Source organism: Pseudomonas furukawaii, assembly GCF_002355475.1.
Classification (GTDB): domain Bacteria; phylum Pseudomonadota; class Gammaproteobacteria; order Pseudomonadales; family Pseudomonadaceae; genus Metapseudomonas; species Metapseudomonas furukawaii.
Genome location: NZ_AP014862.1, coordinates 3,508,578 through 3,565,260, shown reverse-complemented (window position 1 = coordinate 3,565,260; position 56,683 = coordinate 3,508,578). Strand labels below are relative to the sequence as shown.

Sequence of the window (56,683 nt, the reverse complement as noted above, 5' to 3'; positions counted from 1 at the left end):
CCGATCATCGCCGACGCCGACCGCAAGGTCTCCGGCCTGTACGACCTGATCCACCCCAACGCCAACGACACCCTCACCGTGCGTTCGCTGTTCGTCATCGACCCGAACAAGAAGGTGCGGCTGATCATCACCTACCCGGCCAGCACCGGCCGCAACTTCAACGAGATCCTGCGGGTGATCGACTCCCTGCAGCTGACCGACAATCACAAGGTCGCCACCCCCGCCAACTGGCAGGACGGCGACGAGGTGGTGATAGTGCCGTCGCTGAAGGACGAGGCGGAAATCGCCCAGCGTTTCCCCAAGGGCTATCGCGCAGTGAAACCCTATCTGCGCCTGACCCCGCAGCCGAATCGCTGAGGGCTGGCCATGCACGTGGTTTTGTTGTCCGGCAGCCCCTCGGCGCGTTCGCGCACTGAGCTGCTGCTGGAGTACGCCAGCCAGCGCCTGCAAGGACATGGCCTGGAAGTCAGCTTGCTGCGGGTCCGTGATTTTCCCGCCGAGGCTCTGCTGTATGCCGACTTCGCCAGCGCCGCCGTGCAGCAGCTGCAGGCGGTGGTGGCCAGCGCCGACGGTCTGGTGGTTGCGACGCCGGTGTACAAGGCGTCGTTCACCGGCGCGCTGAAGGTGTTGCTCGACCTGCTGCCTGAGCGTGCGCTCGCGCACAAGGCGGTGTTGCCTCTGGCCAGTGGCGGCAGTCCGGCCCACCTGCTGGCCGTGGACTACGCCTTGAAGCCGGTGCTGGCCGCGCTCAAGGCCCAGGAAATGCTCCCCGGCGTGTTCGCCGTGGACAAGCAGATCGCCTATCCGGAAGGGGGCGCCCCCGCCCGTATCGATGACGAGCTGCGCGAACGTCTCGACGAGTCGCTGGACCAGCTGCTTGCCGCCCTGGCGCGCCGGCCGAAGCCGATTGACCCAAGCCTGTTGAACGACCGGCTGGCCAGTGCCCGCTGGGGCATCTGAACCGACGCGGGTTCGCCCGCCCCAGGTAAATCTGTAGTACCCCGCCTTACTCGCCCGCCAACGGGCCAGCAGGTGCCAACCAAGACAACCTACCGCAAAGGAGTCGCGCCATGCGCACCATCACTTTGCGTCGGAGCCTGGTCGCCCTGTTTGCCGCGGCCATTTCCTTCGGCGCCATCTCTCAAGCTCAGGCCGAGACCTTGCGTATCGGCTATCAGAAATACGGCACCCTGGTGCTGCTCAAGGCCAAGGGTTCGCTGGAGAAGCGCCTGGCCGAGCAGGGAATCGAGGTGCAGTGGACCGAATTCCCCGGCGGCCCGCAGTTGCTCGAGGGGCTGAACGTCGGTTCCATCGACTTCGGCACCACCGGCGAAGCCCCTCCGATCTTTGCCCAGGCCGCCGGCGCCGACCTGCTGTATGTGGCCCATGAGCCGCCGGCGCCGAGAAGCGAGGCGATCCTGCTGCCCAAGGACTCGCCGATCCAGTCGGTGAAAGAGCTGAAGGGCAAGAAGATCGCCCTGAACAAGGGCTCCAACGTGCACTACCTGCTGGTGCGCGCCCTGGAGGAGGCCGGCCTGAAGTACAGCGACATCCAGCCCGTGTACCTGCCGCCAGCCGATGCCCGCGCCGCCTTCGAGCGTGGCAGCGTCGACGCCTGGGTGATCTGGGATCCCTTCCAGGCCGCCGCCGAGCACCAGCTGCAGGCGCGCACCCTGCGCGACGGCGAAGGCCTGGTGGCCAACCACCAGTTCTATCTGGCCGCTCGACCCTATGCCGAGCAACACCCGCAGGTGGTGCAGGCGCTGGTCGAGGAGATCCGCGCCATCGGCGAGTGGACTCGCGCCAACAGTGCCGAAGCGACTGCCCAGGTGGCGCCGCTGCTCGGGTTGTCGGCAGAGATCACGCGCAACGCGGTGGAGCGCCAGGCCTATGGCGCACAGCCGATCACCCCACAGGTGGTCGAGGCGCAGCAGAAGATCGCCGACACCTTCGCCGACCTCAAGCTGATTCCCAAACGCCTGGCCATTCGCGAGGTGATCTGGAATCCGCCGGCTGACGCCAAGGTTGCCCAGCAGTAAGCCAGCCTTTTAGCCCTGCCCCTTTCCCATCGGGAGAGGGGAGCAACGACAAGGAGACCACTTCATGAGCCTTGATATCTTCTGGTTCCTGCCCACCCACGGTGACGGCAAGTACCTGGGCACCGCCAAGGGCGCCCGTGCCGTGGATCACGGCTACCTCACCCAGATCGCCCAGGCCGCTGACCGCCTCGGCTTCGGCGGCGTTTTGATCCCCACCGGACGTTCCTGTGAGGATTCCTGGCTGGTGGCCGCCTCGCTGATCCCGCAGACGCAGAACCTGAAGTTCCTGGTCGCTCTGCGACCGGGGATCATCTCGCCTACCGTGGCTGCGCGCCAGGCGGCAACCCTGGACCGCCTGTCTGGAGGCCGTGCGCTGTTCAACCTGGTCACTGGTGGCGACCCGGACGAGCTGGCTGGCGATGGCCTGCACCTGTCGCACCAGGAGCGCTACGAATCCTCCGTTGAATTCACCCGCATCTGGCGACGCGTGCTGGAGGGCGAGACCGTCGATTACGACGGCAAGCACATCCAGGTGAAGGGCGCCAAGCTGCTCTACCCGCCGATCCAGCAGCCGCGCCCGCCGCTTTACTTCGGCGGCTCTTCCGAAGCCGCCCAGGAGCTGGCCGCCGAGCAGGTCGAGCTGTACCTGACCTGGGGTGAGCCGCCGGCCGCGGTGGCCGAGAAGATCGCCTCCGTGCGCGAGAAGGCTGCTGCCCAGGGCCGCGACGTGCGTTTCGGCATCCGCCTGCACGTGATTGTGCGCGAGACCAATGAAGAAGCCTGGGCCGCCGCCGACCGCCTGATCAGCCACCTGGACCAGGACACCATCGACCGCGCCCAGGCCTCCCTGGCGCGCTTCGATTCGGTGGGCCAGCAGCGCATGGCTGCCCTGCACGGCGGCAGGAAGGACAACCTGGAAGTGTCGCCGAACCTCTGGGCCGGGGTCGGCCTGGTGCGCGGCGGTGCCGGCACCGCGCTGGTCGGCGACGGCCCGACCGTTGCCGCGCGGGTGAAGGAGTACGCCGAGCTCGGCATCGACACCTTTATCTTCTCCGGCTACCCGCACCTCGAGGAGTCGTACCGGGTCGCTGAACTGCTGTTCCCCCACCTCGACGTTGCCCAGCCACAGCGGCCGGAGTCGCGAGGCTACGTCAGCCCGTTCGGCGAGATGATCTCCAGCGACATCCTGCCAAAGGCCGCCTCCGCCAGCTGACTTGCACAGGGTGGGAAACCGCCCCAAACCGCGTAACACGAAAAAAGGAGCGTTGCCATGTCGACGCATAGGCTACACAACATCGGTCGCCGCCTGGCGCCCTGGGCTCTGCCCGTGGCTCTGCTGGCGATCTGGCAGGGCGCTGTGGTGGCCGGCTGGCTGTCCACGCGCATCCTGCCGGCGCCGAGCGCGGTGATCGAAGCCGGCTGGGCGCTGCTCGAAAGTGGCGAGATCTGGACTCACCTGGCCATCAGCGGCCAGCGTGCCGCCCTTGGCTTCGCCATCGGCGGTGGCCTGGGCCTGCTGCTCGGTTTCATCACCGGCCTGTCCAACTGGGGCGAGCGTTTCCTCGACAGCTCGGTGCAGATGGTCCGCAACGTGCCGCACCTGGCGCTGATCCCGCTGGTAATCCTGTGGTTCGGCATCGATGAGGCGGCGAAGATCTTCCTGGTCGCTCTCGGCACCCTGTTCCCCATCTACCTCAATACCTATCACGGCATCCGCAACGTCGATCCGGCACTGGTGGAAATGGCGCGCAGCTACGGCCTGACGGGCTTCGCCCTGTTCCGGCAGGTAATACTGCCCGGCGCGCTGCCCTCGATCCTGGTCGGTGTGCGCTTCGCCCTCGGCTTCATGTGGTTGACCCTGATCGTCGCGGAGACCATCTCCGCCAGCAGCGGCATCGGCTACCTGGCGATGAACGCCCGCGAGTTCCTGCAGACCGACGTGGTGGTGCTGGCGATCCTGCTTTACGCGGTGCTCGGCAAGCTGGCCGATGTCGCTGCGCGCCTGCTCGAACGCGCCTGGCTCCGCTGGCACCCGGCCTATCAGGCCAAGGCGGGTGCGCGATGAGCGCCCTGCACAGCATTCGCCGCGGCATCCCCCTGAACATTGAGGGTATCCGCAAGGCGTTCGGCGAGCGCGAGGTGCTGCAGGGCATCGACCTGCACATTCCGGCCGGGCAGTTCGTCGCTGTAGTCGGTCGCAGTGGCTGCGGCAAGAGCACCCTGCTGCGTCTGCTGGCCGGGCTCGATCAGCCCAGCGTCGGACAGCTGCTGGCTGGCAACGGCCCGCTGGCCGCCGCCCGCGAAAACACCCGACTGATGTTCCAGGATTCGCGTCTGCTGCCCTGGAAGCGAGTGATCGATAACGTCGGCCTGGGCCTTTCGGGCGACTGGCAACTCAGGGCCCGCGAGGCATTGGCCGCGGTCGGCCTGGCCGACCGCGCCCATGAGTGGCCTGCCGCCCTTTCCGGCGGGCAGAAGCAGCGCGTGGCATTGGCCCGTGCGTTGATCCATCAGCCACGCCTGCTGTTGCTGGACGAGCCGCTCGGTGCCCTGGACGCGCTGACCCGCATCGAGATGCAGCAGCTGATCGAGCGCCTCTGGCAGCAGCATGGTTTCACCGTGCTGCTGGTGACTCACGATGTGGCCGAGGCTGTGGCGGTGGCCGACCGGGTGATCCTGATCGAGGACGGACGCATCGGCCTCGACCTGGCCGTGGACCTTCCACGCCCGCGCCCGCGCGGCTCGGCGCGCCTGGCCGCCCTGGAGGCCCAGGTGCTCGGCCGAGTGCTGGCGCTGCCCGAACTGCCCCCGCAACCGGAACCCGTTCTACCCCTGCCCACGCAACTGCGTTGGGCCCTCTGAAACCTGAAGGAGCAACACCATGACCATCAAAGCCATCAACGTGCGCAACCAGTTCAAGGGCACCATCAAGGAGATCGTGATCGGCGAGGTGCTGTCGGAAATCGACGTGCAGACCGCGGCCGGCATCGTCACCTCGGTGATCACCACCCGCTCGGTGAACGAGCTGGAACTGCAGGTGGGCAGTGAAGTGATCGCCTTCGTCAAATCCACCGAGGTGTCCATCGCCAAGCTCTGAACCTGGCCGGAGTCACCTGCCTGATCGATACACCTGCCCAAGCGTCTGCAATGGAGCCATCATGAAACGCAACCTTATCGCCAGTGCGTTGCTTTCCGTCCTCAGCGTCAGCCTGGCGCATGCCGGAGAGAAACTTACCGTCGCCGCCACGCCTGTACCACACGCGGAAATTCTCGAACTCATCAAGCCTGAGCTGGCCAAGCAGGGTGTCGATCTCGACGTCAAAGTCTTCACCGATTATGTGCAGCCCAACCTGCAGGTGAGCCAGAAGCTTCTGGACGCCAATTACTTTCAGACCAAGCCCTACCTCGATACCTTCAACAAGGATCGCGGTACCGACCTGGTCATCGTCCAGGGCGTGCACGTCGAGCCCTTCGGAGGCTACTCCAGCAAGTACAAGTCGCTGAAGGCGCTGCCGGATGGCGCCACCATCGCCATCCCCAACGAGGGCAGCAACAGCGGCCGCGCGCTGCTTCTGCTGCAGAAGGCCGGGCTGCTGGAGCTGAAGGACCCGAAGAATGCCCAAGCAACGCCCAAGGACATCGCCAGGAACCCGCACGGCTTCAAGTTCAAGGAGCTGGAGGCGGCCCTCCTGCCGCGCGTGCTGGACCAGGTCGACCTGGCGCTGATCAATACCAACTACGCTCTTGAAGCCAAGCTCAACCCGACCAGGGACGCCCTGGTGATCGAGGGCAGCGATTCGCCTTATGTGAACTACCTGGTAAGCCGCCCGGACAACCAGGACAGCGAGTCGATCAAGAAGCTCTCGGCGGCTCTGACCAGCCCCGAAGTGAAGGCCTTCATCGAGCAACGCTATTCCGGCGCGGTGGTGCCCGCCTTCTGATCGAGCGTTTGCCCGGGGCGGCTCTCCTTGTGTCGCAGCTGCCCATCCGACCACGGTGGTAATGGTGCTTTGCACCCTTGCTCTTCACGCCGACCGGCCATGCCGAGTCGGCGTTTTTTTTGTGCCGGTGCAGGGCGTCGATCACTCATATGCATATGCTTAAAAAGTATTTCAGATGTTTCCCTTATATCGACTATCTTCTGTCCATAACTTGTTATAACAAGTAAGGATATTTGACGAGATGGCCGAGCTTTTCCCCCTGTCCCCCGTGCCGCTGTACAGCCAGCTCAGGGAGCTGCTGCGCAGTCGCATACTTGATGGCACCTATCCGCCGCACAGTCGTATGCCTTCGGAGAACGAGCTGGGGCAGTCGTTTGGTGTCAGCCGCATAACAGTCCGCCAGGCGCTGGGGGATCTGCAGAAAGAAGGGTTGATCTTCAAGAACCACGGCAAGGGCACCTTCGTCGCCAGGCCCAAGGCGTTCCAGAACGTCAGCACCCTGCAGGGGCTGGCCGAGTCCATGTCGCAGATGGGCTACGAGGTGATCAACCGTCTGCACAGTCTCAAGCACCTGCCGGCCAGCGCTCGCGTCGCCGAGCGCCTGGGACTGGAGGAGGGCGCGCCGGTGACCGAGATCAAGCGCGTGCGCCTGGTCAATCGCGAGCCGGTGTCGCTGGAGGTCACCTATGTGCCGCGCGCCGTGGGCGAGAAGCTGGAAAAGGCCGACCTGGTGGCGCGCGACATCTTCCTGATCATCGAGAACGATTGCGGCATCGCCCTCGGCCATGCGGACCTGGCCATCGATGCCGTGCTTGCCGATGCCGACCTGACCCGTGCGCTGGATGTGGAGGAGGGCGCGTCGATCATGCGCATCGAGCGCCTGACCCACGCCGCAGACGGCACGCCGCTGGACTTTGAATACCTCTATTACCGTGGCGACGCCTTCCAGTATCGCCTGCGCATCGACCGCCAGAAGGGCTCCCACGCATGAATACGATCGAACGCGAATACGACCTTGTGGTGATCGGCGGTGGCACCGCCGGCCCGATGGCCGCGATCAAGGCCAAGGAGGCCAACCGCGAGCTGCGCGTGCTGCTGCTGGACAAGGCCAACGTCAAGCGCAGCGGCGCCATCAGCATGGGCATGGACGGCCTGAACAACGCGGTGATCCCCGGCCACGCCACGCCGGAGCAGTACACCAAGGAAATCACTATCGCCAACGACGGTATCGTCAACCAGGCGGCGGTGTACGCCTACGCCACCAAGAGCTTCGAGACCCTCTCGCAGCTCGACCGCTGGGGCGTGAAGTTCGAGAAGGACGAGACCGGCGACTACGCGGTGAAGAAGGTTCACCACATGGGCGCCTACGTGCTGCCGATGCCCGAGGGGCACGACATCAAGAAGGTGCTGTACCGCCAGCTCAAGCGCGCGCGGGTGGAGATCACCAACCGGGTCATCGCCACCCGCCTGCTCACCGACGCCGAGGGCGCGGTGAACGGGGTGATGGGCTTCGATTGCCGCACCGCGGACTTTCATGTGATCCGCGCCAAGGCGGTGGTGCTCGCCTGCGGCGCCGCCGGGCGCCTGGGCCTGCCTGCTTCGGGCTATCTGATGGGCACCTACGAGAACCCCACCAACGCCGGCGACGGCTACGCCATGGCCTATCACGCCGGTGCCGAGCTGGCGAACCTGGAGTGCTTCCAGATCAACCCCCTGATCAAGGACTACAACGGCCCGGCCTGCGCCTACGTCACCGGCCCGCTGGGCGGCTACACCGCCAACAACAAGGGCGAGCGCTTCATCGAGTGCGATTACTGGTCCGGGCAGATGATGTGGGAGTTCCACCAGGAGCTGGAGGGCGGCAACGGTCCGGTGTTCCTCAAGCTCGACCACCTGGCCGAGGAGACTATCCAGAACATCGAGGAGATCCTGCACAGCAACGAGCGCCCCAGCCGTGGCCAGTTCCACGCGGGCCGCGGCACCGACTACCGGACCGGCATGGTGGAGATGCACATTTCCGAGATCGGCTTCTGCTCCGGCCACAGCGCCTCGGGCGTATGGGTCAACGAGAAGGCCGAGACCAGCGTGAAAGGCCTGTATGCCGCCGGCGACATGGCGGCGGTGCCGCACAACTACATGCTCGGCGCCTTCACCTACGGCTGGTTCGCCGGGGTCAACGCCGCCCTGTACATCGCCGGGCGAGACTTTACCGAGCTGGACAAGCAGCAGATCGAGCGCGAGCAGGCGCGGGTCTATGCGCCGCTCAATCGCGAGCATGGCCTGCCGCCGGCCCAGGTCGAGTACAAGCTGCGGCGCATGGTCAACGACTACCTGCAGCCGCCGAAGGTGACCAGGAAGATGGAGATCGGCCTGACCCGCTTCGCCGACATCCAGCGCGATCTTGACCAGCTCAAGGCCAACAACCCGCACGAGCTGATGCGCGCCCTGGAGGTCAGCGTGATCCGCGACTGCGCCGAGATGGCCGCGCGCGCCTCGCTGTTCCGCGCCGAGAGCCGCTGGGGCCTGTACCACCACCGGGTCGACCACCCCGAGCGCAATGACGCCGAGTGGTTCGTGCACTGCCACCTGAAGAAGGGCGAGCAGGGTGAGATGACCAGCTTCAAGAAGCCGGTGGAGCCCTACCTGGTCCCGCTGGACGAAGAGGAGCAACGCGCCTATGAGCGCCTGCGGGTGCGTAGCGACGCTGCCTGACCTGACTCGTGCGAACCGCAGAAACGAACGAGCCGTAGGCTCCGAGGAACCGTGACATGGCCTACCAGCCCCAAGAAATCTTCTTCCGCAGCAATGCGCCGGTGACCATCGACGAGGACAAGTGCATCGCCCACAAGGGCTGCACCGTGTGCGTCGAGGTCTGCCCGATGGACCTGCTGGCGATCAACCCGGACACGCAGAAGGCCTACATGGCGTTCGACGAGTGCTGGTACTGCATGCCCTGCGAGAAGGACTGCCCGACCGGCGCGGTGAAGGTGGAGATTCCCTACCTGCTGCGCTGAGCCACACGAGCAAGAAATGCCACCGGCCACCGCCGGACGCCTGATGTAACACCCCCTCGTTTCCCACCAGCCGACCGACTGGCGGAGACGATTCCAAAACCATGATTCGAGGGGAAAACCCATGCGCTTGCGTACTACCCTGGCCGGCCTCGCCCTGGCCATCGCCACCGTTCATGCCAATGCCGAGACCATCCGCGTCGCCATCGGCACCCAGGACACCACCATCAACTGCGCCACCGGCGGCCTGCTCATTCGCGAGCTGGGCCTGCTCGACAAGTACCTGCCGAAGGACGGCAAGTACGAGGATGTGAAGTACGAGATCGAGTGGAAAAACTTCACCAGCGGCGCACCGCTGACCAATGAAATGGTTGCCGGCAAGCTGGACTTCGGCGCCATGGCCGATTTCCCCGGCTCGTTCAATGGCGTCGCCCACCTCGATGCCGGCAAGCGCAGCCTGTTCCTCACCGTGCTCTCCGGCAGCATTCGTGGCAGCGGCAATGGCATCGTGGTACCGGCATCTTCGAGCGTGCAGTCGCTGGCCGAGCTGAAGGGCAAGACCATCTCCGTGCCGTTTGCCTCCACCGCCCACGGCATGCTGTTGCGCGCGATCGCGGCCCAAGGCTGGGACCCGCAGAAGGACGTGCGCATCATCGCCCAGCCGCCGGAGATTGCCGGCTCGGCGCTACGCAGCAACCGCATCGAGGCCCACGCCGACTTCGTGCCCTTCGCCGAGCTGTTCCCCAACCGTGGCTTCGCCCGCAAGATCTACGATGGCTCCCAGGCCAATGCGCCGACCTTCCATGGCGCGCTGGTGGATGCCGAGTACGCCAGGAAGTACCCGGAGGTGGTCACCGCCTACCTGCGCGCGAGCCTCGAGGCCGACCGCCTGTTCGCCGAGTCGCCGGAGCACTACAGCGAGCTGATCGAGAAGGTCACCGGTATCGAGGCCGAAGTGAACTACCTGTTCCATGGCCCGCTCGGCCTGCAGACCCGCGACCTGACCTGGAAGCCGGAATACCGCAAGGCGCTGGCCACCTCCATCGACACCCTCAAGCTGCTGAAGAAGACCGATCGCGGCCTGGACGTCGACAAGTTCGTCGACGACCAGTACATCCGCGCCGCCTTCAAGCAGGCTGGCCGCGACTATGACAAGGCACTGGCCGACTACCAGCCGCTGCCGCTGAAGGCCGTTGATGCGCTGACCGGCCAGCCGATCACCGACTTCAAGCGCCTGGCGCAGATCTGGGTGCGCGGCGAGAACAAGGTGCGCCACTACGCCTCGCCGGAAGCCGCGCTCAAGGCCCTGGCCGCACTGGAGCAGGAGGGCAAGGACATCCGCGCCATCTACGCCCAGGCTGCCGACAGCGGCATCAAGCTGCTGGCCAACCAGGCCTGGTTCGTGCGCAACGGCAAGGGCGAGCTCGCCGCCTTCCTGCTCAAGGACCAGGCCGAGGCCTACGCCCAGCAGCACGGCGGCACTGCGCTGGACTTCGTCAGCGCCAACCAGAACCAGGCCCTGGCCCAGCGCTGACGCCATCGTAGGGTGCGCTGCGCGCATCGGGACCCACTGCGGTCCGCCCGGTGCGCACGGCGCCCCCTACGGTCCACCGAGGACCTATGTCATGACCCATTTCTACCGCTGGCCCCTGCGCTTCGCGTCGCTGGCCGCCTGCCTGCTGTTCTGGCAGCTGGCCGCCACCACGCGGCTGGACCTGGGCCTGCTCACCTTCACCTACGTGCCCACGCCCAGCGCCGTGCTCGGCGCTGCCTGGCAGTTGCTGCACTCCAGCCAGCTGCTGGCGCACCTCACCAGTAGCCTGGGCCGCGTGTTCGCCGGCTACCTCAGTGCCGCCGCGATCGGCGTGGTGCTGGGCCTGGCCATCGGCCGCTCGAAATGGGCCGAGGCCAGCCTGTTGCCGCCGCTGGAAGTACTGCGACCGATTCCCGCGGTGGCCTGGATTCCCCTGGCCATCCTGATGTTCCCCTCGTCGGAGCTGTCGATGGTGTTCATCACCTTCACCGGCGCGCTGTTCCCCATCCTGCTCAACACCATCCACGGCGTGGAGGGCGTCGATCCGCGTCTGATCGCCTCGGCGCGCAGCCTGGGGGCAGGGCGCCTGGCGATCCTGCGCGAGGTCATCCTGCCGGGCGCGGCGCCGAGCATCGTCACCGGCCTGGCCATCGGCATGGGCACCTCCTGGTTCTGCCTGGTCACCGCCGAGATGATCTCCGGCCAGTTCGGCATCGGTTACTACACCTGGGAGTCCTACACCATCCAGAACTACCCGGACATCCTCGTCGGCATGCTGCTGATCGGCCTGCTCGGCATGGCCAGCAGCGGCCTGGTCAAGCGCCTCGGTAGCCTGGCTACCCCCTGGTACCGCAGTGGAGCACCGCGATGAGCGTCTATGAGAAAGCCCCCGAGACCGGCCGCATCGACGGCCGCCGACTGTCCATTCGTCTCGGCCAGGGCACGGATGCCTTCGAGGCGGTGCAGGCGCTGGATTTTGCCGTCGAGCCCGGCGAGTTCGTCTGCATCCTGGGGCCGTCCGGCTGCGGCAAGTCGACCCTGCTCGGCGCCCTGGCCGGTCATCTGCGGCCCACTGGCGGCAACCTGCTGGTGGATGGGGCGCCGGTCGCCGGCCCGTCGCCGGAGCGCGGCATGGTGTTCCAGCACCACACCCTGCTGCCCTGGCGCAGCGTGCTGGACAACGTCGCCTTCGGCCTGAAGATGCAGGGCATCGGCAAGGCCGAGCGCCGCCGCCAGGCCGCCGAGATGCTGCGCCTGGTCGGCCTGCAGGACTTCGCTACGCGCTGGCCCAGCCAGCTCTCCGGCGGCATGCAGCAGCGCGCCGAGATCGCCCGCGTGCTGATCAACCGGCCGCGCCTGCTGCTGATGGACGAGCCCTTCGGCGCCCTCGATGCGCAGACCCGCACGCGCATGCAGGAGCTGCTGCTGGATATCTGGACGGGCTTCCGTACCACCGTGGTGTTCGTCACCCACGATATCGACGAGGCGCTGTTCCTCGCCGACCGAATCCTGGTGATGAGCCCGCGTCCGGGCCGCTTCATCGAAGACCTGCGCCTGGACTTCCCGCGTCCGCGCAATGCCAGCCTGCTGACCAGCCCAGGCTTCGTCCACCTCAAGCGCCATTGTCTTGAGCTGCTGCGCCACGAGGACGGCCGCGAACTGCCGCGTCTCACGCCACTGGGCCTGCCCACCACCGAACACCCGCCACTGCGAATCGCCCTATGACACTGATAACCGACAACCCGGACATCCTCGACCTGCAGCCTCGCCTGGCCGATATCGACGCCGGTGTGCGTCGCATCGCCCTGATCGAACTGGCCGACCTGGAAGATCCCGACGCCTTGCCCTGGCTGACACAGGCACTGGGCGACGACCCGGCCGCCGAGGTGCGCGCCGAGGCCGCGCGTCTGCTGGAGGCCTGGGAGGAGCCAGAGGTGGTGGCCGCCCTGTGCGCGGCCCTGGCCGATACCGATGAAGGCGTGCGCGCCGCCGCCGCGCAGAGCCTATCCGAGCTGAAAAGCGCCGAGGCGGGCAGGGTGATCCTGCCCTGGGCCGCCCATGGCGAAGCCTTCGTCCGTGCCAGCGCTTTGCGCGCGCTGCGCGAGCTGCGTCTGGCCGAGGCAGCGCCGCTGGCTCTGGGCGCGCTACACGACAGCGATGCCTTCGTCCGTCGCGAGGCGGTCGGCATCCTCGGCTGGCTCAAGCAGACCGACGCGCTGCCGGCTCTGGCCACCCTGGCCAGCCGCGACCCGGACACCGAGGTGCGCCGGGCCGCCACCGGCGCCCTGGGCCTGGCCAGCGACGCCAGCGTGCTGCCGGCCCTGCGCGCGGCATTGCGTGACCGCGAATGGCAGGTGCGCGAGGAGGCCGCCACTACCCTCGGCAAGGTCGGTCAGGCCGAGGCGGGCCCGGCGCTGATCGAGGCGTTGGCGGATGGCTACTGGCAGGTACGCCTGCGCGCGGCACGGGCTCTCGGCAAGCTGCGCTTCGTTGGCGCGCTGCACCCATTGGTCGAACTGCTCGGCCACAACATCAGCAACCTGCGCAAGGAGGCGGCCCTGGCCTTGGGCGAGCTGGCCGACCCGGCTGCATTGCCGGCGCTGCAAGCGGCGGAAAATGATGGAGACCCCGAGGTTCGCAAGGCCGTGCGCATTGCCCTTGGTCAGTTACAGGGTGCGGTGCAATGAACGTACCCAGCGCCCTGCGCAGCGCCGCCGATCAGCTCCGCCTGGAGTGGCCGGACGGTCAGGTAACTGAGCTGAGTCACATCCGCCTACGCGCCGCTTGCCCCTGCTCGCAGTGTCGCGCTGCACGCCTGCAGGGGCGCATCGACACGGCGCCGAGCGAGGTGCGCCTGCGGGCTATCAATCCGCAGGGTTATGGAGTGCAACTGGTGTTTAGCGATGGCCATGACAGGGGCATCTACCCTTGGAGCTATTTGCGGGGGCTGGCTTGAGTCGTTCTGGTTGCAGTCGACCGTTTGGGAAGGGGGCCAAAGCATGGGACGACCTGTGATTGAACGGCTCGGTGCGGCCCTTTGGCTTTCGAGCCGGCTGTACAGGCGCTCGCCGTTTAATGACTTTCTTTGGCCTCCAGGCTGCGCGCAGCTTACAGCCCAGCGCGCACACGCGCCCGGTTGAGCACTCGGCCGACTTGTCGGCCGGGGGCGATTTATCCGTGGTCTTGGCGCCCCGCAGGGGGCGTAGGCGCGGAGCGCCGGAGAGGGCGGCCGAAGGTCGGGCCGCTTAGACGGGCTGCCGCACAAAAGTCCCCGGCGCGCTCAAGGTAGAAAGTTTCCCGAAGGGGCATATTTCGTGGTGTGCAGCACCACCGCTCTCCTGATTCTTTTAAAACCAGCTGGTTAATGCCCGACACCTACTGGCGGTCTCCCCGACACTTAACGACTCACTAGAAACTCCTGCACGCAGGATCCGCGTGCGGGAGTGCTGGTCGAGGAAGGGCGAGGTTGAAAAGGAGAGTGCCGAGAGGCGGAATCAGCGCGGAAATGGCCAATTTGCCAAGTTGCGGACGTGACGAGGCCTGCCTGGTTTCAGGCATGCATCCTGGCGCGCAGGATCCGGTCGGCTTCGGTGTGATAGTCGTTCGCTGGCAGGCCTGGCTTGGCCTGCATCAGCGCCACCAGCAGCTCGGTTCGAGCCTGCTGATAGGTAAAGGCGTCGACGCCTGGCAGCGATCGATCCTGAGATCGCTGCGTCCGCAGGCGGATCTTGGGCTCCCCCGTCCGTCCTATCAGCAGCGCGTTGCGCGCCCAGCCGGTCAAGGTTCCGCCCAGCTTCGCCGCCTTCTTGGCCAGGCGCTTCGCGGCGCGATCGCGCTCATGGCGCAGGCGCTGGCCGAGGCCAAAGGCGGTGAATAGCAGTTTGTTTACCGCCTGGACGGCCGCCAGGCCGCGCCAGGTGCCATCCTCCTGAAGCTGGCGGGCCTGGCTCACGGTCAGCAGGTTCGCGTGCTTCAGGTCCGCCATCGCGCGTTCAGCGCGGCGCGGATGCAGGTCGGTGAAGCGCACCAGGTAGTCCAGTGTCAGCGACACGAAACCTGAGGACGTCGGCACACCGCAACGCAGCGAGGCCAGGTCCGTGAATTCCAGAATCGCCGCCAGCAACTGCAGGCACGCTTCGCGGCGCTCGCTGCGCTGCTGACGACCGGTTGCGCTACGGTTTGCCGCACGGAGCGACAGAATCATCATGGGTCGTGTGTAGTAGCTCTTCACGCGCGCTTGCAGCTCGCGAAGGATTCCTGGGCGACGTTTCACCGTCGTTGGGGTGATCAGATCCAGCTTCGGGGCATCGACGACATGGCCACAAAAATTACCGCCGTGGTTGATCCGCGGAACGTATTCCCTGCGTACAAGCAAACTCCGAGCAGCGGCCGCCCACGGACCTGTCGCGCGGGCCACCGACGGGCCAGCGCAACAGCGAAGCAGCCAGGAGGAAGGGCAGATAAGAAAGCCCCGTGGCGATTGGCCTTGGGGCTGGGGAGGGGAGGAGGAAAGGCGCTGGAGGCCGACGCGTTGTCAGGCCTTCAGTGGTCAAGCGGGAATCAGAAGGGGATGTCTCGACTACGGTCCACCGTCGGCGCCGCCGGCTCGATCAGGCGACCGGTGTCGGCGACTGTCTGGTAGTCGACGCCCTGCTTGTACAGCTCACGCTCCAGGCTTTGGTACAGGTTGTGGGCCACCTCCTTGGCTGCCTGCGTAGCGTCCGGATTGGGCGACTTCGCGAGTTGCCGCAGGTTGGCCAGCGCATCCGGCCAGCGGTGTTCGTTGAACACGGCCTCGGCGAAGAGATCCGCTACCTCATCAAAACCCACTTCGCGCAACGAGACCGCTGCCTTCGAGAGGCGGTCGCCGTCGAGGCGAGTATCGCGTAGCGGTTCAGCAGCGACTGACGTCAGCCCGGAACGCTCATGATCGATGGCCATCCCTTCTCGCTTCACCGTCCAGGTGCGACGCTGCGCGACCTTGGTTTCGCTCGTGCCATCGGCGAGCTGATGAACCACGTCGACTGCCTGGGTACCGTGATCCTGAAGGAGGATCCGCTCACCTGGCTGGAGCTGACCCTGCTCCATCAGGTGCTGAAAGTCCTTGCCCCACATCGTCCGCTCGCCTTGGTCGGTCTGCAGCTTCACGAAGTAGCTGACGTCCTTGCTCGGGTCGTGCTGGTACGGCGCTGGCCCATGCTCCAGCAGCTCGCCACGGATGCACCCGCTTCGAAGCTCCCCTGGAGCGCTTCGTCTACCGCCGCTACTACAAGACCGCCAGAGGCTTCTCGGGAAAGAACATAGAGCTGATGCTGGGCAACGCCATCACGCTCTTTGCCCGTAACCGCATGGACTTCCCGTCCTGCTGGGCAGCCTTGAAGACGTTGCCGATCTTCCACCTGGTGGAGGAGTACTACCGGGAGAAGGGCAGGTCCAGGACCTGGCTCAAGAAGCACCTGGCCAAGAAGCTGGAGGAGCGATACATCCGGTATGGGATGGCGGCTTGATACCGGTCAGGTGAGGCCGTCAGTCGCCTGTTATTTGTGGGCTGTACCGTTGTGCGGTACAGTGGGATAAATCCTAAGAATTTGACTCATGATCAAAAGCTTCAGGGACACATGGCTGGAAGCGTTCTTCGTTCATGACGAGCACGCCAAGCAGATACCGGCCGATATCAGCAACAGGCTCTTTCGAAAGCTGCAGTTGCTGGACGATGCCACTACCGACAGTGACTTGCGGATTCCACCTAGCAATCACTTCGAAAAACTGGTTGGCAAGTTGAAAGGGCTGCACTCCATACGGGTCAATCAGCAATGGCGATTGGTATTCGAGTGGGATGGAGACAAAGGCGAAGCGTCGGGGGTGTACCTCGACAATCACTCTTACCGATGAGGTGAAGCATGATCATTACCGAACGTAAGCCGGTGAGCGTCGGCGAGATGCTCACCGAAGAGTTCCTGGAACCCATGGGCATTACTCAGGGACAGTTGGCCGAAGCCATGGGCGTACAGCGCAAGCTGGTCAATGAGCTCTGCAACAACCGTCGCGCCATCACGGCGGACACTGCGTTGATGCTTTCCCGGGTCTTTGGTAACTCGGCCGATTTCTGGCTGAACCTGCAGCGCCGAAACGATCTCTGGGAAGCGCTCAATTCGCCTGATCGCAGAGCCAGGATCGAGCGCGCTAAGCCACTTCCTCATCAGGCTGCTTGATGTGCGCAGTGACGACCTGCTCCCTCACGAACTGGTGAGTCGCCTGGTCGATTCCGCTGAACTCGACAGGATCAAGCGAGATCCCGAGTTTGCAAGGGCGCTGTTCGCGGAAGCGGGTTCGCTGCTTTTGCAAGGAGAGCCTGAAGTCGCCCGCGTGATGCTGCACAACCTGGTTAACGCTACATTCGGCTTTGAAGGGCTCGCACAGGCGACCGGTAGGCCAAGCAAGAGTCTGCACCGAATGCTTTCAGTGAGCGGAAACCCAAGCATGGACAACATAGCAGCGATCTTTGATGCGCTTCGGCACCACCTGGGTGCGAGCATTGAAGTGCAGGCCAACACTGTGGCCTGAACCACTTTCTAAATTCATGGATGACCAGTATGCCTACCAGCGCGTGGACCAAGCAGTGTGCGGAATGCGGAACGAGCAACCAGTTTGTCTCGCACATGAAGTCCAGAAGGTGCACGTCCTGCAGCAGTCCGATGGACTGGCGGCTTGAGGTGATCTGTGTCGATTGTGGCCTGCGGAATTTCGTTACCCGGGAAGAGTTTCGAACAGGCTACTGCACGGGATGCACAACGCTTCTCGGTTCCAGTTCAACTGAAGAGGATTACGTCCCCAACCAGGTAACACTGCTAGACAGGGCTGCGAGTCTGATTGGCGCAGTAGTCCTTTTCGGGCTCTCCGCCTACGTCATCTACGTGCAGCACTTTCAACTCGCGTACGGAGGCCGACGCGGGCGGCGTGCACTTGTGCTTGAGTTCAGCGGAGCCGAGATAACCCTGCCGGTCCTGAGTCTGCTCCTGGGCGCAGTGAGTGTGATTTCCGTATTCCTGGACCATTACGACAAGCGCCAGAATGAGCACATCTACCGCAAGATTGGCCGGTATTCGCTTGGCCTTGGTTTTTGCTGCTACACGCTTGCGATTTTCTTCGGTCACCAGGTGCGATGAAGCTTACGCCATGAATCTTGAGCGTCGCGACTGAGGTTCAAGAGGTCGAGAAGGCCCAAGCAGTTACTCTCTCAGATTGATACTCCGCACCAGGAAACCTGCAAGCCATTCCTTTGTGTGCAGTGTGTAGCTTCCTCTCACGGGAAACTGCTCGAATTGAATGGCCGGGGTCGTTGCCGAGTCAAATTAGCGGAGCACGGCAGTATGGTCTTTTACAGATGTTTGTCGGCATCGATCACAAAAACCTTTCTTGTGCCTGATGCGTGGAAGCGCCTTCTTGGAGTTGGCCTAGCCCCATAAACATGTCGAAAAAGTGTGGAGGTTGGTTTAGGGCGCTGCCGGTCGATGTAAACGGATGGCCATCGCATCCCCATCGTTCGGAGGCGGGTGGTGGGCGGCGGAGCCATCGCCGGTTGAGTGGCTGGCGGGTCTCGTCCAGCGGCTTCTGGAACGATGTGCCTTCCCGGGCGAGGAGGCGATCGGACAGGATTCGTTCTCTTCCAAAGGGCCTGCGAACGCGGATGTCTACACGAAGGCCTTGTTCCAGGATTGGAAGTCACGTCCGGAAATCGGCTTGCTGATGCAGTAGCCCTGGGCTTCCTCGCAGCCCCAGTTCGACAGCATCTCCATGGTCGAAACCGACTCGACCCCTTCGGCGACCACGGCGATGCCGAGGCTGTGGGCGAGCTTGATGATGGCTTCCACGATGGCCGCTGACTCCCTGTCGCTGTCGAGGTCCTTCACGAATGACTGGTCGATCTTTATGTAGTCGACCGGAAGATGCCGCAGGTAGGCGAGGGAGGAGTATCCGGTTCCGAAGTCGTCGATGAACAGCTTGAAGCCCGCTTCACGCAGCTGTGTGAGGACCTGCCGGGCGATCGACAGGTCTTCCATGATGCAGCTTTCGGTCAGCTCGAACTGAATCCAGTCCGGTGCGCCGCCCCAGGTTTCCAGGGCCCGCGAGATCTGCTCGAACAGTTGCCGGTCGCGAATGTCATGGGACGACAGGTTGATCGCGATGGGCACGGCATGGCCAGCGCCATGCCAGGCATGACTTTCCCGAACGGCAGCCGCCAGCACCCAATACGTGAGCCGCGTGATGAGACCTGCGTTCTCGGCGAAACCGATGAACTGGTCCGGGCCCAGCAGGCCTCGCTCAGGGTGCTTCCAGCGCACCAGCGCTTCCACGCCGCTCACCTGCCTTGCGTGCATCCGCAGCTTGGGCTGGAACATCAGGAGCAACTCGTCGCTATCGATGGCGCGGCGCAGGTCGTTCATCAGCGTCAGCCGCTGCGCGTTGTCGCTGTCGAGGGCGCCTGCGAACACCGCGAGTTTCTCCGCCCTGTGCCTGGCGCCATAACGGGCGATGTTCGCGCGACGCAGCAGTGAATCCGGGTCGGTGCCGTGCCCCGGATACAGCGTGATTCCGATGCTGCACTCAGCGGGTACATACAGGTCATCCAGCCCGAAGGGCGTGCTCATGGCTTCCAGTACCTTGCGCGCCGCCTGCACGGCCTGACTGGCATCCATTCCGGGAAGCAACACCGAGAACGAGGACTCGGCGATACGGGCGACCGTCTCGCGGGCATCCACCGCCTCCCGCAACCGTGTCGCGATCTCCTGCAGCAGACGGTCGCCTTCGCGGTAGCCCAGCGTCTCGTTGATCTCGCGGAAGTTATCGACCTCGACGTGCAGCAGGGCGACAGGGGCGTGGGAGTCGCCCGAGGTGGCGATGGCGACGCCCAGGGCATCCCGCATGGACAGGCGATTGGGCAGGCCGGTCAGCTCATCGAAGTAGGCCATTCTCCGGATGCATTCCTCCGCGTGCTTCTGCTCCGTGATGTCGGTGATGAACCCTTCCAGTGCGAGCACCTTTCCGTCCGCGGAGTAGACGCCGCACCCCTTGTCCCAGACCCACTTGGTCTGGCCCGTTGCGGTCCTGATCCTGTAGGTGGATTGGTAAGGAGTCCGGGTCCTCAGCGCTCTGGAAACCTTTCGCCTCAGCGGGGGAATGTCGTCAGGGTGGATGATGTCCACCATCCTGACGGTTCCCTCGATGAGTTCGGCGGCGGAATAGCCGATCAGCTTCAGGCAGCCCTCGCTGACGACCTCCAGACGCCAGGAAACATCATTCAGGCTCCGATACGCGACGCCGGGCAGGTTGCTGACCAGGGTCTGCAACCGGCGCTGGCTTTCCCTCAGGCCGTCGAGCGCATCTGCCTCCCGGTCGGCCGCCTCCAGCCGGTTGCGCAGCGAGGCCCTGTGCTGGAGCAGGTTCGAGATCTGCCCCGCCAGCAAGCGAAGGGCTTCGACCTGCGCGGCATCGAGGCGGCGTTTTTCGGTATCCGCGACCGAGAGCACGCCGGTCACGTCCCGCTCCGCCACGGTCAGCGGGACCCCGGCGAAGAGCCTGATGCGAGGCGAGTCCGCCACCAGGGCGCAGTGCTGGAGCAGGGCATTCGAGGAAGCGTCCTCCACATGGACCAGTGCGTTGGACTCCACCACCACGGCACTGAGCGAGCCCGCCCGCGGCCCCTCGCCGGAGGCCACCCCCAAGGTCCCGCCCGACCACTCCCGTTCCTTGTCGAGGAAGGTCAGCATGGCGATGGGCACCCGGCACGCGATGGCGGCCAGCCTGACGTAACCGTCGAGCTCGGGATCGGGTAGCGGGTCGCGGATACCGCGAAGTTGAAGAGCGGTCATCTCCTGGCTCCCTTGCCCGGACGGGTCGGCGCGATGGCGAGGGCGCGGGTCCTGCGGCTGCCAGACGCCCATTCATGGAGGAGGAGAGCCTGTGGGGCTCCGCAGTAAGTGTAGCTGCGCGGTGCCATGGGGCGGCTGGGGAGATGCGCGGTCCATGGGGGCAGCAAAGCAACAAGGGTCCCTTGGAAACCCCGCACGAAAAGCTTCGAGACAGGTTCCCGTCCCAATGATGGCTTTGCCTTTCACATCCCGAGCCGCCAGGAGGGCCTGCCATGCCAGCACTCCGTCGAGACGCGGAGAACGCGACCAGCACTGCGGTAGGGCGATTTCGCCGCGACGGTGGTTGGCAGGAAAGGCCAGTCGACGTGCGGCCAGAGCTTGAGGGCGACACCCGCGCCGACGTGAGAGTGATCGGCGCCGGCTTCTCCGGGGCAGGGCCAGTTTCGTCCGATCAATGTTAATGCTAACGAGTGTTGTGTTAAATTTATCCGGGACTAACGTTCAGCAAAAACTACACAGGCTCCGAGGGTCCGTGCCATGAAAGGCGCTATCGATTTCAGCGCCGCACGCACGGAACTCCGGGAGCCTGTGCATCGCTCAGTACGGCTCGTGACTGAGCAAGGAGACCCGAGATGAAGCGACTCAAGACATTCCTGCTCTGCGGCTGTGCCGGCAGTCTGGCCCTGGCACTGACAGGTTGTCAGGAGCAGGCGCAAACGGCGGAACCCCCGCGACCGGTCCGCACGGTCATCGCCAAGGCCGCCGCCATCGGCGAGGAGGTCGCCCAGACGGGCGAGATCCAGGCGAATGTCGAAACCAACCTCGGTTTTCGCATCGACGGCCGCGTCGCGACCCGGGCTGCGGAGATCGGCATGAGCGTGGTCAAGGGCCAGCTCCTGGCGACACTCGATCCGAACGATGTCCAGAACGAAGTGCTCACCGCCGAGGCCGAGGTGAAGAGCGCCGAGGCGACAGAGGGATTGGCCAGATCGGAACTCGAGCGACAGCGCACCCTCTTCGCGAAGCAGTTCGTCGCGCAGGCGCGGGTCGAGGAGGCCGAGGCCAACTGGCGCGCCGCCAACGCCAAGCTCAAGGTCGCCACAACGGGATTGCAGACCGCCCGCAACAAGCTGACCTACACCGAGCTCCGGGCGCCTGACGACGCCATCGTCAGCGCGGTCCAGGTCAATGCGGGGCAGGTCGTCGATGCCGGCCAGCCGGCGATCAAGCTGTCTTCCACCCATGAACGCGATGCCGTCTTCAACGTGTCCGAGCGGATCTACACCAGTGTGCCGAACGACATCCAGGTCGAAGTGGCGCTCCTGTCCGATCCCAGGGTCAAGGTCATCGGCCGGCTCCGCGATGCGAGCCCGACCGCGGACCCGGCGACCCGCACCTACCGCGTCCGCATCGCCCTGCCCAATGCGCCCGATGTCATGACGCTGGGCGCCACGGTGACGGGGCGCCTGATCCTGCCTGGCAAGTCGCTCATCATTCTCCCGTCCTCGGCCCTGACGAGCGAGGCCGGCAACCCGGCGGTCTTCGTGGTCGAGCCCAGCACCCGGGAACTGGTCCGCAAACCGGTGGTGGTCGCGCGCTACACGGCGACGCAAGCGCTGGTGGAGTCCGGTCTCGACGAGGGCGATGCCGTGGTCACTGCCGGTGTGAGCAAGCTAAGGCCCGGCCAGAAAGTCACCTTCGAAGCCGGTGAGGTGGCCAAATGAGTTCCGGCAAGACACGCCCGGAAGGGCAGGGCGGCTTCAACCTCTCGGCCTGGTCGATCGCGCAGAAGCCGCTGATCTTCTTTCTCATGCTGATCACCTTGATCGGCGGTGCGATGAGTTACTCGAAGCTGAGCCGCAACGAGGACCCGGCCTTCACCATCAAGACCATGGTGGTGGCCGCTCGCTGGCCCGGCGCCAACATCGATGACACGACGAACCTGCTGACCGATCGCCTGGAGAAAAAGCTCGAGGAGATCCCCTGGCTCGACCGCCTCGACAGCTACACGCGCCCCGGCGAGACGGTGATCATGGTGAACCTGCGCGACGATGCGCCGGCGCACATAGTCCCCGACGCCTGGTACCAGGTGCGCAAGAAGATGGCCGATATCGCCGCGACGCTCCCCAGCGGCGTCCAGGGGCCCTTCTTCGACGACGAGTTCGGTGACACCTATGGCCAGATCTACGGGTTCACGGCCGAGGGCTTCTCGGACCGGGAGTTGCGCGGCTACCTCGAGAACGTGCGGGCGGAACTGCTGCGCATCCCGAGCATCGGCAAGGTGCAGCTCCTGGGCGTGCAGGAGGAACAGATCGTCGTCGAATTCTCCCCCAGCCAGCTGGCCACCTTCGGCCTGGACGAGGCGGCGATACTGAGGGCCCTGAGCGCCCAGAACGCTGTGAGCCCCGCCGGCACGGTGCGCCTGGCCGACGACAAGATCGCCCTGCGCGTGAGCGGCAGCTTCGTCTCCGAGGAGAGCCTGCAGACCATGACGCTGCGGGCGAACGACCGGTTCGTGCCGCTGACCGAGCTGGCGACGATCCGGCGTATCCCGGCCGACCCGCCGTCCCCGCAGTTCCGCGTCAACGGTGAGCGGGCGCTCGGCCTCGCCATCTCGATGGCCTCCAACGGCAACCTGCTCAAGTTCGGGCAAGCGGTGCGGGACCGCATGGATGAGGTGCGGATGGGGCTGCCCCACGGCATCGAGATGCTTCAGGTCGCCGACCAGTCCAGCGTCGTCAAGCAGGCCGTGAGCGGCTTCCTGAAGGTGCTGGCCGAAGCGATCGCCATCGTGCTCGCCGTCTCCTTCCTCTCGCTCGGCGTCCGGGCCGGACTCGTCGTCAGCCTCTCGATCCCCTTCGTCCTGGCGCTGACCTTCATCGGCATGGAGCTGACCGGCATCGGCCTCCAGCGCATCTCGCTCGGCGCGCTGATCATCGCCCTCGGCCTGCTGGTCGACGACGCGATGATCACGGTCGAGGCGATGATCGGCAAGCTGGAGGAGGGCTGGAGCCTCAAGCGGGCGGCGAGCTTCGCCTACGACTCGACCGCCTTTCCGATGCTGACGGGGACGCTGGTGATGATCGCCGGCTTCATCCCGGTCGGATTCGCGGCATCGAGCGCGGGTGAGTACTGCTACTCGATGTTCATGGTGGTGCTGATCTCGCTGTCCGCCTCCTGGGTGGTCGCCGTCCTCTTCTCGCCCCTGCTCGGCACCCTGATCCTGCCCAGGTCCCTCCCGAGTCATGGCCATGGTGGCGGCCGCGCCATGGGGCTCTACCAGCGGGCACTGTCCTGGGCCCTGGGGCATCGCGCGATCACCCTGGGCGCGGCCGGCGTCGCCTTCGCGCTGTCGGTGGTCGCCTCGGGCCAGCTCGAACAGCAGTTCTTCCCGCCCTCCGACCGGCCGGAACTCCTGGTCAGCCTGACGCTGCCGCAGAACGCCTCGCTGGAGGCGACCGAGCGTGAGGCGCTGAAACTCGAGAGGCTGCTCAAGGACGATCCAGGCGTGGAGCTGTTCTCGACCTACGTCGGTTCCGGTGCGATCCGCTTCTACCTCCCGATGGAGGTGCTGCTGCAGAACGACAACGTGACCCAGGCGGTGGTGGTGACCAAGGGCATCGAGGAGCGTGACGCGCTGCAGGCCAAGCTCGCCGGCGTGTTCAAGACCGAGTTCCCCGGGCTGATCGCCCGGGCCACGCCACTCGAGCTCGGCCCGCCGGTTGGCTGGCCGCTCAAGTACCGCGTCACGGGACCCGACCAGAGCAAGGTGCGCGACCTGGCCGGACAGCTCGCCAACCTGCTCTCGACCAACACCGATACCCGCGAGGTGCATCTGCTCTCGGGCGAGCCGCAACGGAGCGTCATTGTCGCCATCGACCAGACGCAGGCGCGGGCGCTGGGGCTTTCCTCCGAGGATATCGCCAGTGCCATGGCGTCGATCTTCTCCGGTACGACCGTGACCACCGTGCGCGACCAGGACCGCCTCGTGGACGTCGTCGTCCGCGCGCAGATCGGAGAGCGCACGAGCCTGGCGACCCTCGCCAACCTGCAGGTCCGCACGGCCCAGGGCCTTGCCGTCCCGCTGTCGCAGATCGCCAGGCTCAGCTACGGCGTCGAAGACCCGATCGTCTGGCGGCGGCAGCGTCTCCCGCTGATCACTGTCCAGGGTGACGTTCGCGAGGGCGTCGAGGCGGCGACCGTCGTTCAGGAACTGGCACCCGCCATCGCGCAGTTCGCCGCCAGCCTGCCCAAGGGCTACAAGGTCGAAACCGGTGGCGCCGTCGAGGAAGCCGCGAAGGGAAGCGCCTCGCTGGCCGCCGTGTTGCCGGTGACCGCGCTGGTGATGTGCGTGCTCCTGATGCTTCAGCTGCGCAGCTTCTCGCGGATGTTCCTCGCCCTGGCGATGGCGCCGTTCGGCCTGATCGGAGTGGTCCTGGCCATGCTGCCGACGGGAACGCCCATGGGCTTCGTGGCGCAGCTCGGCGTCATCGCCCTGGTCGGCATGATCGTCCGCAACGCCATCATTCTCATCGAGGAGGTGGACATCAACGTTGGTGCGGGCCAGTCGCCCCGGGAGGCCATCGTGCAGGCCGCGAGCCATCGTGCGCGCCCCATCGTGCTCACGGCCTGCGCGGCGATCCTCGGCATGATCCCCATCGCGCCGCAGATCTTCTGGGGGCCGATGGCCTTCGCGGTGATCGGTGGACTCGCCGTCGCGACGGTCGTGACCCTCACGGTGCTCCCCTGCGCCATTTCCTTCCTGCTGCAATGGGAGGCAGGTCGGCGCAGCCTGCAAGCGCCCGAGCCCTTGCACCATCCTTGAGTGGGCCTCTCCATCGCTGCGCCACCCGGGTGGCGCGGATGGAGAGGGCGTCCTTGCCCCGCATGGCCGCAGCCAATGGCCAGCGATGCGCGGATTACGGCTTGGTCGCCTTGCTCCTGGACGGGCGCCTGGCGGCATTGGCCGGGGAAATCAGGGTGATCAGCGCATTGAGCAGCGCCTGCCCGCGCTCCCCACTGAAACGCTCGGGCTCGATCGGCAGCATCATCAGCCAGCCGTCGCTGATGGCGCTGATCTGATCGGCCAGCAGATCGGCGGGGATATCGTCACGAATCTTGCCCTGTGCCTGTCCCTCTTCCAGCAACGCGGTGAACATCTGGCGGAAGCGCGCATAGCGCTGCTCGATGACCCCGGCGAAGGCCGGTTCGTGACGGGCGTGACTCAGCAGTTGCAGCCAGGCCAGCCAGTTGTCCGGCTCGTCGGAGGTGGTCCATTCCAGCAATTGCCGGATGAGCGACTTGATATCGAAGGGTTCGCGATTGATTTCCAGCAGGGCGTCCACCCTGTCGAACAGGTTCTGCGCCACGGCGCCGACCATCTCTTCCTTGTTCGCGAAGTAGTAGGTCACAGCGCCCGTGGTGCAGCCGGCGTGTTGCGCGACCTTGCGCATCGAGGCCCCGGCGTAACCCTCCTGTGCGATCACCGCGATCGCGGCTGCCAGCAGCTCGGCCCGCTTGGCGTTGTGGTCGCCCACTGGCCGCCCCCGACGTGCGACGGGTTCGGATTCGCTGTCACTCGTACGTGGGGTTTCGGGTTGAGGGCGGGCTTTGGCGTCGGACATGGGGGCTCTGGAAGGTCGTCAGGTCGGTTTCAGGTGTTGCCGCCCGGTTGCTGAGGCTGGCGGGCGCGCGGCCCAGCATAGGGAAATTACGGGAATAAAGCACTCCGGGAGCGCCGGGGTGGCCGGAATCGCCCTGGGCCGGAGGTGCCTTCGTCGCAGAAGAAGCGGGGATGAAGCTGTGTCGGCTGGGGAGGTCCGCATGCACCGGTGCGCCGCCCTGAAGCGATCCGGGATGCAGCACCACATCGCCTGGCGCGGTGGCCCGGTCGGTGTAGGGGGAAAGAAGCCGGCATCCTTCCGAATGCCGGCCCCGTGGTTCAGTCGCCCGTTCTCAGAACTGCTCCGCCCCCAGCTCGTAGAGGCTGTCGGCGCCGCCGCGCAGGCAGGCGATGAGGCCTTCGATGCGTGGCAGCAGGCGGTTGAAGTAGAAGCGCGCGGTGGCGAGCTTCGCGCTGTGGAAGTCGGGGTCGCTGTCGAGCCTGGCCCTGGCCACGCTGGCCATCTTCGACCAGAGATAGGCGTAGGTGACGTAGCCGAATAGGTGCAGGTACTCCACCGAGGCGGCGCCGATCTGGCGGGGGTCGTTGCCGGCCTGGTCGCGAACCCACTGGCTGGTTTCCTCCAGCTGCTTCACGGCCTCCAGCAGGGCGTCGCGGTATTCCACGCCGGGTTGGCGGGCGAATTCACGGATCTCGGCGAGGAAGTCGTCCAGCGCCTTGCCGCCGTCGGCCACCACCTTGCGGCCCAGCAGGTCGAGGGCCTGGATGCCGTTGGTGCCTTCGTAGATCTGGGCGATGCGCACATCGCGCACCAGCTGTTCCTGGCCCCATTCGCGGATGAAACCGTGGCCGCCCAAGACCTGCTGGCCCTGTACGCAGCTTTCCAGGCCGGTGTCGGTGAAGAAGGCCTTGGCGACCGGGGTGAGCAGGGCCACGCGGGCCTGGGCGGCGGCGCGGGCGTCGGCGTCGGTGCCGTACTTGGCCTGGTCCAGTTGGGCGCCGACGTAGGTGGCCAGGGCGCGGCCGCCTTCGTTGAAGGCCTTCATGGTGAGCAGCATGCGACGCACGTCCGGGTGGACGATGATCGGGTCGGCGGCCTTGTCCTTGGCGACCGGGCCGCCGGGGGCGCGACTTTGCAGGCGGTCGCGGGCGTAGGCGACGGCGGCCTGGTAGGACGCTTCGGCGCAGCCGATGCCCTGGATGCCGATGGACAGGCGCTCGTAGTTCATCATGGTGAACATGGCGGCCAGGCCCTTGTTGGGCTCGCCCACCAGCCAGCCGGTGGCGCCGTCGAAGTTCATCACGCAGGTGGCCGAGGCCTTGATGCCCATCTTGTGTTCGATGGAGCCGCAGGACACGGCATTGCGCTCACCGAGGGAGCCGTCAGCCTTCACCAGCACCTTGGGCACCAGGAACAGGGAGATGCCCTTCGGGCCGGCCGGGGCGTCGGGGAGCTTGGCCAGCACCAGATGGATGATGTTCTCGGTCAGGTCCTGTTCGCCGCCGGTGATGAAGATCTTGCTGCCGGTGATGGCGTAGCTGCCGTCGGCGCGGGGTTCGGCCTTGGTGCGGATGAGCCCGAGGTCGGTGCCGGCGTGGGCTTCGGTCAGGCACATGGAGCCGGCCCAGCGGCCCTCGTACATGGGCGGCAGGTAGGTGTCCTTCAGCTCGGCGCTGGCGTGGGTGTCCAGGGCCAGGCAGGCCCCGCTGCTCAGCACGGAATACAGGGTGAAGCTGCTGTTGGCGGCGTAGAGCATCTCCTCCACGTGGACGGCGAGCATCTTCGGCATGCCCATGCCGCCGAACTGCGGGTTGCCGGAAAGGCCCACCCAGCCGCCCTCGGCGTAGGTGGCGTAGGCCTCCTTGAAGCCCGCCGGGGTGGTGACGACGCCCTCGTTCCACTGTGCGCCTTCCTCGTCGCCGCTGCGGTTCAGCGGGGCCAGGGATTCGCTGGCGAGCTTGCCGGCTTCCTCGAGGATGGCGGCGGCGGTGTCCAGGTCCAGGTTGCCGGCGATCTCGGGCAGGGCGGCCCATTGGGTGCCGGCGTCGAACACGTCGTTCAGGAGGAATTGGATATCGCGCAGGGGCGCCTTGTACTGGCTCATGGTCGGATCTCCGGAGTGGAAAGGGGGTTGGCCGCCGTCAGCAGGCGCTCGAGGTTGGCGCAACGCTGGGCCTTGTCCAGCGGGTAGCCGGCGAGCCAGAGGGGCAGGTGCTCGAAGAGTTCCAGCGTCGGCATGCCGGGCGTGGCGGGGTGGCCGGCGTCCCGCAGCAGGGTGGCGAGGTGCTGGCGAAGCCGTTCGCGCAGCCGGTCGACGCTGGCGCGCTGGCCGGGCTTGAGGCAGCCGGCGTCGCGGGTGGCGAGCTGGAAGTGCAGGGGTTGTTCGTCATGCAGGTCCACCAGGCCCTGGATCACCTGGCGCAGGGTGGCGCCGGGGGTGTTGCGGCGATGGCGGCGATCGAACAGCGACAGCAGCGCCATGTAGTGCTCCTCGATGAACTCCAGCAGCAGCTCTTCCTTGCTCGAACAGTGGTTGTAGAGGGAGCCGGCGGTGAGTTCGAGGTGGCTGGCCAGTTCGCGCAGGCTCACCTGCGCGAAGCCGCGCTCGGCGAAGAGGGCCAGCGCCTTGGGGCGGTTGCGCTCGAAACGCGAGCCCACCCGGGTGGAGGGCGTGGCAGTGTCCATGCACTTGGCGGTGTTCATGCTGTTCACCCTGGCGACCGGGCGGACCGGATTCGCTGTCGTGGCGGAAGTCGGTGCGACCGACCCGGGAAGGCTGGACCTTCCCGGGTGGTGCGGGTCAGACGCGTTCGAAGATGACGGCGATGCCCTGGCCGCCGCCGATGCACATGGTGGCGAGGGCGTAGCGGCCCTTGACCCGGTGCAGTTCGTGGATGGCCTTGGTGGCGATGATGGCGCCGGATGCGCCGATCGGGTGACCCAGGGAGATGCCCGAACCGTTGGGGTTGACCTTCTCCGGGTCGAAGCCCAGCTCACGGGCGACGGCGCAGGCCTGGGCGGCGAAGGCTTCGTTGGACTCGATCACGTCCAGGTCGGCCACGGTCAGGCCGGCGCGCTGCAGGGCCAGGCGGGTGGCCGGGATGGGGCCGAGGCCCATGACGGTGGGTTCGACGCCGGCGTGGGCGTAGGCCACCACCCGCGCCATGGGTTGCAGGCCCTGGTCGGCGGCGGCCTCGGCGGTGGCCAGCAGCAGGGCGGCGGCGCCATCGTTGAGGCCGGAAGCGTTGCCGGCGGTGACGGTGCCGTCTTCGGTGAAGGCCGGCTTCATCTTCGCCAGGGACTCCAGGGTCGCCTCGGCGCGGACGTGCTCATCCACCTCGAACAGGCTGGTGCCCTTGCGGGTCTTGATTTCCACCGGAACGATCTGGCCGGCGAAGCGGCCCTCGGCGATGGCGCGGGCGGCGCGCTGCTGGCTCTGCAGGGCCAGGGCGTCCTGGTCCTCGCGGGTGATGCCGTGCAGCTTGGCGACGTTCTCGGCGGTGATGCCCATGTGGATGCCGTGCAGGGGGTCCTGCAGGGCGCCGAGCATGAAGTCGAGCATCTTGCTGTCGCCCATGCGCGCGCCCCAGCGGGCGGTCTGCACCAGGTAGGGCGACATGCTCATGTTCTCGGCACCACCGGCCAGGGCGACGCGGGCATCGCCCAGCATCAGGCACTGGGCGGCGCTGACGATGGCCTGCAGGCCCGAGCCGCACAGGCGGTTGACGGTGAAGGCCGGGGTTTCCTTGGGAATGCCCGCCTGCAGGGCGGCGACGCGGCTTATATAGGCGTCCTTGGGTGTGCTAGGAATGACGTTGCCGTACACCACGTGGCCCACCTGCTCCGGCGCGCAGTTGGCGCGGTCGAGGGCGGTGCGGGCGACCAATGTGGCGAGTTGCGCCGGCGGAACGTCTTTCAGGGTGCCGCCGTAAGTACCGATGGCGGTACGGACCGCGCTGACAACGAAAACTTCAGGTGTGTTCATCCGAAAGGCTCCTGGAGGGATGGCGTGAGTCTAGGGGCAAGGGCCTCTTCGCCCTATGCCGGAATTGCGCAGTATCGGATGACGAATTTGGACATGACCGACGATGGACAAGATGACGGGCAACTCTGAAGCACGCACCGTCCGAAAGAGTGATTCCGTGGCCGCCTATTTTGTGAAAGCGGCGGTCCACCGGCTGGCCGGGCGGCCCGCGCGCGCCGAGGCGGTGCTGCGGGAGGCCGGGATCGACCCCGCCTGGCTGGATGAGCCGCGCCGCCGCGTGCCGGCCGAGTCGGTGACGCGCCTGTGGCTGCTGCTGACCGAGGAACTGGGCGACGAGTTCTTCGCCTTCGACTCCCGTGGCATGCCCCGAGGCACCTTCGCCATGATCTGCCGCAGCGTGCTTCACGAGCCGGACCTGGGGCGGGCGCTGCGCCAGTGCCTGGCGGGCTTCAACCTGTTCCTCGGGGATATTCGCGCGGAGTTGGAAACTCGCGGCAACCGCGCCGCCATCGTGCTGGAGAACCGTATCCAGGACCCGGCGATTCGTGGTGTGGCGGAGGAGATCTACCTGAGCATGGTGATCGGCGTCGCCTGCTGGCTGGTGGGGCGCCGGCTCAACCTCGACCACACCCGGTTCGGCCATCCGCAGCCGCCTCACGGCGCCGAGCCGCTGCTCTGGGGACCCTGGATCCAGTTCAACGCGGAACGCACCGAGGTGGCGTTCAGCGCCGCCCAGTTGAGCCTGCCTCTGATCCGCAACTTCGCCCAGCTCAAGCAGTTCCTGCGCCATGCGCCGGAGGGCGTGGTGGTGCGTTTTCGCAATCGCTCGGGACTGGCGGCGGACGTCTATCGTCGGCTCAAGTCCTCGCCCGAACTGGACTGGCCGTCCCAGACCCAGATGGCGGGCCAGGTGGCCATGAGCGAGTCGGCCTTTCGCCGCCAGCTGGAGCGCGAGGGGTTTTCCTACCAGGCCATCAAGCACGAGGTGCGCAAGGCGCTGGCCTTCGACTACCTCAACGACAGCTCGCTGAGCATCACCGAGATCGCCATCCGCTGCGGCTTCCAGGAGCCCAGTGCTTTCCACCGGGCGTTCCGCCAGTGGACCGGCATGAGCCCGGGGCGGTATCGCACGGGGTTGGTGGCGGGCTAGGACGGGGCGATTCAGGCTTCCGGGCTGGTCTGGCCCGCTTCCGAAGCGGTTTCGCCGCTGACCAGCCAGAGCGCGTGTTCGGGAAAGACTTTGACGAGCGCCATGATGTCTTCTTCGTTGGCGCGTCGGCGACCATTGCGGAGGGCGTACCACTTGGTTCGATCTACGTCGGTCGCTTTCTCTAAATCCCTTGCGCTCAGACCTTTCGTTACCCAGAGCGCGATTATTCTGTCCCTGATTGTTCGTGAGTCTTCACGAGTAATGTCGTTTTCCCTTTGCACTTCGGACTCCGGCTGATTTCAGCAACCTTGTGCGTCGCATAGAGTGCAACGCAGATGGTTATTCAACGTAAGCGTTCTGAAATAGTGCAGGAGTGAGCATGGACAAGGAAGTAGAGGGCCGGGTGCCTGAGCGCTTAATCAAGTGCCCATCCGCAGGTGCCCGGGCGCGAGTTCGCCATCGGGAGTCCTCCGGGTGAGGAGGCCGATACGGCCCGTGATCGGACCGACCAGGGCGACCTCCCCGGACGGTCCTCCCTGGTGAATGTGGCGCGGGTGGCGAAGCAGTCGATGAGGCAGGCGGGCCCTTGAGCGGCGCGGCGTTGCGGCGGTGGGAAAGGGGCGCGCGAGGCCGTCTTGCTCCGGGTTCAGGCAGGGAATCCAGCGTTGAGGCACAGGGGCGCCCGGGTCCACGAAGGGCAGGGCGAACCTGGCTGGATGGCGGGTGTTGGCGCAGCGGCGTTCCGGGTTCCGTCCCGGGCTCGTCCGGTTCCCGCCTGCCGCGCATCCCTTGCCGACAGCTCGCTGGACCGTCACCCACAGACAATTGGCCGATGGCTGCCGTCAGCGTCAGCCCATCGACCGAGACGCGGCCGAGGAACGCGCCGCGCCTACCGGATGACAGGAGGGAGCCGGCATGACCCCGAGGGTCACCTATCAACCCCGCAACGGCGAAGGCCGGGCGCGCTCGCCGCCCGGGCCGAGTGCGTGTGGTTCGTTTGAACTTGGCAGGCCACGCCCTGGGGCGTGGCTATCTCGGGCCCGATACCAGCATTCGGAGGCCCCCAGGCACTACCACGAACCGAACGGGATGCCGTACTTCTCGATGTAGGCCTTTGACTCAGGTTCCAGCGGCAATGCGTATCGCCCCTCTGTTTGGCCACCTGATGGTCCCAGCTTCACCACCTTCCCCTCGACCCGTGTCACCTCGATTGGATGCAGGCAAGGCCCCATGAGCCAGACCTTGGCGATCCCACCAGGAGCCAGACCGACGGTGAGTGTCTCGCGATAGCCCGTAATCCACTTGCCATCGAACGAGCAGAAGGTACGTTCCCCCTTGAGCATGGCCTCCCGGGTGGCCTCAGGGATGGCGATGTAGGCTTCATAGGTCTGCGGCTCGACCAGTGATTGCCAGCGCACATAGAGCAGACGCGGCAGGTCGGCACCCCGTACATGCTTGCCAGCTCCACCGCCAGGACGCTCGGGCCAACCTGCGGGCTCCTTCTGGAGGTCCTTCGGGCTCTGGGTCGAAGCGATACCGCCCATGGCCCGATGAAACACCCGGTCCCGGATGTCCACCGCATCGGCGGTCTCGATCCAGACTTCCATGTAGTTGGGGGTACCGAAGCCCAGGAACCAGGCATCGTAGGGCAGCTTGTTTGCTCCCGTGGCGCAGCCGGCCAGGAGCAAGGACAGGCTGAAGGCCAGCAGCCAGTGGCACATACGCATCACCACGAACCGTACGGGATGCCGTACTTTTCGATGTAGGCATTTGATGCTTCGGAAAGGGGCCTATGTTTGCCGCTGGATGTCCCGTCGTAGGGGCCTTTCTTCACCACCTTCCCCTCGACCCGCGTCACCTCGATTGGAGAAAGGCAGGGGCCTCTGATCCATGCCTTGGCGATGCCACCCGGCGCGAGGCCAATGGACAACATATCTCGATAGTCCGTGATCCACTGGTCATCGGCCCGGCAGTAAGCCCGCTCCCCCTTGAGCATGGCCTGTCGGGTGGCCTCGGGGATGACGATGTAAGCCTCGTAGGTCTGCGGCTCGACCAGTGACTGCCAGCGCACATAGATCAGTCGTGGCAAGTCGGCACCGATAACGCGCTTGCTTGTCCCGCCTCCAGGCCGCTCCGGCCAGCCGGTAGGGTCGCCCTGGAGGTTCCTGGGAGTCTGGATCGCCGCCATGCCGCTCATGGCCCGGCGAAACACCCGGTCCCGGATGTCCACCGCATCGGCGGTCTCGATCCAGACTTCCATGTAGTTGGGCGCGAAGAAGCCCAGGAACCAGGCATCGTAGGGCAGCTTGTTTGCTCCCGTGGCGCAGCCGGCCAGGAACCAGGTCAGGCTGAAGGCCAGCAGCCAGTGGCGTTCAGGCATTGGGATGAATGACACGTTTGCCGTCCTTGGTGGGTCGATTGATGAACACCGTCTCCAGATCACTGTTTTTCCAGCCTTTGGCGGCATTCCAGTGGGCGGAAAGGTGGATGTAGTGCCGATGGAGCAGGTCAAGTTCGGCGTTGCTCAGGTTGGGCGTCACCGTCTCGCCCAAGGCAAAGGCTTGCAGTTTGGCGGCAATCGACTCGAGTTCCGACGGCACGGCTGTGCGGTTGTCTTCAGGGTCGATGGGGGCGAATGCAACCCCGGCACGCACCGCCAGTTCACGCATGATGCGCAGGTACACCCGTGACAGCTCGCCGCGCACCTGCCGTTCGCCGCTGACTGCGGCATACACGCGTTTTTTCCTCGGCTCGTCGCGCTCGCGATAAAGGCCTGGCACCGACCAGGTCACGATCTTGAGCCCCTCCGGGGGGACCGCAAGTTTCCAGTGACGTCCCTCCTGACTCAGGCGCATGCGGGTACGCCAATAGGCGTCGCTTCGTTCATCGGCAAGCTGTTCGGGGCTCAGGCTGGTGTCGGGCCGGCTCAGCAGCAATTTCTCGGTGGCCAGGGGCAGGTAGCCGCCGCCAATGTCCGAATGGCTGCCCGGCATTGCGATATCGCGGTCAGTTCGAACCAGGGAGAAGTTATGGCGGTACTCGTGGTGGGCCACCAGTTGCGCCACCTGGCGTGCGCAGTCGGGGGCCAGGCCCAGGTCCAGCCCCTCGTTGCGGGCATTGCTGGCACTGAAGTCCCCGCGGAGCGGCGAGACGATGCCGGGTACGGTATCGAACAGGCCGATGAAGTTCAGCAGGAAGTCGGTCGGGTGGCGCCAGGAGAAGCTGGGTACCAACAAGGGTGAGCCTGCCGGCAAGGCACGGGCCAATAGGCTGCCGGCCCCCGTGAGCAGGTCATTGGCGCAATGCCGGGCGGCCGCCGCTCCCCGGCTGAAGCCGAACAGGTCGATCTCGATCCGGCGGATCTTCAGGCCGGGGTTGTTGTCTCGCAACAGGCGCAACTGCCTCAGCACCAGTCCCGGTGCTTCCTTGACTCGAGCCGCTATTCCCGTACTGCCTCGACCAGTGGCCTGGCTGTAGAGGGAGTCCGCCTGGCCGCTGGTGGTGCCAATGCCTTCCAGATAAACCTTCAGATAGGCTTCTTCCGCATTTGGCGACAAACGTTCATCGGCATTATCCGGATACAGCTCATACAGCCGGGCGATATTGCTGAGGTCATTGCCGTAGCTGTTGTCCGGCGAGTTGCCCTGGCCATCGTAGCCATAGGTGGCGCAGTGCTGGCGAATGTCCTCGGCGATGTCTTCGGTCATGCCGACGTTGACGGCATAGCAGCCCGCCGCTGCCTCGCTGTTGGCCCGGTTGTTACCGGTGCCGTCGAAGAACAGCCCCAGGTGCAACACGATGCCGGCTTCGTCCAGCTCCTCCTCTTCCTCCTCTTCTTCAAGAAAGCGTCTGGGCGCCGGATTCGGTGGCTTGGCCAGGGGCGCGGCTGCAAGCGGCATGCGGACTGCGGCGGGGCTGCTGGTTGGCTTGGCCGCACCTTCATCCGACTGGTAGGTGGCGCTGTACAAGGAGGGAATCAGCCTGGCCTTGCAGGGGCAGCCGCTGATGCTGTGCAGGGTGCCCGCCACTATCCGCCCGTGGCTCTTGATGAACGGAACCCCGCCGAGGATCAGGTAGGTCTTCCCATCCTTGCCACAGGAAACCCGGTCGCCCTGGCGAGCATGCGCGATGCCGAACATCATGACTTGGGTGTCCGCTTCCAGGACAACGCCGCCACAGGTGGTCTTGTCGCCACGGCGAATGAAATACCCGATTGCCATACCTACTCCCTATCCAGAGGCTTGCGCGAACAGCTCCGTGCTGGCAGCCGAAGGGGCAAGCGAGATGATGCCCACTCGAACGGCGACGCTAGGCAGGTAGGCGGTGTGGAGTAAATAAGACGTGTCTTGTTCTGGGGGATCGGTTTTCCGAATCGCAAGCAACTAAATGCCAGCCTCTGGCCAAAGGCCGATTCGATGGCTTCTCCGAACGCCGAGCTTCCCGCGCGGGTGGAGCCGACACCGAATGCACGCACCGCCGTAGGATGGCGTAGAGCGAAGCGAAACCCATCAGGTATGTACGGCCGCCCTCCCGGGAGGATGGGGCGCGGGGTGGACGTGACTTCACCAACGGTCGTGGCGCGGGTTACCGGGCGGCGTTATAGTCCGCCGCCTCTCCACTCCCCACGTATAGCGGCAAGCCCGATGGACGACGATCTCGACCTTCACGAACCCGAGCATGACCACCTGCTGGACAACGACGACGACTTCGATGGCGAAGACGACTTCGACGACGAGGACGGGGAGTCCTTGGATCAGCCCGAAGGCGCCTGTGATTACTGCGGCGAGCTGACCGAGCGCACCGACCGGCGCGGCCAGTTCGTCTGCGCCGATTGCGCCGATTTCGACTGAGCTCAGGCGAAGTCCGGGCCCTGGTCCAGCACGGCCAGGGCCCATTCCTCCTGTCCGGGTTCCATCAGCGCCGCTACGCGCCAGGTGCGCACGCGCCCCACGTCCACGTGGATGAAGCCCTTCGAGGGATAGAAGCCGACACCGCCAGCGCCCAGTGAGTGCACCAGCTTGCCCAGTCGCTCGACGCTGACGCCCGGGATGCGGATATCGGCGGCCATGCCACGGATGTGCAGGGAATGCCGGGCGGCGCCTTCCAGGCTGGCGTTGTGCTGGGGCGTGCGATAGCCGCTGTTGACCAGGATGCGGGTGGGCAGCTTGTTGATCCGCAGCCAGGCCTGGATCAGGAACAGCAGGTCCAGCAGGCGCACGTTGACCTTCACCATCTTCCGGTACTTCACATCCCGCAGGATATGGCAGCCCTGGCGGTAGCCTTCCAGGTCCCAGCCCTTGCCCTTGCGGAAGTAGCAGAAGGTGGCCACCTCGCTGGCGGCGGGGCGTTCAAGGCGCAGATAGCGGTCCCGGTTGAGCACCTTGGCGTGGAGGTGGCGCGGGCGCAGGGTGACGTCGAGGCGGGTCGCCAGGGCATCGCCAGCGGCCAGTCCCAGGACGAGGCTGGCAAAGGCCGAGAGGACCTGGCGACGGGAGATACCGGAGTTGGAAGCAGCCATGGGACCGCTCTCGGGAGGCCGGGCCTTCGACTATACACCTGCGCCTGAACGCGAAAAGCCCCGCATGGCGGGGCTTCGGGGCACTCTGGTGATCATTCGTCCTGTGGTTTTTCCAGGCGCCGGGCGATCTGTTCCAGGAGGATCAGGTCCTGTTCCACCAGGCGCCCCTGGCTGGCGGCGAGGGTCAGGCGATCCAGTACCTGGCGGGAGCGGGGGCTGAGTCTTTCTTCCGGGTCGTAGCGACCTTCTTCCGATTCGGCGATCTGCATGGCGGGCGTGAGCAGGTCATTGAGGCTGACCCCCAATGCCTTGGCGATCCGCCGGAGGTCGTCGAACGAAGGTTCGCGAGTGTCCCGTTCGTAGTTGCCGATCCGGGACTGGGATTCCCACCCGCACTCGTTGGCCAGGGCCTGCTGAGAGAGTCCTTTCAGCTTTCTGTAATGCGCAATGCGCGTTCCAAGCGTATTCATGCCGCGAATCTTAATGACGGAATGAATCGCCTTCTGTTCACTTATCGTGTTTGTTAATTGTTCAAATTGTGTTTATCGTAGGGCGCATTCGGGGAAAAGCAAGCCCTCTGAGGATCCCGAGGAAAGCCCGCCTGGCTGGGATGGTCCCACCCTCAGGAATGCTCAGGCCTCATTCGGACCTTTCCGATAGGGCCGGGGCCACAAGTCGCAATGTGTTCTGGGGAGTGGTGCCGGCATGGCCCCCTGTCCGCGTGAGCGGGCAGGGGGCTTTTGCCGTCAGGCGAGGCGGAGGATGACCTTGACTTCATCGAGGATCTCCAGTGCCTGGCCGACGAAGGCCCCCTCGTGCTGTCCAGTGCGTCAATCGCGTCACGATTGCCGTTATGGATAGCCACTATCGAAGCAACTGATTTCTATCGGATGGCCGCAACCCATAGCCTTGTCACCATGCAAAGCGAAGGAGGTGTGGCCATGTCCCACGTCGATGTGATGTCCCTGGTTGGTACGGCGGTTCCCGAGTCGCTCCGGGCTGCCGGGCATATAGCCTGCTGGTTCGTGGTAGTGGACGGGGTGATGCGCTCCGGTCCCTTCACCTCCCGCGAAGCCGCCGGCGCCAGCCAGGCGATCTGGCAACTGGAAATGCGCCGCCGTCACGCTGACACGGATAGCCTGCTGGCCTGACCCCGCTCACCCGCTCCATGCTCCCTTGGCCCGCCTCATGGCGGGCATTTTGTTCCTGGCCGCAGGGCAATCCCGACCCCAGGTGCCGAAATGGGGCCAGCCCCTCTCCGGCGGCACTTGCCGTCAGTCGGTTCCGGAATCACATGGCGCGGTGAGCCCTTGCTTGTAGTGGGGCATCGACACCAGCGCCCTGAATCGCCATCCCGTAGGGTTCGCCATGCGCACCGCGATGACGGCGCAGGGTCTGTTGGTGCGCGCAGCGCACCCTACGAGGGGGTCAGGTCCCCGACTTCAGCCGGGTCCAGGCGCGGGTGCGGGCGCGTTCGGCGCCGCGTTCCAGGGGCACCAGGGTGTACAGGGTCTTCTGGGCTTCCGCCGTGGGGTAGAGGTTGGGGTTGTTACGGATCGCCGGGGCGACCAGTTCGGTGGCGTCCTTGTTCGGGTTGGGGTAGCCGACGAAGTCGCTGACCGGCGCGATCACCTGGGGTTGCAGCAGGTAGTTGATGAAGGCGTGGGCGTCATCCGGGTTCTTGGCGCCCTTCGGGATGGCCAGCATGTCGAACCAGATGGGCGCGCCTTCCTTGGGCAGGCGCATGTCCACCACCACGCCGTTGCCGGCTTCCTTGGCGCGGTTGGCGGCCTGGGAAAAGCTGCCGGAGTAGCCCACGGCCACGCAGATGTCACCGTTGGCGATGTCGGCCATGTACTTGGAGGAGTGGAAGTAGGCGACGCTGGGGCGGATTTTCTGCAGCAGATCACCGGCCTTGTCGTAGTCCTTCGCGGTGTTGCTGTTGGGGTCCAGGCCCAGGTAGTGCAGGGCGATGGGCATGATCTCCGACGGCGAGTCCAGCAGCGCCACGCCGCACTGCTTGAGCTTGGCGATGTTCTCTTCCTTGAAAATCAGGTCCCAGCTGTCCACCGGGGCGTTCTCGCCCAGGGCGGCCTTCACCTTCTCCGGGTTGAAGCCGATCAGCACGGTCCCGTACATGTAGGGCACGGCGAAGCGGTTGCCCGGGTCGTTGGCCTCGATCAGCTTCATCAGCTGCGGGTCCAGGTGGTTCCAGTTGGGCAGCTTGCCGCGGTCCAGGGGCTGGAAGACATCGGCCTGGATCTGCTTGGCGAGGAAGACGTTGGACGGCACCACCACGTCATAGCCGGAGTTGCCGGTGAGCAGCTTGGCTTCCAGGGCCTCGTTGGTGTCGAAGATGTCGTAGACCAGCTTGGCGCCGTTCTCCTTCTTGAAGTTCTCCAGGGTCTGCGGGGTGATGTAGTCGAACCAGTTGTAGACGCGCAGGGTCCGTTCTTCTACTGCCAGTGCGCTGGTGGCCAGGACACCGCAGAGGGTGGCGCCCAGCAGGCGGGGGAAAGTGGTCTTGATCAATTGCGGCAACCTTTGTTGAGCTTCTGTCGGTTCTAAGCCGATATCTATCCGCTTAGGTCGCATAAATGTAAGCAATTGTCGCGCCATGTCAGTTTAAACATCGATTTATGTCGATTAATGCTCGGCGCCATGCCGGGTGACGTGCGCGCGACATTACCAGGCGTAACGGCAGTGGCACCGGGCTACACAGTCTGGACGCACCAGGAGGGTGCGCGTTCCGCCACAAGCGTCCACACCGCCGGCGCACGCCCTCCCAAGGGCGGTGCCGTGGAGCCGTCCAGTCGGATACCGTCTGTTCAATAATACCCCCAGGGGTATATGATCGCGCTGTCATCCCCACCGGCTTTGCAGCCAAGGAATCACCGTGACCATCGACTGGCAGGCGTTCACGCCCTGGAGCGCCCTGGCGGGTGGAGCCCTGATCGGCCTGTCCGCCAGCCTCTTCATACTCGCCAACGGCCGTATCGCCGGCATCAGCGGATTGCTGGGAAGCCTGCTGCAGCGCAGCGGCGACGGTCTTGACGAAAAAGCCCTGTTCCTCCTCGGCCTGGTGGTGGCGCCGTTGCCCTGGATCCTGCTGCGGGGTGAGCCGACCGTGCGCTTCGACGCGGGCTGGCCGGCGCTGGTGCTGGCCGGGTTGCTGGTGGGCGTCGGCACCCGCTACGGCTCCGGCTGCACCAGTGGCCATGGCGTCTGCGGCCTGGCGCGACTGTCGCCCCGGTCGCTGGCGGCCACCCTGGCCTTCATGTCCACCGGTTTCCTGACGGTGCTGGTGCTGCGTCACCTGCTGGGAGGTACGCCATGAGACGCCTGAGCGCTTTCCTCGCCGGGTTGCTGTTCGGCCTGGGTCTGCTGCTGGCCGGCATGGCCGACCCGGGCAAGGTCCTGGCTTTCCTCGACCTTGCCGGCGCCTGGGACCCGTCTCTGGCCCTGGTGATGGGCGGCGCCATTGCCGTGGCCTTCCCGGCCTTCACCCTGGCCCGTGGGCGGCGAACGTCCTGGCTGGGGGCGTCGATGCAGTTGCCCGCCAATCGCCAGCTGGATCGCCGCCTGATCGGCGGCAGCCTGCTGTTCGGCGTGGGCTGGGGGATTGCCGGGCTCTGCCCGGGGCCGGGCCTGGTCCTGCTCTTCACCGGTCACTGGCAGGCCTGGCTGTTCGTGCTGGCCATGGTCGCCGGCATGTTCCTCTACAGCGGCCTGGAGCGGCGGGGCGCCTGATCGTCCCGGCGGGGCAGGGCGATGCGAAATCCGTCCGGGTGGCCAGCCTGCCCCGGACTCCCGCGACGCACGGGCTGGCAGTTCCCACGGGCCCTGACGGCCCTGGCGTGTGCGGCAACTCACCGCAGCCGCTTGCGGCTTCCAGGCGTGATGGCCCGGTGCTAGAGTCGCCGCCCATGAAAACAAGCCGCCAAGACCGCTCGCTGATTGCCTGGATGCTCTATGCCTGCGTCCTGTTCAATCTGTTCGCCTGCGGCTTGCACCATGGCCAGGCCATGGGATTGGAGCTGAGTGGCCTGGGCGGTGCCTTCTGCGCCACCGACTCGACGGGATTCGCCCTGGACGGCGATCTGGGAGGCAGCACCGCGTCGGCCTTCTCCGCCGCCCTGAAGTGCCCGGTCTGCGGCACCGTCATCCTCGGCATCGCCGCGCTGTTCATATTGGCCTGGCTGCTGGGCGTCCGCGATGCCCGGCCGCCTGTCCTCGAATCCCGCCGCAAGGCGCCTCCGCGTTATCTCTGGCCTTCGGCCAATCCCCGCGCTTCTCCCCTGCACTAAGCCCTCCATCGCGCCCAGTGCCCTTGCGGCCGGCGCGACGGGTCCCGCTGTTTTCGTACAGATCCTAATTCAAGGGGTTCGCTGATCGGGTTCACTTGCTCGGGGTGACGGGTTGCCCTGTTTCCCCTCCAGATCGCGAAAGAATGGGTGCCACCGGTGCAGGAGTTTCGTCTTGATGTTCAAGGAGTGGATCGCTATCGCCACCGGTCTGTTCCGCGCGAGCGAGCGGTGGTCGAGCGGCCGTCCGTGTTCGCATGGCGGGGCCCGGGTTCCATGACCCGGTGCTCTCGTACACCCGCTCAGCGGCTTGGCGCCTGGTTGGCGCTGTTCGCGATGCTGGCGATCTATGTCGGCGCCCTGGTGTCCCAGGTTCGCGCCGCCGAGCCTTCCTTGCCGCACTGGGTCGCCGAACTGGCCTGTGACCATGATGACGGCCCGCCAGCGCCCAGGGCTCCCGCCCATCACGGACCGGCCTCCGCGCTGGACGCCTGCGGTTACTGCTCCCTCCTGGCCACCAGCCCAGGCCTGGGCGGTTCGACGCTGGCGCTCGCCTGGAGCTTCCTGTCCGCTGTCGAGCCGCCGCGCACGCTGCGCCTGGGTCGCCCCGGCGAGCCGGCCCTGTTTCCCGGCGCGCGTCCCCGTGCGCCCCCAACGACTTCCTGATTCGCCGACCGACCGCCCCGAAAGGGGCCGCCTGATAACCGATTCTGGAAGAACCATGACACTGTCCATCCAACAAGGTCGCGCCGACGCGCGCCCGCACGCCCTCCGTTTCTCCCTTGCCGATGCCCGCCTGCGCTGGCGTCGCGGCTTCGCCCTGTTCCTCGGCCTTGCCCTGGCCGGCCAGGCACTGGCGCAGGAGCAGCCGGAGGAGATCGACGCCACCGTCATCACCGCCGTCCAGCAGAGCTCGCCGCTGACCGTGGTGACCGATCCCAGGCAACCGCGCCAGCCGGTGCCCGCCAGCGATGCCGCCGATTACCTGAAGACCATTCCCGGCTTCTCCGCCGTGCGCAACGGCGGCAGCAACAGCGATCCGGTGCTGCGTGGCATGCTCGGTTCGCGGCTCAACCTGCGCACCAATGGCGGTCTGATGATCGGCGCCTGTCCGTTCCGCATGGACGCCCCCAGCTCCTACATCTCGCCGGAGACCTTCGACAAGCTCACCGTGATCAAGGGCCCGCAGACCGTGCTCTGGGGGCCGGGCGCCTCCGCAGGCACCGTGCTGTTCGAGCGGGAGCCGGAATCCTTCAGCGAACTGGGCGGTCGCCTGCGCGGCAGCGTCCTGGCCGGCTCCAATGGCCGCTTCGACAAGGTGCTGGACGGCGCCGTCGGTGGCGAGCAGGGCTACCTGCGGCTGGTGGGCAACCAGGCCCAGGCCGACGACTACGAGGACGGCAGCGGGAACACCCTGCCGTCGCGCTGGAGCAAGTGGAACGGCGACCTGGCGCTGGGCTGGACCCCGGATGCCGATACCCTGGTGGAGCTCACGGCCGGCCGTGGCAACGGCGAGGCCCGCTACGCCGGGCGCGGCATGGACGGCAGCCAGTTCCTGCGGGAAAGCCTCGGCCTGCGCTTCGAGCGCAACAACATAAGTGAAGTGCTCGACAAGCTGGAGGCGCAGGTCTACTACAACTACGCCGACCATGTGATGGACAACTTCCGCCTGCGCAACCCCGATCCCACCAGCATGATGCCCATGCCGATGGCCTCCGCCGTCGACCGCCGCACCCTTGGCGGGCGCGTCGCCGCCACCTTCAAGTGGACCGACGTGGAGCTGGTGGCCGGGGTCGACGCCCTGCGCAGCGAGCACCGCGAGCGCAGCTCCCGCTACGACATGATAAGCGGCACCTACACCGACGCCGACCAGTTCGCCTGGGACAAGGACGCGGTGTTCCACAGCTACGGCGCCTTCGCCGAGTCCACCTGGTACCTGGCCCCGCGCAACCGCGCCATCGCTGGTGCGCGCCTGGACCGTTCCTCGGCCAAGGACTTTCGCGAAACCACCGGCATGATGGCCATGCCCAACCCCACCGCCGGCGAAACCCGCGCCGACACCCTGCCCAGCGGCTTCCTCCGCTACGAGCACGACCTGGCGGAGTCCCCCACGACCCTTTACGCCGGCCTGGGCCACGTACAGCGCTTCCCTGACTACTGGGAGCTGTTCTCACCGAAGCGGGGACCGGCCAGCGCCGCCAACGCCTTCGATGGGGTGAAGCCGGAGAAAACCACCCAGCTGGACCTTGGCGTGCAGTACAGCGGCGAGAACCTGGAGGCCTGGGCCTCCGGCTACCTCGGCCAGGTGCGCGACTACATCCTCTTCACCTACAGCCCGGGGATGATGGGCGCCACCTCCCGGGCCGAGAACATCGACGCGCGCATCATGGGCGGCGAACTGGGTGCGGCCTGGCGCTTCGCCCCCAACTGGAGGACCGACGCGACCCTGGCCTACGCCTGGGGCAAGAACAGCTCCGATGGCAAGGCGTTGCCGCAGATGCCGCCGCTGGAAGGCCGCCTCGGCCTGACCTTCGAGCAGGGCGACTGGAGCGCCGGTGCCCTCTGGCGCCTGGTGGCGGCGCAGAACCGCGTGGCCGAGGGCCAGGGCAATGTGGTGGGCCAGGACTTCGACAAGAGTGCCGGCTTCGGCGTGGTCTCGGCCAACGCCGCGTACCGCCTGAGCAAGGAGCTCAAGGTCAGCGCCGGAGTCGACAACCTCTTCGACAAGACCTACGCCGAGCACCTCAACCTCGCGGGCGACGCCGGCTTCGGCTTCCCGGCCGATCCGGTGGCGATCAACGAGCCGGGGCGAACCCTCTGGACCCGGCTGGACTTCAGCTTCTGATCCGGGCGGCCTTGCCCTGGGCCGGGGGCATTCGTCCCCTGGTCGTTCAACATGAATGGAACTTGAGTTCATCTCAAATACATTGAGTTTGTTTCATGCTCAGGGGCTCCGGACAATGTCGCCACGAATTGAAAGGAGCTCTATCCCATGGCACTGGCACATAACCTTGGCTTCCCCCGTATCGGCGGTGACCGCGAGCTGAAGAAGGCTCAGGAGGCCTTCTGGAAAGGCGAGCTGGACGAAGCGGGCCTGCGCGCCGTCGGCCGCGAGCTGCGCGCCCGGCACTGGCAAGTGCAGAAGGACGCCGGCATCGAGCTGCTGCCGGTCGGCGACTTCGCCTGGTACGACCAGGTACTGACCCATTCCCTGACCTTCGGCGTCATCCCCGAGCGCTTCCGTGGCCAGGGCGAGGCCGGGCCGACCCTGCAGACCCTGTTCGCCATGGCCCGTGGCACCCTTGGGGCGAAAGGCGGCGACAGCTGCTGCGGCGGTGCCCACGCCCAGCCGCTTCTCGCGCAGGAGCTAACCAAGTGGTTCGACACCAACTACCACTACCTGGTCCCGGAGTTCACCGCCGACCAGACCTTCGCCCTGAGCTGGGAGCAACTCTTCGAAGAGGTCGAAGAGGCCCAGGCCCTCGGCCATAAGGCCAAGCCCGTGGTGATCGGCCCGCTGACCTACCTCTGGCTGGGCAAGGCCAAGGGCGCCGAATTCGACAAACTCGAGCTGCTGGAGCGCCTGCTGCCGCTCTACGGGCAGATCTTCCAGCGCCTGGCCGCCCAGGGCGTGGAGTGGGTGCAGATCGACGAGCCGATCCTGGCGCTGGACCTGCCCCAGGACTGGAAGAACGCCTTCGAGCGCGGCTACAACCTGCTGCAGAAGGAGCCGCTGAAGAAGCTGGTGGCCACCTATTTCGGCGGGCTGGAGGACAACCTCGGCCTGGCCGCCGGCCTGCCGGTGGATGGCCTGCACATCGACCTGGTGCGCGCGCCCGAGCAGTACCCGACCATCCTCGACCGCCTGCCGGCCTACAAGGTGCTGTCGCTGGGCCTGGTGAACGGCCGCAACGTCTGGCGCTGCGACCTGGAGAAGGCCCTGGAGGTGCTGCGCCACGCCCACGACCGTCTTGGCGATCGCCTCTGGGTGGCGCCGTCGTGCTCGCTGCTGCACAGCCCGGTGGACCTGGCCCGCGAAGACCAGTTGGACGCTGAGCTGAAGAGCTGGCTGGCCTTCGCCGTGCAGAAGTGCGAGGAGGTCGCGGTACTGGCCCGTGCCCTGAGCGAGCCGGAAGCCCCGGACGTGCTCGCCGCCCTGGCCGCGAGCCGCGCCGTGCAGGCCAGCCGTGCCGCGTCGCCCCGTATCCACAATCCGGCCGTGCAGGCCCGTGTGGCGGCCCTGAAGCCGCAGGACAGCCAGCGTCCGTCGCCCTTCGCCACGCGCATCGCCAGCCAGCGGAACGGCCTCTACCTGCCGCTGTTCCCCACCACCACCATCGGTTCCTTCCCGCAGACCCCGGCCATTCGCCTGGCACGGCAGGCGTTCAGGCAGGGCCGGTTGTCCGAGGCGGAGTACACCGAGGCCATGCACAGCGAGATCCGCCACGCGGTGGAGGTGCAGGAGAAGCTGGGGCTGGACGTATTGGTCCACGGCGAAGCCGAACGCAACGACATGGTCGAGTACTTCGCCGAGCAACTGGACGGCTACGCCTTCACCCGCTTCGGCTGGGTCCAGAGCTACGGCTCCCGCTGCGTGAAACCGGCGGTGATCGTCGGTGACCTGAGCCGTCCCAAGGCCATGACGGTGGAGTGGATCACCTATGCCCAGGGCCTGACCGCAAAGTGGATGAAGGGCATGCTGACCGGCCCGGTGACCATGCTGATGTGGTCCTTCCCCCGCGAGGACCTGCCCCGTGAAGTGCAGGCCAGGCAACTGGCGCTGGCCATACGCGACGAGGTGCTGGACCTGGAGGCCGCCGGTATCCGCATCGTGCAGATCGACGAAGCCGCCTTCCGCGAGGGCCTGCCGCTGCGCCAGGCCGAGTGGCAGGGGTACCTGGACTGGGCTGCCGAAGCCTTCCGCCTGACCGCCAGCGGGGTGCGGGACGAGACCCAGATCCACACCCACATGTGCTACAGCGAGTTCAACGATGTGATCGAGTCCATCGCGGCCATGGACGCCGATGTGATCACCATCGAGACCTCCCGCTCGGACATGGAGTTGCTGGACGCCTTCGAGGCCTTCGCCTACCCGAACGAGATCGGCCCGGGCGTCTATGACATCCACTCGCCGCGTGTGCCGGGCAAGGAGGAAATGGTCAAGCTCCTGCGCAAGGCTGCGCAGCGGGTGCCGGTGGAACGCCTGTGGGTCAATCCGGACTGCGGCCTGAAGACCCGCGCCTGGCCGGAAACCGAGGCGGCCCTGGTGAACATGGTGGCGGCGGCCCAGCAACTGCGGGCCGAGTTCGCCTGAGGGCAATGCACCCTACGGCGGCCCGGAGCGCGTACCTGATCCGTAGGGTGCGCCGTGCGCACCGGGAAACCTCGAAGCCGCGATCGCGGTGCGCGCAGCGCACCCTACAGCCTGCGCCGGCGCTCTGTCCCCGTCCGCTGCGGGCCGAGTTCGCCTGAGGGCAATGCACCCTACGGCGGCCCGGAGCGCGTACCTGATCCGTAGGGTGCGCCGTGCGCACCGGGAAACCTCGAAGCCGCGATCGCGGTGCGCGCAGCGCACCCTACAGCCTGCGCCGGCGCCCCGGTCCCCGTCCGCTGCGGGCCGAGTTCGCCTGAGGGCAATGCACCCTGCGGCGGCCCGGAGCGCGTACCTCATCCGTAGGGTGCGCCGTGCGCACCGGGAAACCTCGAAGCCGTGATCGCGGTGCGCGCAGCGCACCCTACAGCCTGCGCCGGCGCCCCGGTCCCCGTCCGCTGCGGGCCGAGTTCGCCTGAGGGCAATGCACCCTGCGGCGGCCCGGAGCGCGTACCTCATCCGTAGGGTGCGCCGTGCGCACCGGGAAACCTCGAAGCCGTGATCGCGGTGCGCGCAGCGCACCCTACAGCCTGCGCCGGCGCCCTGTCCCCGTCCGCTGCGGGCCGAGTTCGCCTGAGGGCAATGCACCCTGCGGCGGCCCGGAGCGCGTACCTCATCCGTAGGGTGCGCCGTGCGCACCGGGAAACCTCGAAGCCGCGATCGCGGTGCGCGCAGCGCACCCTACAGCCTGTGCCGGCGCCCTGTCCCCGTCCACTGCGGGCCGAGTTCGCCTGAGGGCAATGCACCCTACGGCGGCCCGGAGCGCGTACCTCATCCGTAGGGTGCGCCGTGCGCACCGGGAAACCTCGAAGCCGCGATCGCGGTGCGCGCAGCGCACCCTACGGCCTGTGGCGGCGGCCCAGCAACTGCGGGCCGAGTTCGCCTGAGGGCAATGCACCCTACGGCGGCCCGGAGCGCGTACCTCATCCGTAGGGTGCGCCGTGCGCACCGGGAAACCTCGAAGCCGTGATCGCGGTGCGCGCAGCGCACCCTACAGCCTGCGCCGGCGCCCTGTCCCCGTCCGCTGCGGGCCGAGTTCGCCTGAGGGCAATGCACCCTGCGGCGGCCCGGAGCGCGTACCTCATCCGTAGGGTGCGCCGTGCGCACCGGGAAACCTCGAAGCCGCGATCGCGGTGCGCGCAGCGCACCCTACAGCCTGCGCCGGCGTCCTGTCCCCGTCCGCTGCGGGCCGAGTTCGCCTGAGGGCAATGCACCCTGCGGCGGCCCGGAGCGCGTACCTCATCCGTAGGGTGCGCCGTGCGCACCGGGAAACCTCGAAGCCGCGATCGCGGTGCGCGCAGCGCACCCTACGGCCTGTGGCGGCGGCCCAGCAACTGCGGGCCGAGTTCGCCTGAGGGCAATGCACCCTGCGGCGGCCCGGAGCGCGTACCTCATCCGTAGGGTGCCCCGTGCGCACCGGGAAACCTCGAAGCCGTGATCGCGGTGCGCGCAGCGCACCCTACAGCCTGCGCCGGCGCCCTGTCCCCGTCCGCGCCGATCAATACACGTCCCGCAGGTAGCGCTTCTGCCGGGCGAGGTCTTGCAGGTATTCGGCGGCGCGGTCGTCGTCGAGGCCGCCGTGCTGCCGGGCCAGGTCGCGCAGTGCCAGGTCCACGTCCTTCGCCATGCGGCTGGCATCGCCGCAGATGTAGAGGTGGGCGCCGTTTTGCAGCCAGCGCCAGAGCTCGGCGCCCTGTTCGCGGATGCGGTGCTGCACGTAGATCTTCTCCGCCTGGTCGCGGGAGAACGCGAGGCTCAGGTGGGTGAGCAGACCGTCCTGCTGCAGGGCGCCCAGCTCGTCGCGGTAGTAGAAGTCGGTGGCGGCGTGCTGCTCCCCGAAGAACAGCCAGTTGCGGCCCCGGGCGCCCCGGGCGCGGCGCTCCTGGAGGAAGCCCCGGAAGGGGGCGATGCCGGTGCCCGGACCGATCATCACCACGGGCAGGTCATTGTCTTCCGGCAGGCGGAAGTGCCGGGACGGCTGCACGAATACCGGGACGTCGCCGCCGTCGGCGCGGTCGGCGAGGAAGGTGGAGGCGACGCCCTTGCGCCGGCCGTAGCGCACCGCTGACACGGTCAGGTGGACTTCGTCCGGGTGGGCCTTGGGGCTGGAGGCGATGGAGTAGAGCCGAGGTTGCAGGCGTTTGAGGCTGCCCAGCAGGTCGTCGGCGGACAGGGCGGTGGGGCAGGCCTGGAGCACGTCGGCGAGTTGGCGCCCCCAGAGCCAGTCCTTGAGTTCGTCCTTGCGCGGGCCGAGCAGTGCCCGGAGGTCGGCGTCGCCGCTGCGTTCGGCGATCAGCGCCAGGGCTTCCTGGCTGGGGCGGGCGATCTCGTAGTGGCGGCTGAGGGCTTCCCGCAGGGGCACATCGCCCACTTTGGCGACGCTGACCGGCTGTTCGCCGTCGAGGCGCGCCAGTTGCAGGACTTCCTCCACCAGCTCCGGGCAGTTGCGCGGCCAGACCCCGAGGGCGTCACCGGCTTCATAGGTCAGTCCCGAATCCCCCAGTTGCAGGGCGAACATCCGGGTGTCCTTGCTGGCGCCGGCCGGGTTCAGGCGCAGGTTGGTCGTCAGGCGCGAGGCGAAGGGCCGCTCCCTGCTGGCCGCGGCCGGGGTGGATTCCACCGCTGCGGGCGCCGGGGCGTCGGTTCCCGGCCGCAGGGCGGCCAGCAGGTCCGCCAGCCAGGCCTCGGCGCTATCCTCGAAATCGGTGTCGCAATCCCGGCGCTCGCAGAGGCGGGTGGCGCCCAGCTCCGCCAGGCGCTGGTCGAGGTTGCGGCCATGCTGGCAGAACTGGTCGTAGTTGGGATCGCCGAGGGCCAGCACCGCGTAGCGCAAGGGTTCCAGGCGTTCCTGGCTGGCCTTGAGGGCATCCCAGAAGGCCTGGCCGTTGTCCGGTGCGTCGCCGTCGCCGAAGGTGCTGGTGAGCAGCACCAGGTTGTCGGTGTCGGCCAGTTCGGCCACGGGCACGTCCGCCATGGGCGCGAGACGCACGGCGAAGCCGGAGTCGGACAGGCGCGCGGCGAAGCGTTCGGCCAGGCTCTCCACCGTGCCGGTCTGGGAGGCCCAGAGCAGGGTCACCGGGGTGGCATCGGCGGTCGCCGGCTGGTCCGCGCGGGGGGGCACGGGGTCCAGGCGACTGAAGACGCCGGCGAGCATGCCGTCCAGCCAGAGCCGCGTGGTTTCGCCCAAGGGGGCGTGGGCGGGCAGGCTGGGAACGCCGCCGGCGGGGCTGGCGCGCAGGCCGCTGACGAATCCGGCCATGTAGGTGCGCTCGCGCTCGTTCAGCGGGGGCGGGGTGCCGGTTCCGACACCGACCAGGGCGGCGAAGGCTTCGATACGCGACATGGAAGAGGCCTCTTGGAGCTGGGAAGCGGGGGGCGGAGCGTCTTCGGCGGCGGACGTCTCCAGGAAACGGTGTTCGATCAGGTCGACGCGGCGCAGGCTGACGGCGCAGAACTTGAATTCCGGCTGCTGCGAGATGGGGTCGATGGCGTCGCTGGTCACGGCATTGATCGCCAGGTTGTCGCCGAACACATCGTTCCAGTGAAAGGGGGCGAAGCAGCCGCCGGGCAGCACGCGATCGGTGACCACCACCGGCAGCACCGCGTGGCCGCGCCGTGAGCGGATCTCCAGGTGGTCCCGGTCGCGCACGCCCAGGGCTTCGGCGTCGTCGGGGTGTACTTCGACGAAGGGGCCGGGGTTGAGCTTGTTGAGGGTGGCGATCTTTCCGGTCTTGGTCAGGGTGTGCCACTGGTGCTGCAGGCGCCCGGTGTTGAGCACGAAGGGAAAGTCCGCGTCCGGCATTTCGCCAGGGTCCAGGTGCGGCCGGGGGAAGAACCGGCCCTTGCCGCTGGCGGTGGCGAAGCTGAGGCGCGGGAGGCCGCCATCTTCGCGCAGGCGCAGGGACTGGCTGACGCCGTCGTTGAGGTAGCGGATCGGCTGGCGGTCGGGACTTTCCTCATCGGCGCAGGGCCATTGCAACGGGCCCCGGCGCAGGCGGTCATGGCTGGCGCCACGGATGTCGTACCCGGTCCCGGGGTTGTGGAAGGCCTTGATCTCGTCGAACACCTGGTCCACCGAGGTGTAGCTGAACGCCTCGGCGAAGCCCATGGCGCAGGCCACCTCGGCGATGATGCGCCAGTCCGCCATGGCCTCGCCGGGGGGCTCGACGGCCTGCTGCATGAGGGTCAGGTTGCGCTCGGAGTTGATCATCACGCCCTCGGCCTCGGCCCAGAGGGCGCCGGGCAGGAGGATGTCGGCGTAGCGGTTGGTCTCGGTGTCGAGGTAGGCGTCCTGGGTGATCACCAGTTCGGCGGCCTGGAGTCCCTCGATCACCTTGCTGCGGTTGGCCACGCTGGCCACCGGGTTGGTGCAGATGATCCAGCAGGCCTTCACCTTGCCGGCGGCCATGTCGTCGTAGAGGGCGATGGTGCCGCCGCCCAGGCGGGTGTGCAGGGTTCCCGGCTGCACGCCCCAGGCCCGCTCGACGAAGGCGCGGTCGTCCTCCGCCAGCACGCTGCGCTGGCCGGGCAGGCCGGGGCCCATGTAGCCCATTTCCCGACCGCCCATGGCGTTGGGCTGGCCGGTGAGGGAGAAGGGACCGCTGCCGGGGCGGCAGATCGCGCCGGTGGCCAGGTGCAGGTTGCACAGGGCGTTGGTGTTCCAGGTGCCGTGGGTGCTCTGGTTCAGGCCCATGGTCCAGCAACTCATCCAGTCACCGGCCTCGCCGATCCAGCGTGCGGCCTGGCGGATGGCGGCTTCGTCGAGGCCGGTGAGTGCCGCCACCCGCTCCGGGCTGTAGTCGGCGAGGAAGTCCGGCATCGCGTCCCAGCCCTCGGTGAATTCGGCGATGAAGGCCGGGTCGGTGTGGCAATTGGCGTGGAGCAGGTGCAGCAGGCCGTTGAGCAGGGCCAGGTCGGTGCCCGGGCGGATCTGCAGGAAGAGGTCGGCCTTGTCGGCCGTGGCGTTGCGTCGGGGGTCGACGACGATCAGCTTCGCCCCGGCCTTGACCCGGTCCATCATCCGCAGGAAGAGGATGGGGTGGCAGTCGGCCATGTTGGCGCCGATGACGAAGAACAGGTCGGCGCGGTCGAAATCCTCATAGGACCCGGGCGGGCCGTCGGACCCCAGCGACAGCTTGTAGCCGCTGCCGGCGCTGGCCATGCACAGGCGCGAGTTGGACTCGACCTGGTTGGTGCCGATGAAGCCCTTGGCCAGCTTGTTCACCAGGTACTGGGCCTCCAGGGACATCTGCCCGGAGACGTAGAAGGCGATCGCGTCCGGCCCGTGCGCGTCGAGGATGCCGCGAAGGCGCGAGGCGGTGGCGGCGATGGCGCTGGCCATGGGCGTCTGCACCGGGTCGTGGGAGCGGTCGTCGCGCAGGTAGGCGTGTTCCATGCGCCCGGAGTCGGTGATGGCCTGGAGGCTGGTGCTGCCCTTGGTGCAGAGTCGGCCGAAATTGGCCGGGTGCCCTTTGTCGCCGGAGACCTTCACCACGCGCCCCTGTGCCACCTGCATGAGGATGCCGCAGCCGACGCCGCAGTAAGGGCACACGCTTCGAATGGTTGTCTCGGTCACAGCAGCCTCCGGAAAGCAAAAACGCCGCGCCCCTCGAATGAGGGGACACGGCGTCTTTGTCGTGGGTGTGGCAACCGCCATTGGCTGCCTTGGGGTTCCTTTAGCAAGGGCCAGGCCAGCTTGCGCCAGGTCGCTGCTGGCGCGCCGGGCGGGCGTTGGGAGCGGTCGGGGCGGGGCGGCGCCGTGCACGGATATATGGCGATCGGAGTGCGGGCTGCCCCAAGGTGGTGCTGGTCGATCCAGGGCACCTCGTATTCGGCGAAGCGCCGAGTGGCCGAGGGGGCCGATGGGTGACCGTCGCATCCGGAGGCGGCGATATAGCCTTTTCATCAGGGCTTATATCGCCAGCGCCGGATCGTTAGCCGGAGCCCCGGGTGTCGAATGCTGCTGGCCGGGAGTGTGTTATGAGCATTCGCCTGCCTTCCCCTCGGGCCCGGTCCTTGAGCCGGACCGGTCGCTGGCCGCTTATCGGCGCCTGCATCTGGCTGTTCCTGATGACCCTGCTGGGCGCTGAGCTGGCGGCGGGGCAGGGTTCCGGACAGCGCCCGGGGGAGTGGCGAAGGGCGCCCCGGGCATTGGAATGGTCACCGGCTGAGGCGGTGACTGATGCCCGTGTCCTCGGGACCTGGTTTCCAAGGTTCCAGCCGGTTCGCACGACGAGGCTGCGGTGAATGCCGCCGATGCCCTCAGAACAGGGCCATCTGCCTGTCGATCAGCGAGGCGAAGTCATCGCCCACGAAAGGCAGGATGGCATCGGCCACCGGCTGCAGCTGGCGGGTGAGGTAGTGGTCGTAGTCGATGGCGGAGCGACGGTTTTCCAGGGGTTCTGGGCCGTTCAGGGTGATCAGGTAGCTGATCCAGCCGCCGTTCTGGTACTGGCGCGGCCGGCCCTGGCGGTCGTTGTAGTCGTCCGCCATGCGCGCGGCGCGGACATGGGGCGGGACGTTGCGGGTGTAGTCCTCCAGCTGCCGGCGCAGGCGCTTGCGGTAGACCAGCAACTCGTCCAGCTCCCCTGACAGGGTGCGGGCCACGTAGTCGCGCACATAGTCCTGGTAGGGCTCGCGGTCGAAGATCAGCTGGTAGAGCTCCTGCTGGAAGCGCTGGGCCAGGGGCGACCAGTCGGTGCGCACGGTTTCCAGCCCCTTGTAGACCATCTCCCGGCTGCCGTCGGGGCGCACCACCAGCCCGGCGTAGCGCTTCTTGCTGCCTTCCTCGGCGCCCCGGATGGTGGGCATGAGGAAGCGCTGGTAGTGGGTCTCGAACTGCAGTTCGAGGGCGCTGTCCAGGCCGTACTCCCGGGCCAGGTGCTCGCGCCACCACTGGTTCACCCGCTGAACCAGGGCGCGGCCGATGCGGGCGGCGTCTTCTTCGGCGTGGGGGCGTTTGAGCCAGACGAAGGTGGAGTCGGTGTCGCCGTAGATCACCGCGTAGCCTTCGGCCTCGATCAGTTCGCGGGTGCGCCGCATGATCTCGTGGCCGCGCAGGGTGATGGAGGAGGCCAGGCGCGGATCGAAGAAGCGGCAACCGCTGGAACCCAGGACGCCGTAGAAGGCGTTCATGATGATCTTCAGGGCCTGGGACAGGGCCTTGTTGCCCTCGCGCTTGGCCGCTTCCCGGCCCTGCCAGACCTTCTCGACGATGGACGGCAGGCTGTGCCGGGTGCGGGAGAAGCGCGCGCCCCGGAAGCCCGGTACCGAGTGCTGGTCGTCCGGCTGGCGCAGGCCTTCGATCAGGCCCACCGGGTCGATCAGGAAGCTGCGGATGATGGACGGGTAGAGGCTCTTGTAGTCGAGCACCAGCACCGACTCGTAGAGCCCCGGGCGCGAGTCCATGACGAAGCCGCCGGGGCTGGCCTCCGGTTGCTTGTCGCCCAGGTTGGGGGCGACGAAGCCCTGGCGGTGCATCAGCGGCATGTAGAGGTGGGTGAAGGCCGCCACCGAGCCGCCGCTGCGGTCCACCGGCAGCCCGGTGACGGTGGCGCGCTCCAGGAGGAAGCCCAGCAGCCCGGTCTTGTCGAAGATGCGGGTGACCAGTTCGCAGTCCTTGAGGTTGTAGCGCGCCAGGGCGGGCTTGTCCTCGGCGAACATGCGGTTGATCTCGTCCATGCGCTGGTAGGGCGTGTCGATGGCCTTGCCTTCGCCCAGCAGGGTCTGGGCGACGTTTTCCAGGCTGAAGGAGGGGAAGCTCCAGGTGGCCGAGCGCAGGGCCTCGATGCCGTCGATGATCAGGCGGCCGGCGGCTTCCGCGAAGAAGTGCTGGTTGCCGCTGCCGTGCTCCCGCCAGCCCATGGGGTCGCCGCCCCGGCCCAGGCGCAGCGGGACCTTGAGCTTCTCGGCGTGGGCCTGCAGGACCCGCAGGTCGAACTGCACCAGGTTCCAGCCGATGATGGCGTCCGGATCGTGCTCGGCCAGCCAGCGGTTCAGGGCCTCCAGCAGGTCGGCGCGGCTGTCGTGGTATTCCAGCTGGAAGTCCAGGTTGCCGGCGTCGCCATTGGCCGGGCCGAGCATGTAGACCTGGCGCTGGCCGCAGCCTTCCAGGGCGATGGAATAGAGTTCGCCGCGTTCGCTGGTCTCGATGTCCAGGGACGCCAGGCGCAGCTGTGGACGGTAGCCATCGAGGGGCCTCAGCTGGGCGTCCCGCACCAGGCCGTCGGCGTCGAGGGTGCCGTCGAACTGCACCGGGGCGGTGATGAAGCGCTCCATGAGGTAGCGCTCGGGCGGACGGATATCGGCTTCGTAGACCTCGACCCCGGCCTTGCGCAGCGCCTTCTCCAGGCGCATCAGCTGGCGGTGCTGGCGGCAGTAGAGGCCCAGCACCGGCCGATGCTGGAAGTCGGCGAGGGACAGGGGGCGCAGTTCGGCATCGCGCTCACCGGCGATCAGGGCCTCGGCGCGAGTCCGCTGTGCGGCGGGAATGAAGGCGACCGACGTCTGCAGCGGCAGGCGTACCCGTACCGGGCCCTGGTCGGTGGAGAGCCAGAAGTCCACTTCGGTGCCTTCCGGCGTATCCCGCCAATGCCGGGTCAGGACGAACCCTCGATTCAACTCCACTGCTTCAACCCCGAGCCTGTCTCACTGGCGGATTCTACCCGGCATGGCGTGTCGGCGCGCCTTGGACAGGGTGGTTTCAATATTGTTCAAAGTGCCTGAAGAACCTGTTCTAAGCCATTGAATTGACAGTATACATTTTGTCCGAAGTACCTTGATTTCCCTGGCCGCAAGGGCGGTTTTTCTTTATCCTCCCCGGCCTTTTCATACCTGCCACGGAGACCACCATGCTGGATAACACTCTGGTACAGCTCGAAGAGCTCGTCAGCGAACTGCTGCAGCAGAATCAGGCCATCACCGAAGACAACGCCCGTATCCGCGCCGAACTGCGCAAGGCTCGCGAGGAGAACGATTCCCTGCAACTGGCCGTGATGGAACAGGAAGAGAAGCACAGCGCCACCGCCGAACGCCTGCAGGCCCTGGTCCGCCGCGTCAGCGAGAGCCGCGTTAGCGCATGAGTACCGATGGTGTCCGGGTACTGCGCATCCTGGGGCGCGAGTACAACATCAAGGCACCGGCCGGCGAAGAGCAGGTGCTGCAGGATGCGGCAGCGATGCTGCAGGCGGAGATCGCCGCCAACAAGAAGAAATTCCCCTACGTCACCAGCAACGAGCTGGTGGTGCTTTCCGCGCTCAACCTTTGCGCGCGTCAGTTGAACGCTGACGATACCCCGACGGACACCGACGCCGTCGCCCGGCGACTGGCGACCCTCAACCGGCGCATTCGCGAACAGCTGGGTGCCCAGAACGGCTGAGTCCGACGGATGCCCGGAGTCATGCAAGGCCCCCTCCGCCCATTCCGGGTGAGGGGGCTTTTTGTTGGTTCATCGCGGATTATCGGGGAAATCCTGTTCACACTGGATTGGCGATTCTGCGTGGCGCCCTGACCCACTCCCAGTCTGCGGATACCGCCCTCTCCCCCGCCCCTCTCCCAGAAGAGGAGAGGGGTGACTCGCGCCGGCAGGGGACAAGTCATCCTGCTGCCGAAACCGATCTGAAACCAGGCGAAGACGATGACGCCGCGCGAAGTGCCCCGTCAGGAGGCCGAGCGGAGTCGTCGTGCAGGGGGACGAGCGGCATGGATGCCGCGAGAGGCGTGTGGGGCCATGGATGGCCCCTCGCGCCGTGCCCCCGTAGCGGCGATGCAGCGAGGGGACCCGGCGAAGCCGGGCCGGATGCAGGGGCAAGCCCTTTGGTTCCTTTCGGCGATTGAGAAAGGGACTCGCCCGGGAGGGCGAAACAGCAACTCGCAGCCTGCGCGGAAATGAGCCGAGCCCCCACAAAACCTGACGCCGGTTCGACAATCCGGCTTGAGCAAGTCCCTTCCCCGATAATCTGCGAAGAACCTTTTTGTTGGCATCAGGGCAGGATGCGGAGGATGTCGGCGCGGTTGATCTCGGTGCGGCCGTCCTCGTACCAGGACGGAATGGACTCCTTGAGCAGTTCCTTGTCGCCGTCCAGCCGGAAGGGCTGGGTGTAGCGCTTCTTGCGATAGGAGTAGATGTAGTAGGTGCCGTCGCGGTAGAGGATGCGGTCGAAGGTGTAGAAGCCGATGTGCGAGCCATTGCAGCGTGCCGTCAGCACCACGTCGCCTTCCTCGTAGGGCAGGGCGCCTTCGGCGCATTCGTAGGTGAAGAACTCGCGGACGTCGTCCCAGGCCACGCCGTCGCTGCTGGCCTTGAGGTGCTCGCGGGCCTCCTCCTCGGACTGTTCGGA

Annotated in this window: 50 protein-coding genes (2 of these 50 only partly in view); 34 read left to right on the top strand and 16 right to left on the bottom strand. The window is 66.4% G+C overall.

Annotation, left to right across the window (positions count from 1 at the left end; all coding sequences use genetic code 11):
- The 16 genes from KF707C_RS16565 to KF707C_RS16490 all read left to right on the top strand — a co-directional run.
- Positions 1-357, top strand: the 3' portion of a protein-coding gene (locus tag KF707C_RS16565; RefSeq protein ID WP_003448070.1) for a peroxiredoxin. The gene continues 282 nt to the left of window position 1, outside the view; 357 of the gene's 639 nt are visible here — the last part of the coding sequence; the start codon falls outside the window, past its left edge; the stop codon is at positions 355-357.
- Positions 358-366: 9 nt separating this feature from the next.
- Complete coding sequence (gene ssuE, locus KF707C_RS16560; RefSeq protein WP_003448071.1) at positions 367-960, top strand: NADPH-dependent FMN reductase; 594 nt, start codon at positions 367-369, stop codon at positions 958-960.
- Positions 961-1,070: 110 nt separating this feature from the next.
- Positions 1,071-2,039: a sulfonate ABC transporter substrate-binding protein gene (locus tag KF707C_RS16555; protein WP_003448072.1), complete on the top strand. Its 969-nt coding sequence runs from the start codon at positions 1,071-1,073 to the stop codon at positions 2,037-2,039.
- A 64-nt stretch (positions 2,040-2,103) separates the two neighbouring features.
- On the top strand, positions 2,104-3,252 hold the full coding sequence (gene ssuD / locus KF707C_RS16550; protein ID WP_003448073.1) for an FMNH2-dependent alkanesulfonate monooxygenase: 1,149 nt from the start codon (positions 2,104-2,106) through the stop codon (positions 3,250-3,252).
- A gap of 57 nt (positions 3,253-3,309) precedes the next feature.
- Complete coding sequence (gene ssuC / locus KF707C_RS16545) at positions 3,310-4,104, top strand: aliphatic sulfonate ABC transporter permease SsuC (RefSeq protein ID WP_003448074.1); 795 nt, start codon at positions 3,310-3,312, stop codon at positions 4,102-4,104.
- Positions 4,101-4,901, top strand: a complete 801-nt coding sequence (gene ssuB, locus KF707C_RS16540) for an aliphatic sulfonates ABC transporter ATP-binding protein (protein ID WP_003448075.1) — start codon at positions 4,101-4,103, stop codon at positions 4,899-4,901. Before ssuC ends, ssuB begins: the two co-directional genes overlap by 4 nt.
- Positions 4,902-4,920: 19 nt before the next feature.
- Positions 4,921-5,136, top strand: a complete 216-nt coding sequence (locus KF707C_RS16535; protein ID WP_003448076.1) for a TOBE domain-containing protein — start codon at positions 4,921-4,923, stop codon at positions 5,134-5,136.
- A gap of 61 nt (positions 5,137-5,197) precedes the next feature.
- Positions 5,198-5,980 carry a MetQ/NlpA family ABC transporter substrate-binding protein gene (locus KF707C_RS16530; protein ID WP_003448077.1) on the top strand — a complete coding sequence of 261 codons (783 nt, stop codon included), beginning with the start codon at positions 5,198-5,200 and terminating at the stop codon, positions 5,978-5,980.
- Positions 5,981-6,221: 241 nt separating this feature from the next.
- Positions 6,222-6,971, top strand: a complete 750-nt coding sequence (locus tag KF707C_RS16525) for a GntR family transcriptional regulator (protein WP_003448079.1) — start codon at positions 6,222-6,224, stop codon at positions 6,969-6,971.
- Entirely contained in the window at positions 6,968-8,692 is a 1,725-nt protein-coding gene (locus tag KF707C_RS16520) for a fumarate reductase/succinate dehydrogenase flavoprotein subunit (protein WP_003448081.1), read from the top strand. The genes KF707C_RS16525 and KF707C_RS16520 overlap by 4 nt, the downstream gene beginning before the upstream one ends.
- A gap of 56 nt (positions 8,693-8,748) precedes the next feature.
- Complete coding sequence (locus KF707C_RS16515; RefSeq protein WP_003448083.1) at positions 8,749-8,994, top strand: 4Fe-4S dicluster domain-containing protein; 246 nt, start codon at positions 8,749-8,751, stop codon at positions 8,992-8,994.
- Between the two features lie 121 nt (positions 8,995-9,115).
- Positions 9,116-10,525, top strand: a complete 1,410-nt coding sequence (locus KF707C_RS16510; protein WP_003448085.1) for an ABC transporter substrate-binding protein — start codon at positions 9,116-9,118, stop codon at positions 10,523-10,525.
- 91 nt (positions 10,526-10,616) lie between these two features.
- A complete protein-coding gene (locus KF707C_RS16505) occupies positions 10,617-11,396 on the top strand; it encodes an ABC transporter permease (RefSeq protein ID WP_003448086.1) in 780 nt (259 codons plus the stop codon).
- Positions 11,393-12,250: an ABC transporter ATP-binding protein gene (locus tag KF707C_RS16500; protein ID WP_003448088.1), complete on the top strand. Its 858-nt coding sequence runs from the start codon at positions 11,393-11,395 to the stop codon at positions 12,248-12,250. The genes KF707C_RS16505 and KF707C_RS16500 overlap by 4 nt, the downstream gene beginning before the upstream one ends.
- Positions 12,247-13,212, top strand: coding sequence for a HEAT repeat domain-containing protein (locus KF707C_RS16495; protein WP_003448090.1), 966 nt, complete (start codon positions 12,247-12,249; stop codon positions 13,210-13,212). The genes KF707C_RS16500 and KF707C_RS16495 overlap by 4 nt, the downstream gene beginning before the upstream one ends.
- Positions 13,209-13,481 (top strand): DUF971 domain-containing protein, encoded by a 273-nt coding sequence (locus KF707C_RS16490; RefSeq protein WP_003448092.1) that lies wholly within the window; start codon positions 13,209-13,211, stop codon positions 13,479-13,481. The genes KF707C_RS16495 and KF707C_RS16490 overlap by 4 nt, the downstream gene beginning before the upstream one ends.
- A 594-nt stretch (positions 13,482-14,075) precedes the next feature.
- Here the strand turns inward: KF707C_RS16490 and KF707C_RS16485 are convergent.
- Together KF707C_RS16485 and KF707C_RS16480 are read right to left on the bottom strand one after the other, a co-directional pair.
- Positions 14,076-14,756, bottom strand: a complete 681-nt coding sequence (locus KF707C_RS16485) for a hypothetical protein (protein WP_131679657.1) — start codon at positions 14,754-14,756, stop codon at positions 14,076-14,078.
- Between the two features lie 329 nt (positions 14,757-15,085).
- Positions 15,086-15,673, bottom strand: a complete 588-nt coding sequence (locus KF707C_RS16480; protein ID WP_036990765.1) for a hypothetical protein — start codon at positions 15,671-15,673, stop codon at positions 15,086-15,088.
- Positions 15,674-15,834: 161 nt separating this feature from the next.
- Between KF707C_RS16480 and KF707C_RS16475 the strand changes: the two genes are divergently transcribed.
- The 5 genes from KF707C_RS16475 to KF707C_RS16455 all read left to right on the top strand — a co-directional run bounded on the left by KF707C_RS16475 (position 15,835) and on the right by KF707C_RS16455 (position 17,691).
- Positions 15,835-16,032: a hypothetical protein gene (locus KF707C_RS16475; protein ID WP_003448100.1), complete on the top strand. Its 198-nt coding sequence runs from the start codon at positions 15,835-15,837 to the stop codon at positions 16,030-16,032.
- A gap of 88 nt (positions 16,033-16,120) precedes the next feature.
- Positions 16,121-16,417, top strand: a complete 297-nt coding sequence (locus KF707C_RS16470) for a type II toxin-antitoxin system RelE/ParE family toxin (protein ID WP_003448102.1) — start codon at positions 16,121-16,123, stop codon at positions 16,415-16,417.
- Between the two features lie 8 nt (positions 16,418-16,425).
- Complete coding sequence (locus tag KF707C_RS16465; RefSeq protein ID WP_003448104.1) at positions 16,426-16,737, top strand: HigA family addiction module antitoxin; 312 nt, start codon at positions 16,426-16,428, stop codon at positions 16,735-16,737.
- A gap of 31 nt (positions 16,738-16,768) precedes the next feature.
- Positions 16,769-17,089 carry a helix-turn-helix domain-containing transcriptional regulator gene (locus KF707C_RS16460; RefSeq protein ID WP_036990781.1) on the top strand — a complete coding sequence of 107 codons (321 nt, stop codon included), beginning with the start codon at positions 16,769-16,771 and terminating at the stop codon, positions 17,087-17,089.
- A 131-nt stretch (positions 17,090-17,220) separates the two neighbouring features.
- A complete protein-coding gene (locus KF707C_RS16455; RefSeq protein ID WP_131679658.1) occupies positions 17,221-17,691 on the top strand; it encodes a hypothetical protein in 471 nt (156 codons plus the stop codon).
- A gap of 525 nt (positions 17,692-18,216) precedes the next feature.
- Here the strand turns inward: KF707C_RS16455 and KF707C_RS16450 are convergent.
- On the bottom strand, positions 18,217-20,394 hold the full coding sequence (locus KF707C_RS16450) for a putative bifunctional diguanylate cyclase/phosphodiesterase (RefSeq protein WP_051050666.1): 2,178 nt from the start codon (positions 20,392-20,394) through the stop codon (positions 18,217-18,219).
- A gap of 632 nt (positions 20,395-21,026) precedes the next feature.
- Here KF707C_RS16450 and KF707C_RS16440 point away from each other — a divergent pair.
- On the top strand, positions 21,027-22,118 hold the full coding sequence (locus KF707C_RS16440; protein ID WP_003448108.1) for an efflux RND transporter periplasmic adaptor subunit: 1,092 nt from the start codon (positions 21,027-21,029) through the stop codon (positions 22,116-22,118).
- The gene (locus tag KF707C_RS16435) at positions 22,115-25,219 is read left to right on the top strand and encodes an efflux RND transporter permease subunit (protein WP_003448110.1); all 3,105 of its coding nucleotides are present in this window, start codon (positions 22,115-22,117) and stop codon (positions 25,217-25,219) included. Before KF707C_RS16440 ends, KF707C_RS16435 begins: the two co-directional genes overlap by 4 nt.
- Before the next feature lie 94 nt (positions 25,220-25,313).
- On the opposite strand, the gene KF707C_RS16430 is transcribed toward KF707C_RS16435, so the two are convergent.
- From KF707C_RS16430 to KF707C_RS16410, 4 genes are all read right to left on the bottom strand, one after another.
- On the bottom strand, positions 25,314-25,931 hold the full coding sequence (locus tag KF707C_RS16430; RefSeq protein WP_003448112.1) for a TetR/AcrR family transcriptional regulator: 618 nt from the start codon (positions 25,929-25,931) through the stop codon (positions 25,314-25,316).
- A 418-nt stretch (positions 25,932-26,349) separates the two neighbouring features.
- Complete coding sequence (locus KF707C_RS16420) at positions 26,350-28,122, bottom strand: acyl-CoA dehydrogenase C-terminal domain-containing protein (protein WP_003448114.1); 1,773 nt, start codon at positions 28,120-28,122, stop codon at positions 26,350-26,352.
- Entirely contained in the window at positions 28,119-28,721 is a 603-nt protein-coding gene (locus tag KF707C_RS16415) for a TetR/AcrR family transcriptional regulator (RefSeq protein ID WP_003448115.1), read from the bottom strand. The genes KF707C_RS16420 and KF707C_RS16415 overlap by 4 nt, the downstream gene beginning before the upstream one ends.
- A gap of 97 nt (positions 28,722-28,818) precedes the next feature.
- Positions 28,819-30,003: an acetyl-CoA C-acyltransferase family protein gene (locus KF707C_RS16410; RefSeq protein ID WP_003448117.1), complete on the bottom strand. Its 1,185-nt coding sequence runs from the start codon at positions 30,001-30,003 to the stop codon at positions 28,819-28,821.
- Between the two features lie 112 nt (positions 30,004-30,115).
- Between KF707C_RS16410 and KF707C_RS16405 the strand changes: the two genes are divergently transcribed.
- Entirely contained in the window at positions 30,116-31,153 is a 1,038-nt protein-coding gene (locus KF707C_RS16405; protein WP_036990789.1) for an AraC family transcriptional regulator, read from the top strand.
- 1,070 nt (positions 31,154-32,223) lie between these two features.
- On the opposite strand, the gene KF707C_RS16395 is transcribed toward KF707C_RS16405, so the two are convergent.
- Genes KF707C_RS16395 through KF707C_RS16385 form a run of 3 tightly spaced genes read right to left on the bottom strand, consistent with a single transcriptional unit; the run spans position 32,224 to position 35,373 of the window.
- Complete coding sequence (locus tag KF707C_RS16395) at positions 32,224-32,874, bottom strand: DUF2931 family protein (RefSeq protein WP_096368040.1); 651 nt, start codon at positions 32,872-32,874, stop codon at positions 32,224-32,226.
- A gap of 5 nt (positions 32,875-32,879) precedes the next feature.
- Positions 32,880-33,533, bottom strand: a complete 654-nt coding sequence (locus tag KF707C_RS16390) for a DUF2931 family protein (protein WP_003448126.1) — start codon at positions 33,531-33,533, stop codon at positions 32,880-32,882.
- Positions 33,526-35,373: a PAAR domain-containing protein gene (locus tag KF707C_RS16385; RefSeq protein ID WP_003448128.1), complete on the bottom strand. Its 1,848-nt coding sequence runs from the start codon at positions 35,371-35,373 to the stop codon at positions 33,526-33,528. Before KF707C_RS16385 ends, KF707C_RS16390 begins: the two co-directional genes overlap by 8 nt.
- A gap of 423 nt (positions 35,374-35,796) precedes the next feature.
- Here KF707C_RS16385 and KF707C_RS16380 point away from each other — a divergent pair, with 423 nt between their 5' ends.
- A complete protein-coding gene (locus KF707C_RS16380; protein ID WP_003448130.1) occupies positions 35,797-36,003 on the top strand; it encodes a hypothetical protein in 207 nt (68 codons plus the stop codon).
- Between the two features lie 2 nt (positions 36,004-36,005).
- On the opposite strand, the gene KF707C_RS16375 is transcribed toward KF707C_RS16380, so the two are convergent.
- A complete protein-coding gene (locus KF707C_RS16375; RefSeq protein WP_003448132.1) occupies positions 36,006-36,671 on the bottom strand; it encodes a YcbK family protein in 666 nt (221 codons plus the stop codon).
- A 92-nt stretch (positions 36,672-36,763) separates the two neighbouring features.
- On the bottom strand, positions 36,764-37,141 hold the full coding sequence (locus KF707C_RS16370) for a helix-turn-helix domain-containing protein (protein WP_003448134.1): 378 nt from the start codon (positions 37,139-37,141) through the stop codon (positions 36,764-36,766).
- A gap of 471 nt (positions 37,142-37,612) precedes the next feature.
- Between KF707C_RS16370 and KF707C_RS16365 the strand changes: the two genes are divergently transcribed.
- Positions 37,613-37,822 (top strand): hypothetical protein, encoded by a 210-nt coding sequence (locus tag KF707C_RS16365; RefSeq protein WP_003448135.1) that lies wholly within the window; start codon positions 37,613-37,615, stop codon positions 37,820-37,822.
- A gap of 277 nt (positions 37,823-38,099) precedes the next feature.
- On the opposite strand, the gene KF707C_RS16360 is transcribed toward KF707C_RS16365, so the two are convergent.
- Positions 38,100-39,203, bottom strand: coding sequence for a polyamine ABC transporter substrate-binding protein (locus tag KF707C_RS16360; RefSeq protein WP_100244161.1), 1,104 nt, complete (start codon positions 39,201-39,203; stop codon positions 38,100-38,102).
- Positions 39,204-39,567: 364 nt separating this feature from the next.
- Between KF707C_RS16360 and KF707C_RS16355 the strand changes: the two genes are divergently transcribed.
- The 6 genes from KF707C_RS16355 (at position 39,568) to metE (ending at position 46,289) form a co-directional block, all read left to right on the top strand.
- Complete coding sequence (locus tag KF707C_RS16355) at positions 39,568-40,008, top strand: YeeE/YedE family protein (protein WP_003448139.1); 441 nt, start codon at positions 39,568-39,570, stop codon at positions 40,006-40,008.
- The gene (locus tag KF707C_RS16350) at positions 40,005-40,421 is read left to right on the top strand and encodes a DUF6691 family protein (protein ID WP_003448141.1); all 417 of its coding nucleotides are present in this window, start codon (positions 40,005-40,007) and stop codon (positions 40,419-40,421) included. Before KF707C_RS16355 ends, KF707C_RS16350 begins: the two co-directional genes overlap by 4 nt.
- 176 nt (positions 40,422-40,597) lie before the next feature.
- The gene (locus KF707C_RS16345) at positions 40,598-40,978 is read left to right on the top strand and encodes a DUF2946 domain-containing protein (protein ID WP_036990776.1); all 381 of its coding nucleotides are present in this window, start codon (positions 40,598-40,600) and stop codon (positions 40,976-40,978) included.
- 273 nt (positions 40,979-41,251) lie between these two features.
- Entirely contained in the window at positions 41,252-41,641 is a 390-nt protein-coding gene (locus tag KF707C_RS16340; RefSeq protein WP_081608015.1) for a DUF2946 domain-containing protein, read from the top strand.
- A 55-nt stretch (positions 41,642-41,696) separates the two neighbouring features.
- The gene (locus KF707C_RS16335) at positions 41,697-43,820 is read left to right on the top strand and encodes a TonB-dependent copper receptor (protein ID WP_003448147.1); all 2,124 of its coding nucleotides are present in this window, start codon (positions 41,697-41,699) and stop codon (positions 43,818-43,820) included.
- A gap of 147 nt (positions 43,821-43,967) precedes the next feature.
- On the top strand, positions 43,968-46,289 hold the full coding sequence (gene metE / locus KF707C_RS16330) for a 5-methyltetrahydropteroyltriglutamate--homocysteine S-methyltransferase (protein ID WP_003448149.1): 2,322 nt from the start codon (positions 43,968-43,970) through the stop codon (positions 46,287-46,289).
- Positions 46,290-47,844: 1,555 nt separating this feature from the next.
- Here metE and KF707C_RS16325 read toward each other — a convergent pair.
- Both KF707C_RS16325 and KF707C_RS16315 read right to left on the bottom strand, forming a co-directional pair.
- Positions 47,845-51,921: a bifunctional nitrate reductase/sulfite reductase flavoprotein subunit alpha gene (locus KF707C_RS16325; protein WP_003451909.1), complete on the bottom strand. Its 4,077-nt coding sequence runs from the start codon at positions 51,919-51,921 to the stop codon at positions 47,845-47,847.
- A gap of 686 nt (positions 51,922-52,607) precedes the next feature.
- Positions 52,608-54,971 (bottom strand): DNA polymerase II, encoded by a 2,364-nt coding sequence (locus tag KF707C_RS16315; protein ID WP_003451905.1) that lies wholly within the window; start codon positions 54,969-54,971, stop codon positions 52,608-52,610.
- Positions 54,972-55,195: 224 nt separating this feature from the next.
- Between KF707C_RS16315 and KF707C_RS16310 the strand changes: the two genes are divergently transcribed.
- The gene (locus tag KF707C_RS16310; RefSeq protein WP_003451901.1) at positions 55,196-55,426 is read left to right on the top strand and encodes a hypothetical protein; all 231 of its coding nucleotides are present in this window, start codon (positions 55,196-55,198) and stop codon (positions 55,424-55,426) included.
- Positions 55,423-55,722 (top strand): cell division protein ZapA, encoded by a 300-nt coding sequence (locus tag KF707C_RS16305; protein ID WP_003451898.1) that lies wholly within the window; start codon positions 55,423-55,425, stop codon positions 55,720-55,722. Before KF707C_RS16310 ends, KF707C_RS16305 begins: the two co-directional genes overlap by 4 nt.
- Before the next feature lie 604 nt (positions 55,723-56,326).
- Here the strand turns inward: KF707C_RS16305 and KF707C_RS16300 are convergent.
- A protein-coding gene (locus KF707C_RS16300; RefSeq protein ID WP_003449176.1) for a phospholipase D-like domain-containing protein crosses the window boundary here: on the bottom strand, positions 56,327-56,683 show its 3' portion. It continues 594 nt past the right edge of the window; only the last 357 of its 951 coding nucleotides appear in the window; its start codon lies beyond the right edge, outside the window — the gene reads right to left on this strand; it ends in the stop codon at positions 56,327-56,329.

What these genes read in the sequence shown, in the direction of transcription:
- KF707C_RS16505 (WP_003448086.1), top strand. Translation starts at nt 10,617, where the DNA reads ATGACCCATTTCTACCGCTGGCCCCTGCGCTTCGCGTCGCTGGCCGCC.
- KF707C_RS16475 (WP_003448100.1), top strand. Translation starts at nt 15,835, where the DNA reads ATGCTGGGCAACGCCATCACGCTCTTTGCCCGTAACCGCATGGACTTC.
- ssuD (WP_003448073.1), top strand. Translation starts at nt 2,104, where the DNA reads ATGAGCCTTGATATCTTCTGGTTCCTGCCCACCCACGGTGACGGCAAG.
- KF707C_RS16420 (WP_003448114.1), bottom strand. Translation starts at nt 28,122, where the DNA reads ATGAGCCAGTACAAGGCGCCCCTGCGCGATATCCAATTCCTCCTGAAC.
- KF707C_RS16435 (WP_003448110.1), top strand. Translation starts at nt 22,115, where the DNA reads ATGAGTTCCGGCAAGACACGCCCGGAAGGGCAGGGCGGCTTCAACCTC.
- KF707C_RS16350 (WP_003448141.1), top strand. Translation starts at nt 40,005, where the DNA reads ATGAGACGCCTGAGCGCTTTCCTCGCCGGGTTGCTGTTCGGCCTGGGT.
- KF707C_RS16370 (WP_003448134.1), bottom strand. Translation starts at nt 37,141, where the DNA reads ATGAATACGCTTGGAACGCGCATTGCGCATTACAGAAAGCTGAAAGGA.
- KF707C_RS16500 (WP_003448088.1), top strand. Translation starts at nt 11,393, where the DNA reads ATGAGCGTCTATGAGAAAGCCCCCGAGACCGGCCGCATCGACGGCCGC.
- KF707C_RS16515 (WP_003448083.1), top strand. Translation starts at nt 8,749, where the DNA reads ATGGCCTACCAGCCCCAAGAAATCTTCTTCCGCAGCAATGCGCCGGTG.
- KF707C_RS16310 (WP_003451901.1), top strand. Translation starts at nt 55,196, where the DNA reads ATGCTGGATAACACTCTGGTACAGCTCGAAGAGCTCGTCAGCGAACTG.
- KF707C_RS16465 (WP_003448104.1), top strand. Translation starts at nt 16,426, where the DNA reads ATGATCATTACCGAACGTAAGCCGGTGAGCGTCGGCGAGATGCTCACC.
- KF707C_RS16530 (WP_003448077.1), top strand. Translation starts at nt 5,198, where the DNA reads ATGAAACGCAACCTTATCGCCAGTGCGTTGCTTTCCGTCCTCAGCGTC.
- KF707C_RS16490 (WP_003448092.1), top strand. Translation starts at nt 13,209, where the DNA reads ATGAACGTACCCAGCGCCCTGCGCAGCGCCGCCGATCAGCTCCGCCTG.
- KF707C_RS16385 (WP_003448128.1), bottom strand. Translation starts at nt 35,373, where the DNA reads ATGGCAATCGGGTATTTCATTCGCCGTGGCGACAAGACCACCTGTGGC.
- KF707C_RS16415 (WP_003448115.1), bottom strand. Translation starts at nt 28,721, where the DNA reads ATGAACACCGCCAAGTGCATGGACACTGCCACGCCCTCCACCCGGGTG.
- KF707C_RS16440 (WP_003448108.1), top strand. Translation starts at nt 21,027, where the DNA reads ATGAAGCGACTCAAGACATTCCTGCTCTGCGGCTGTGCCGGCAGTCTG.
- KF707C_RS16380 (WP_003448130.1), top strand. Translation starts at nt 35,797, where the DNA reads ATGGACGACGATCTCGACCTTCACGAACCCGAGCATGACCACCTGCTG.
- KF707C_RS16495 (WP_003448090.1), top strand. Translation starts at nt 12,247, where the DNA reads ATGACACTGATAACCGACAACCCGGACATCCTCGACCTGCAGCCTCGC.
- KF707C_RS16375 (WP_003448132.1), bottom strand. Translation starts at nt 36,671, where the DNA reads ATGGCTGCTTCCAACTCCGGTATCTCCCGTCGCCAGGTCCTCTCGGCC.
- KF707C_RS16450 (WP_051050666.1), bottom strand. Translation starts at nt 20,394, where the DNA reads ATGACCGCTCTTCAACTTCGCGGTATCCGCGACCCGCTACCCGATCCC.
- metE (WP_003448149.1), top strand. Translation starts at nt 43,968, where the DNA reads ATGGCACTGGCACATAACCTTGGCTTCCCCCGTATCGGCGGTGACCGC.
- KF707C_RS16510 (WP_003448085.1), top strand. Translation starts at nt 9,116, where the DNA reads ATGCGCTTGCGTACTACCCTGGCCGGCCTCGCCCTGGCCATCGCCACC.
- ssuC (WP_003448074.1), top strand. Translation starts at nt 3,310, where the DNA reads ATGTCGACGCATAGGCTACACAACATCGGTCGCCGCCTGGCGCCCTGG.
- ssuE (WP_003448071.1), top strand. Translation starts at nt 367, where the DNA reads ATGCACGTGGTTTTGTTGTCCGGCAGCCCCTCGGCGCGTTCGCGCACT.
- KF707C_RS16555 (WP_003448072.1), top strand. Translation starts at nt 1,071, where the DNA reads ATGCGCACCATCACTTTGCGTCGGAGCCTGGTCGCCCTGTTTGCCGCG.
- KF707C_RS16405 (WP_036990789.1), top strand. Translation starts at nt 30,116, where the DNA reads ATGACGGGCAACTCTGAAGCACGCACCGTCCGAAAGAGTGATTCCGTG.
- KF707C_RS16520 (WP_003448081.1), top strand. Translation starts at nt 6,968, where the DNA reads ATGAATACGATCGAACGCGAATACGACCTTGTGGTGATCGGCGGTGGC.
- KF707C_RS16305 (WP_003451898.1), top strand. Translation starts at nt 55,423, where the DNA reads ATGAGTACCGATGGTGTCCGGGTACTGCGCATCCTGGGGCGCGAGTAC.
- KF707C_RS16410 (WP_003448117.1), bottom strand. Translation starts at nt 30,003, where the DNA reads ATGAACACACCTGAAGTTTTCGTTGTCAGCGCGGTCCGTACCGCCATC.
- KF707C_RS16335 (WP_003448147.1), top strand. Translation starts at nt 41,697, where the DNA reads ATGACACTGTCCATCCAACAAGGTCGCGCCGACGCGCGCCCGCACGCC.
- KF707C_RS16455 (WP_131679658.1), top strand. Translation starts at nt 17,221, where the DNA reads ATGGACTGGCGGCTTGAGGTGATCTGTGTCGATTGTGGCCTGCGGAAT.
- KF707C_RS16340 (WP_081608015.1), top strand. Translation starts at nt 41,252, where the DNA reads ATGACCCGGTGCTCTCGTACACCCGCTCAGCGGCTTGGCGCCTGGTTG.
- KF707C_RS16390 (WP_003448126.1), bottom strand. Translation starts at nt 33,533, where the DNA reads ATGCCTGAACGCCACTGGCTGCTGGCCTTCAGCCTGACCTGGTTCCTG.
- KF707C_RS16365 (WP_003448135.1), top strand. Translation starts at nt 37,613, where the DNA reads ATGTCCCACGTCGATGTGATGTCCCTGGTTGGTACGGCGGTTCCCGAG.
- KF707C_RS16535 (WP_003448076.1), top strand. Translation starts at nt 4,921, where the DNA reads ATGACCATCAAAGCCATCAACGTGCGCAACCAGTTCAAGGGCACCATC.
- KF707C_RS16470 (WP_003448102.1), top strand. Translation starts at nt 16,121, where the DNA reads ATGATCAAAAGCTTCAGGGACACATGGCTGGAAGCGTTCTTCGTTCAT.
- KF707C_RS16345 (WP_036990776.1), top strand. Translation starts at nt 40,598, where the DNA reads ATGAAAACAAGCCGCCAAGACCGCTCGCTGATTGCCTGGATGCTCTAT.
- KF707C_RS16525 (WP_003448079.1), top strand. Translation starts at nt 6,222, where the DNA reads ATGGCCGAGCTTTTCCCCCTGTCCCCCGTGCCGCTGTACAGCCAGCTC.
- ssuB (WP_003448075.1), top strand. Translation starts at nt 4,101, where the DNA reads ATGAGCGCCCTGCACAGCATTCGCCGCGGCATCCCCCTGAACATTGAG.
- KF707C_RS16395 (WP_096368040.1), bottom strand. Translation starts at nt 32,874, where the DNA reads ATGTGCCACTGGCTGCTGGCCTTCAGCCTGTCCTTGCTCCTGGCCGGC.